Raw genomic sequence first — 55,594 nt, 5'->3', positions numbered from 1 at the left:
AGGACGGTGTCGCCGACCCGCTCGACCTCCAGCCCGCCGAGGCCGCGCAGCGCCGTCTCGACGGCGTCGGCGAGGGCGCGCTCGTCGCCGGACACCGACGGCGTGTCGACCAGCGCCCGGGTGAGCGCGAGGACGTCGGCGGAGAGGTCGAGGTCGGGCGCGCCGGTCACGGTGCCCGAGCCTACGGTGGAAGGACCTCGTCCTCCTCACCGCTCGCGAGCTCGCGGCGAGCCTCGGGACGAGGCCGGGAGCCGGGCCTGGGTAGCGTCGGGGGGGTGACCTCCCCCAGCCGCTCCGCCGTCGCCGCCGGTCTCGCGACCGTCTCCGCCTCCGGGACCGTCCTGGACACCTGGTACCCCGCGCCCGCCCTCGGCGACGCCGGCGGGGAGTCCGGCACGCAGCAGCTCGGCGCCCTGGAGCTGGAGGCCGAGCTCGGCACCGAGTTCTCCGGCCTGGTGCGCAGCGACGACGCGCGCGGCGTCGAGGTGATCGGCGTCCGCACCGTGATCGCCGACCTCGGCGCCCCGCCGGCCGACACCCACGACGTCTACCTGCGGCTGCACCTGCTCTCGCACCGCCTCGTCCGCCCGCGCGAGGTGAGCCTGGACGGCGTCTTCGGCCTGCTGGCCAACGTCGCGTGGACCAGCGCCGGGCCGGTGCTCGCCACCGAGCTCACCCCCGCGCGCCGCGCCCTCCTGCGCGCCGCGCACGGCTCGCTGACCGTGCTGTCGGTGGACAAGTTCCCGCGGATGGTCGACTACGTGCTCCCCGCGGGCGTGCGCGTGGCCGACGCCGACCGGGTGCGGCTGGGCGCGCACCTGGCCGAGGGGACGACGGTCATGCACGAGGGCTTCGTCAACTACAACGCCGGCACGCTCGGCCCCTCCATGGTCGAGGGCCGGATCAGCGCGGGCGTCGTCGTCGGCGCCGACAGCGACGTCGGCGGCGGCGCGTCGATCATGGGCACGCTGTCCGGGGGCGGCAGGGAGGTCGTCTCCATCGGCAGCGGGTGCCTGCTCGGCGCCAACGCCGGCATCGGCATCTCGCTGGGCGACGGCTGCGTCGTCGAGGCCGGCTGCTACGTCACCGCCGGGTCCCGGGTCACGCTGCCCGACGGCTCGGTGGTCAAGGCCCGCGAGCTCTCCGGCCGCGACGGCCTGCTGTTCCGCCGCAACAGCGTCACCGGCGCGCTGGAGGCGCTGCCGCGCTCCGGCGACTGGGGCGCCCTCAACGCCGCGCTGCACGCCAACGACTGACGCGGCATTAGAAGCGTTCCGCACGTCCTGGGAGTCGGGACGTGCGGAGAGCTTCCCATGCCTCTCCGGCGTCAGGTGAGGTTCGCGGGCTCCGCGGCCGGGACGTCGAGGTGCTCGAGCAGCGCCACGACCGACTCCTGCGGCCGCTCCACGTGCGGCGAGTGCCCCACGCCGGGGAGCACGACCTCGCGGTAGGCGCCGCCGGAGGCCGCGTACCGGTCGAGCACCACACGGGTCTGGGTGACCATCGGCTGCGGCGGGCAGGCCTCCTCGCCGGGCCAGCCGGGCACCGCGCCGAGCTGGCCGAGGTAGGCCAGGTCGAACACCGAGGTGTCGGAGACGATCGCGTCGGCGTCGCCGCGCAGCCACAGCACCGGGGGCTTGACCGGCAGGTCGACGATGCCCGAGACGTCGAACACCGTCGGCGCCATCGTGTTGAGCACCCCGCGCGGGCCGGGCGCCGTCATCGGCCACGTCTCGCTCGCGACGGCGTCGCCCGGGTAGTTGTCCTCACCGGTGCGGGTGGACAGCATCGCGGCGACGAACACGTCCTCGAGCTGCGGGTCGATCGGCAGGGAGCCGGGGGCCACGTAGAACGAGCGCAGGATCGACCGGGGGCTGGTCGGGGCGGCGTCGGAGGTGTCGCCGGCGGCGAGCGCCGCCACGAACTCCGGGTTGGCCGCGCCGCCGCCCGAGCCCGCGCCGTCGGCGGCCAGCAGGCGCCCGTCCGGCCCGGCGGTGCCGCCGAAGCCGTACGGGGACACCGGCGCGACCAGCGCCACCGACGCCACCGTCGCCGGCGCGTCGAGCAGGTACTGCAGGACGACGCCGGCGCCCATGCTCCAGCCGACCAGGTGCACGCGGTCGAGGCCGAGGGCGTCCACCAGCGCGGCGACGTCGTCGGCCCAGTCCCGCACGCCGCGGCGGGCGTCCACCGGCAGCGGGTCGGTGTCGCCGTAGCCGCGCAGGTCGACGGCGAGCACGCGGTGCCGGCCGGTCTCGTGCACGGTGCGCAGCGCGTGCTGCCAGAACAGCGCCGAGCTCACGTTGCCGTGCACAAACAGCACCGCCTCGCCGGGGCCGGCGGGGTCGGTGCCCTCGGGGTGCAGGACGTTCTGGGTCAGGCGCGCGGTGGGCACCCGGGTGGCGGTCACCCCGGGGAGCAGGACGTCGGCCATGGCGGTACTCCTCGGGGAGGGCGGACTGGCGGCCACACGCTAGCGACGGCGGGCACGTGCTGGCGACGGCGGCCACACCGCGGGTGCACCAGGCACACCACGGGCCCCCGCGAGGTCCGGGGCCCGGCCGCGGAGCCGACCTAGAGTCGACGGCGATGACCAGCGCACGGACCGGCACCCGCCTCGCGGCCGAGCGCCCTCCGGCGAGGAGGGCGCCCGCCAAGAAGGCGCCCGCGAGGAAGGCGCCGGCGAAGCGCCCGCCGGCCAAGCGGACCGCGGCGCGGCCGCCCGCCGCGACGCCGCAGGGCGGCAACCCGTGGGTGTGGCGGCACTGGTGGCCGGCGCTGCTGATCGGCGTCGTCGTGCTCGTGTCGGTCGTCTGGAAGGGCGACCGGCCGGCGGAGGTGACGCCGACGGCGTTGTGCACGGTGCCCTCGACGTCGGTGACCCTCAGCGGCGAGCAGTGGACCAACGCCCAGACGATCGCCGCGGTGGGCAAGGAGCGCGGGCTGCCCGAGCGGGCGATCGTCATCGCGCTGGCGACGGCGATGCAGGAGTCGACGCTGCGCAACCTCGACTACGGCGACCGCGACTCCCTCGGCCTGTTCCAGCAGCGCCCGTCACAGGGCTGGGGCACGCCCGCGCAGGTGCAGGACCCGGTCTACGCGGCCGGCCAGTTCTACGACCGGCTGGTGCGGGTGCCGGGGTGGGACACGATGCGGCTCACGGAGGCGGCCCAGCTCGTGCAGCGCTCGGGCTTCCCGGAGTTGTACCAGCAGCACGAGCCCCTGGCGGCCGCGCTCACGGCCGCGCTGCGCACGGACGACCGGACGCGCAACTGCGGCTGAGCGCTCAGGTCACCCGGCCGCGGCTCTTGCCGTGGAGCTCCGGGCGGTCGAAGGCGGCGGACACGCCGGCGGCGCCGGCGAGGCTGCGGCCGCGGTGCAGGCGCGCCTCGAGGGCGAGCAGCGCCACGAGGGCGGCGACGGGGACGAGCAGGAACACGACGAGGAACACGGCGGGGCCTCCCGGCCTGGCCGGGCGGGGTGCCCGGCGAGTGGGACCACCGTGTCGGTCGGCACTTGCGGGTGTCTGGCGGAGGACTGCCGCCGCAGTGCCGCCGGCTTGCAGGCGACTGGCAGCCGGCCCGCTCAGGCGGTGAGGCGTTCCGCGGCGGCGTCGATCCGCTCGTCGGTGGCCGTGAGCGCGAAGCGCACGTGCCGGGCGCCGGCGGGGCCGTAGAACGAGCCGGGCGCGGGCACGATGCCCAGGCCCGCCAGCCACTCGACCGTCGTCCAGCAGTCCTCGTCGCGGGTGGCCCAGAGGTAGAGCCCGGCCTCGGAGTGGTCGATGCGCAGGCCCGCCGCCCGCACCGCGGCGGCCAGCCGCTCGCGCCGGCGGCGGTAGCGCTCGCGCTGCTCGTCGACGTGCGCGTCGTCGTCCAGGGCGGCGGTCATCGCCGCCTGCACCGGGCCGGGGACGAGCAGGCCGAGGTGGCGGCGCACCTCCCACACCCGGCGGACCAGCACCGGGTCGCCGGAGAGCAGCCCGGCGCGGTAGCCGGCCGCCGTCGACTGCTTGGACAGCGAGTGCACGGCCAGCAGGCCGGTGTGGTCGTCGCCGGCGACGGCGGGGTGCAGCAGCGAGCGGGGCTGCACCTCCCAGCCGAGGGTGGCGTAGCACTCGTCGGCGACGATGGGTACGCCGTGCGCTCGGCCCCAGGTGACCCAGGCGCGCAGCTCGTCGTCGGTGAGCACCCGCCCGTGCGGGTTGCCCGGGGAGTTCAGCCAGACCAGCCCGATCCCGGCGGCCTCGGCCGGCGGGGCGTCGGCCCGCCGGACCGCGAGCCCGGACAGCACCGCGCCGACCTCGTAGGTCGGGTAGGCGACCTCCGGGATGACGACGGTGCCGTCGCGCAGGCCCAGCAGCGTGGGCATGAGCGCGACCAGCTCCTTGGAGCCGATCGTCGGGACCACCGAGGGGTCGGCGCCCAGCGGGTCGGCCAGCGTCACGCCCAGCCGGCGCCGCAGCCACCCGGCCGCAGCGGTGCGCAGCTCACGGGTGCCCAGCGCCATCGGGTAGCCGGGCGAGTCGCCGGCCCCGGCCAGCGCGGCGCGCAGGACCTCCGGCGTCTCGTCGACCGGCGTCCCGATGGACAGGTCGACGATGCCGCCGGGGTGCTGCGCCGCGCGGGCCCGGGCGGCCTCGAGGCTGTCCCAGGGGAAGTCGGGCAGCCGGTGGCCGGCCGCCGTCCCCGTCGTCGTGGTCAGTGCCCCTCGCCCTGGGGCGGGAGGGCCGCCACCAGCGGGTGGTCGTGGCCGACCTTGCCCGTCTTGGCGGCGCCGCCGGGGCTGCCCAGGTCGGAGAAGAACTCCACGTTGGCGTTGTAGAAGTCCTTCCACTTGTCCGGGACGTCGTCCTCGTAGTAGATGGCCTCCACCGGGCACACCGGCTCGCAGGCGCCGCAGTCGACGCACTCGTCGGGGTGGATGTAGAGCATCCGGTCGCCCTCGTAGATGCAGTCCACCGGACACTCGTCGATGCACGCCTTGTCGAGGACGTCGACGCAGGCCTGGGTGATCACGTAGGTCACGGTGGGTCCTCCCGGGGGACGTGCGGGCAGCGCCCCGGCTCGGGGCCGGGCGCGCGCGGATCTGCCGATCAGTATGGCCCCGGCTCCCCGCGCCGGGCGCGACGGGTGCACCCGCCCGCCCCGGGAGGAGGAGGCCGCCGCCCACCCCGCAGGATCGGGGCATGGGACAGAGCCGCTCGCCGCTGGGGGTCGCCGACCTGGAGCGCGTGGCCGCGCGCGGCTGGCCCGCCCCGGAGGAGGAGCCGCTGGGCGGGTGGCTGCTGCGGGCCGGCGGCGGGTTCACCGGCCGGGCGAACACCGCGCTGGTCACCGGCGACCCGGGACTGCCGCTGCCGGAGGCCGCCGACGCCGTCGTCCGCTGGTACCGGGCCCGCGGGCTGCGCCCGGGTGCCGCGCTGCCCGGCGTGCAAGCCCGGGCCGCCGGCGCGGTGCTGGCGGCGGCCGGGTGGGAGCGCTCGGAGGACGTGCTCGTGCTCACCGCCCCGCTGGTGCCCGCCGGTGGGGCCGACGTCGAACTGGCACCCGCGCCGGCCGACGACTGGCTGGCCCTCTACCGGCCCGACGCCGACCCCGCCGGCGCCCGCGCGGTGCTGACCGGCGGCGGACGCACCGTCTTCGCCGCCGTCCGGCCGGAGCCGGGCGCGCCCCCGGTCGCCGTCGCCCGCGGGGTGGTCACCGGCGACTGGCTCGGCGTGAGCGCGCTGACCGTGGCCGAGGAGCACCGCCGTCGCGGGCTGGCGGGCACGGTGATGGCCGCGCTGTCCCGCTGGGGCGCCGCGCAGGGGGCGCACTGGGTGTACCTGCAGGTGTCGGCGTCCAACACGCCCGCGCGGGAGCTCTACCGCCGCGCCGGCCACGTCGAGCACCACCGCTACCACTACCGCTGGGCGCCCGAGGCCCCCTGAGACGGCACGGCCCGGCCCGTCCGGGCGGGAGTGGCCAGCACCCGGCCGACGGCGACCGCGGCCCCCACGACGCCGAGGCCGAGGAAGGCCAGCGTGACGGTGCCCAGCCCGCCGGTACCGACGGCGATGAGGTCCCCCTCGGGCCGGCGCGCGGTGGCCGAGAGCGCAACGGCCAGCCAGGTGACCGCCGGGAGGACGGCGACCAGCCGCGACCCGGTCAGCCGGTGCGCCCCCTCGACCAGCAGGAAGTTCCCGGCGGCCGCGGCGAGCACCGACAGCGGCACGAGCACGCCGCCGATCCGCAGCGGCAGCCAGAACACCTGGACGAGGGCCAGCCAGCCGGCGACGGCGACCGCGAGCACCGCCGCGCCGGCGAGCGTGGCGGCGCGGGTCATCCGGGCAGGCCGGCGAACAGGTCGTCCTCCCAGCCCTGCGGGCCGCCGCCCGCGGGGCCACGCCCGCCGCGCACCAGCCGGTAGTGCTCGATCCCGAGGACCTCCTGGCCGAGGTTGTTCGACAGCGCGAAGAACGGACCGTCCACGGTGATCTGGGTGGCGTGCGCGCGCATCGCGGCGTCCTTGCGGCCCGCGTACGCCCGGCCGTCGACGGCGGCGGTGACCAGCTCGTCGGGGACGGCGAACGGGATGTCGTCGATCTCGCCCAGCCGCTCGAACGGCGCGGCCTCCCCCAGCGCGGCCATCGCCTCGGCGCCCTCGCGCAGCACCGACCGGGGGGTGCAGCACCAGTAGACCTTGGCGACGTCCCAGGCCCCGCCCAGGTCGGGGCGGTAGGCGGGGTCGGCGGCGCGCTCGACGGCGGCCATGGCGACGCGGTGGGCCTGGATGTGGTCGGGGTGGCCGTAGCCGCCCTGCTCGTCGTAGGTCACGACGACCTGCGGCCGGACCTCGCGGACGACGGCGACCGCGTGGGCGACCGCCTCGTCGAGGTCGGCCCGCCAGAAGGCGCGCGGCTTCTCGTTGGCCGGCGTGCCCATCATCCCGGAGTCGCGGTAGCGCCCGGGGCCGCCGAGGAAGCGCCAGTCCGTGACGCCGAGGGCGTCCATCGCGGCGCGGAGCTCGGCGATCCGGTAGCCGCCGAGCTGGTCGGCGTGCTCGGGGGCCAGCAGTTCCAGCTCGGGGACGAGGACCTCGCCCTCCTCGCCGAGCGTGCAGGTGAGCAGCGTGACCTGGGCACCCTCGGCGGCGTAGCGGGCCATCGTGGCGCCGTTGTTGATCGTCTCGTCGTCGGGGTGGGCGTGGACGAGCAGCAGGCGTCGGTCAGCGGTCACGAGAGGTCATTGTCGCCTACCTCCCGAGCCCGCCACCGGGGTGTCGTGACCGGTGGCGGGCCCGGAGGGTCCCCGCCGGGTGCGGCGGCGGGGCTCAGCTCAGGCCGGGTACGGCACGTGGCCGCGGTGTCGTCCGGCAGGACGACGGATCACTCGGCGTCGACGGGGACGACCGTCCGGGCCTCGGCGAAGTGGCAGGCCGACGGGTGGCCCTGGCCGCGGTCGACCAGCGCCGGGGGCTCCTGGGCGCAGATGTCCTGGGCCTTCCAGCAGCGGGTGCGGAAGCGGCAGCCCGAGGGCGGGTCGGCCGGGCTGGGGACGTCGCCCTGCAGCAGGATCCGGTCCTTCTGGCCGCGCAGGTGCGGCTCGTGCAGCGGCACGGAGGACAGCAGCGCCTGCGTGTAGGGGTGCGACGGCGAGCCGTACACCTCGGCGTCGGTGCCCTCCTCGACGATGCTGCCGAGGTACATCACCGCGACGCGGTCGGAGATGTGGCGCACCACCGACAGGTCGTGGGCGATGAACAGGTAGGACAGGCCGAACTCGTCCTGCAGGTCCTCGAGCAGGTTGACCACCTGCGCCTGCACCGACACGTCGAGCGCCGACACCGGCTCGTCGCAGACGATGACCTCCGGCTGCAGCGCGAGCGCCCGGGCGATGCCGATGCGCTGCCGCTGGCCGCCGGAGAACTGGTGCGGGTAGCGGTTGACGTAGTCGGGGTTGAGGCCGACGCGGTCGAGCAGCTCCTGCGTGCGCTTGAGCCGGCCCTTCTTCGGGGCGACGTCGTCGTGCACGGCCCAGCCCTCGGCGACGATGTCGCCGACGGTCATCCGCGGGTTCAGCGACGCGTACGGGTCCTGGAAGATGATCTGGACCTCGCGCCGGTACTCCTTGAGCGCGCGGCCGCCCATGCGGGCGACGTCCTTGCCCTTGTAGAGGATCGACCCGCCGGTCGGGCGCTCCAGGGCGACGATCAGCTTCGACACCGTCGACTTGCCGCACCCGGACTCCCCGACCAGGCCCACGGTCTCGCCGCGGCGCAGGGTCAGGTCGACGCCGTCGACGGCGCGGACGTGCCCGATCGTGCGCTTGAAGACGATGCCCTGCGTCAGCGGGAAGTGCTTCTGCAGCCCGCGGATCTCGAGCAGGGGCTCCCCGAGGGACCCGCGCAGCCCGCTCGGCGCCGGCTTGGCCAGCGTCGGCGCGCCGGGCGCGGCCTCGGTGGACGGGGACGACTTGGACGGGGACGACTTCGACAGGGACGACGCCGCGGTGGCGCCATGCTCACTCGGCTGGGACACCGAGCACCTCCTCGCTGTAGTGGCACGCGGCCTCGCGACCCGGGACGACCAGCCGCAGCGGCGGGACGTCGGTCGCACACTCGCGGCCGGGCGCGGCGTCCGCGCCGAGACGGCGGCGGGCGCAGCGCGGGTGGAACGGGCAGCCGCTGGGGATGCGCGCCAGGTTCGGCGGCTGGCCGGCGATCGGCCGCAGCCGCCCGCCCTTGGCCTCCACCTGCGGCACGGAGCCCATGAGCCCCTCGGTGTAGGGGTGGGACGGCTTGCTGAAGACGTCGTCGACGGTGCCCCGCTCGACGATCTCGCCGGCGTACATGACCGCCACGTTGTCGGCGACCTCGTTGACGACGCCGAGGTCGTGGGTGATGAGGATCAGCCCCATCCCCGTCTCCCCCTGCAGGTCCTTGAGCAGGTCCATGACCTGGGCCTGGACGGTGACGTCGAGGGCGGTCGTGGGCTCGTCGGCGATGAGGATCCGCGGGTCGAGGGCGATCGCCATGGCGATCATGACGCGCTGGCGCATGCCGCCGGAGAACTGGTGCGGGTAGTCGTCGACCCGGCGGGCCGCGGCGGGGATGCGCACGCGGTCCATGAGCTCGATGGCCCGCTTGCGCGCCTCCTTCTTCGACAGCCCGCGGTGCGCGCGGAACATCTCGCCGATCTGGAAGCCGACGCTGTACACGGGGTTCAGCGAGGACAGCGCGTCCTGGAAGATCATCGAGATGCCCGGGCCGCGGATCTTGCGCTGGTCCTCGGCGGACATCTCCAGCATGTCCTTGCCCTGGAACCAGATGCCGCCGCCGTTGATCACCGCGGGCGGGGTCTCGAGGATCCCCATGATCGCCTGCGCCGAGACCGACTTGCCGGAGCCGGACTCGCCGAGGATCGCCAGGGTCTCCCCCGCCGCCAGGCTGTAGCTCACGCCGTTGACGGCGTTGACCACGCCGCCGCGGGTGCGGAACTCCACGTGCAGGTCGTCGACCTCGAGCAGCGGGGTGCCGGACGGGGCGAGCTCGCTGGTGGGCTTGGACAGGTCGAGGTTGGTCATGCGCGCTGCCTCGGGTCGAGGGCGTCGCGCAGGGCGTCACCCATCATCACGAACGCCATCACCGTCAGGGTCAGGATCAGGCTGGGGAAGAGCACCAGGTGCGGCGCGGTGCGGATGGAGTCCTGCCCCGCCTCGATCTGCAGCCCCCACGAGATCGCGGGGCGCTGCAGGCCGACGCCGAGGTAGGTCAGCGTCGCCTCCGCGGCGATGATCACGCCGATGGTGATGGTCGCGTAGACCAGCACCGGAGCGACGGCGTTGGGCAGGATGTGGCGCACCAGGATGCGGCGGCCCGAGGCACCCATCGCGCGGGCGGCGGCGACGTAGTCGGAGCTCTTGACCGCGATGACCTGCGAGCGGACCAGGCGCATCGCCGTCATCCAGCCGAACAGCGCCAGCGCGATGGCCACCGCGCCCGGGCCGCGGGAGTTGATGATCGGGATGCCGGTCGAGGGGCCGACGCGGAGCAGCACCAGCGCGCCGAGGATGAGCGGCAGCGCGTAGAAGATGTCGGCGATCCGGGCCAGGATGCCGTCGGTGAACCCGCCGTAGTAGCCGGCGATCGCCCCGACGAGGACGCCGAGCAGCAGGATGACCAGCACGGCGATGACGCCGATGATCAGCGAGTTGCGGGCGCCGTAGACGACGTTGGCCAGGTAGTCGCAGCCCTGGGTGTCGAAGCCGAACCAGTGCTGCGCCGAGGGGCGGCCGCGCGAGTTCGACAGGTCGCACGAGCGCGGGTCGGCGCCGCGGGCGAACACCTGCGGGACCAGCGCCATCAGCAGGAAGAACACGCCGAGGACGGCACCGATCCAGAACAGCGGGTTGCGGCGGAGCTCGCCCCAGGCGTCGCTCCAGAGGCTGTTCTGCCGCTCCTTGGTGACGTCGACCGACGGGCTGGCGAGGCCGGTGGTGGTGCCGGCCTCGACCTCGTCCTTGCGCAGGTCGAGCTGCTGCTGGTCAGTCATAGCGGATCCTCGGGTCGAGGACGGCGTAGAGCACGTCCACGACCAGGTTGAAGAAGATGAAGAAGAACACCATCAGGGTGACGATGCCGACGACGACCGCGCCCTCCTGGGAGCGGATCGCGTTGAACACCTCCCGGCCGATCCCGGGGAGGTTGAACACCGTCTCGGTGACGATGGCCCCGCCGAGCAGGGCGCCGATGTCGGCCCCGATGAACGTCACGACCGGGATCAGGCTGTTGCGCAGGGTGTGCCGGACGATCACGGTGCGGGTGGGCAGGCCCTTGGCCCGGGCCGTGCGCACGTAGTCGGCGCGCAGGTTCTCCGCCAGGCTCGTGCGGGTCAGGCGGGCGACGTAGGCCAGCGATCCCGAGGCGAGGACGAGGCCGGGCAGCAGGTAGCTGTAGAGGCCGTCGTTGGTCCCCGCGATCGGGAACCAGCCGAGCTTGAGGCCGAACAGCAGCTGGGCGAAGAAGGCCAGCACCAGGATCGGGATCGAGACGATCAGCGTCGTCGAGACCAGCACGACGTTGTCGAAGAAGCTGTTGCGCCGGATGCCGGCGAGCACGCCGGCGACCAGGCCGATGAGGATCTCGAAGACGACGGCGGTGATCGCCAGCTTGACCGTGACCGGCAGGGCCCGCTCGATCGTCTCGATCACCGGGCGGCCGCGGAAGTCGGTGCCCAGGTCCCCCTGGAACAGGTTCTTCATGTACTCCCAGTACTGGATGTACAGGGGGTCGTTCAGGTTGAACCGCTCGCGCAGCTCGGCGATGACGGCGGGAGAGAGCGGCCGGTCGCCGCCCAGTGCGCGGATCGGGTCGCCCGGCAGGGCGTACACCATCGCGAAGATCAGGAAAGACGCGCCCAGCAGGACCGGGATGGTGAGCAGCAGGCGGCGCGCTACGTAGCGGCCCATGGTCCCCCTCGGGGTGTGTGCGGCGCCGGTGTACGACGCCGCCGGTGTCCATCGTGCCGCAGGCCCCCGCACACGCGCCGCCGGGGGCGACCGTCCTGGTCGGACGGGCGCCCCCGGCGGGTGGTGCGGGTCCTGCGGGGTCGGGTCAGCTGTTGACCGTGACCTCGGAGGTGACGATCCGCTGGAACAGGTCCAGGCGGACGTCCGAGACGTTCTCGGAGGTCACCGACTGGATCTCGGTGAAGAACATCGGGGCCATCGGCATGGCCTCGTTGATGATGTCCTCGGCCGCCTGGTAGCTCTCGAGGCCGGCCTCGGGGGTCTCCGCCTGGTCACCCTCGACGACCAGCTGGTCGACCTGCGGGTCGGTGTAGAACGAGTAGTTCGAACCGGCCGGCGCGAGCGACGACGTCGTGAACAGCGGGGTGATGTAGCTGTCCGCCGCCGGGTAGTCGAAGCTCCAGCCGTACCGGAACGGGCCCGCGACACCGCGCGACTCGAGCAGCGGCAGGTACTCGGCGAAGTCGAGGTTGCCCTGCAGGACGTACTCGACGCCGATGTTCTCGCGCAGCTGGTTGCCCACGGCCTCCATCCACGCGTCGTGGCCGGCACCGGCGTTGAACCACAGGTCGACGGGCTGGCTGCGGTCGAAGCCGGCCTCGTCGAGGAGGCGGTTGGCCTCGTCGGGGTCGAGGGTGCAGTAGGTGCAGCTGCCCTCGCGGTAGCCGTCGACGACCGGCGGGATGAAGGAGTCCGCGGCCACGCGGGTGCCCTGGAAGATCGCCTCGGAGATGGCGTCCCGGTCGACCGCCATGGAGAACGCCTGGCGGACCCGCGGGTCGGAGAACCGCTGGTCGTAGGTCGGGAAGCTCAGGTAGGTGATCTGCGAGGACTCGGTCGCGATGAACCGGTCGCCGAACTCCGCCTCGGCCGACTCGATGACGTCGGGCGGGATGACGTCGACGATGTCGAGGTTGCCGGCCTGCACGTCGGTGTAGGCGGTGTTGACGTCGGCGTAGACGACGTAGTCGACACCGTCGGCCTGCGCGGCGTCGTCGCCGGCGTAGTCCTCGTAGCGGGTCAGGCTGATGCCCTGGCCGGGGACGTAGTCCTCGGAGGCCTGGAACGGGCCGTTGCCGATCGGGCGGGTGCCGAAGCCCTCGGGGTCGTCGAAGAAGGCCGTCGGCAGCGGGTAGAAGGAGTTGTAGCCCACGACCGCCGGGAAGTTGGAGAACGGCGAGGAGAGCGTGACCGTGAAGGTCAGGTCATCGACGACGGCCAGGCCGCTCATCTCGGTCGCGGCCGGCTCACCGGTCGCGTTGCCCTCGGCGTCGACCGGGGCCTGCAGGTCGGCGTAGCCGGCGATCCGCGACAGGTAGGAGGCGGCGCCCTGGGCGTTGGGGCTGAAGGCGGTGTAGTTCCACGCGTCGACGAAGGAGTCGGCGTTCACCGGGCTGCCGTCGTGGAAGGTCCAGCCGTCCTTGAGCGTGACGGTCCAGGTGGTGTTGTCCTCGGACTCGATGGACTCCGCCACGCCGCTGTACTCGACCGAGCCGTCCTCGGCGTACTTGACCAGGCCGGTCCACAGCGAGTTGACGACCTGGTCGCCCTCGGACTCCGTGGTGTTGCCCGGCACGAGCGGGTTCTCCGGCTCGCCGATGTAGACGCTGAAGGTGCCGCCACCCTCGCCGCCACCGCTGCCACTGCCCGAGCCGCTGTCGTCGCTGCCGCCACAGGCGGACAGCAGCAGCGCACCGGACAGACCGGCCGCGACGAGCGCCGAACGGCGCTTGCTCAACTTCACGTGCGATGCCTCCCTCGTCCCGCGCATGCGGGGGGAACGGACTGGTCCATGCGCGCCCGGGCACGGAGGGCCGGGCGTGGCGTCCATCTGGTGAACACCCGGGAACGGTCCCGGGACGCCGCGAGCGACCCTAGGCACCCCCGGCGAGGAGCGTCCACGGCCGTCACCAAGTTGTGACTGATGCTCACGACCTGACGGCGCGCGATGCAAACGGCACGGTACGCCGCCCCCGTCACGACACGTGTTGCGGCCCCTCGGCGCTCATCCCGGAGGACTTCCGCCGAACGGGCGTCGGGGGTGTCAGGCCTGTACCAGCGGGTAACCGGAGGTCACCCGAGGAGAGGAGCTCACCGTGAGCGGGATCGACAAGCTGAAGAACAAGGCCCAGGAGCTGTCGGGCGAGGGCAAGGAGCGCGTCGGCGAGGCCACCGGGGACCGCGACCTGCAGGCCGAGGGTGCCAACGACAAGGCCGCCGGCAACCTCAAGCAGGCCGGCGAGAAGGTCAAGGACGTCTTCAAGTAGAAGGACCTCGCTGCCCCCCACCCCTCGCTCCGCTCGGGGCGGGCCCCTGCAGCGAGGCCGTTCCAGCACGTCACGTCGGGCGCCGTCTGCGGACGGCGCCCGTCGTGCGTCTACAGCCGGGCGAGCAGCGCCCGGACCGCGGGCAGCAGCGGGCGGTCGGCCGCGATCCAGTCCAGCGCCTCGAGGTCGGCGGCCCGCACCCACCGCAACTCGCGGTGCTCGTGCGCGACCGGCTCGCCCCCGGCCAGGCGCGCCCACCACACCCGCAGGGTCGAGGCGCCCGGCGCGCCGCCCGCGACCGCGCCGTCGAGCGGCACCTCCCCCACGAACGCCTGCGGGACGACGGCGACCCCGAGCTCCTCCGCGCACTCCCGGACGAGCGCGGCCTCGTGCCCCTCCCCCGGCTCGACCTTGCCGCCGGGGAACTCCCACAGGCCCGCCAGCGCCCCCGAGCCGCGCTGGGCGACGAGCACCTCGCTCCCGCCGGCCCCGTCGCCGCGGACGATCGCCGCGCCCACCACCTGGACGACGTCGAGCGCCCGCACCGCCGCCAGCGCCGCGTAGCCGTCGAGGTGCCGGCGCATCGCGCGCAGCACCCGCCGGCGCAGCACCGCCCGGTCCACCAGGCCCCCGAGCGGCCCCGGCAGGCCCGTCTCCCAGGAGACCTCCTCCTCGACGACGGTGCCCGCGCCGGTGGCCGTGAAGGTGCGCGCGTGGGTGACCCGGCGCCGGCCGGAGTCCGGTCCTCCTGCGTACCGGTCGGACACCGGGCGGACCGACTCGACCTCCTCCAGCGGGAAGGGCCAGGGGCGCCCGAGGGCCCGGGCGACGTCGAAGGCGACGGTCAGCGGCGCGGCCACGACCGTGGTGAAGCGCAGCCGGTACACCCCGTCACCCTCGCAGACGGGGCAGGATGGGCCGTCCAGGCACCGTCGGAGAGGAACGCCGTGCGCATCACCGCCCGGGTCGACTACGCGGTCCGCGCGGCCCTCGAGCTGGCCGCCGTGGCCCCGGACGCGCTCACGTGCGACCGGATCGCGAGGTCACAGGGCATCCCCTCGCGGTTCCTGCAGGGCATCCTCGGCGACCTGCAGCACGCCCGGCTGGTCACCAGCCAGCGGGGCCGCGAGGGCGGCTACCGGCTGGCCCTGCCGCCCACGGAGATCTCGATCGCCCGCGTCATGCGGGTCGAGCAGGGCTTCCTCGCCGAGGTGCACGGCCAGCGCCCCGAGGACGTCAGCTACCCCGGCGTGGCCGAGGAGCTCGCCAGCGTCTGGGTGGCCGCCCGCGCGGCGTACCGACGGGTGCTCGAGGAGGTCACCCTCGCCGACGTCGTCGCCGGGAAGCTGCCCGGGCACGTGGCCGAACTCGCCGCCGTCGAGAGCGCCTGGCGGTCCTTCGGCGACGACCCCGCCTGAGCGGCGCGGCGCCGCTCGGCGAGACTCGCCCCGTGAGCAGCGCGCAGCACGGTGGCGTCACCGTCTTCCTCACCGGCCTCTCGGGCGCGGGCAAGTCCACGATCGCCGACGCCCTCGTCGCCGGGCTGGAGGCCGACGGCCGGCCGGTCACCGTCCTGGACGGCGACGTCGTCCGCACGCACCTGTCCAGCGAGCTGTCCTTCTCGCGGGAGCACCGCGACCTCAACATCCGCCGGATCGGCTTCGTCGCCGGCGAGGTGGTGCGGCACGGCGGCACCGTCGTCGTCGCGGCGATCGCGCCCTACGAGCAGGCGCGCGAGGAGGCCCGGGCCCTCGTCGAGCGGCACGGCCGGTTCGTCCTGGTGCACCTGGCCACGCCGCTGGAGGTGTGCGAGGCCCGCGACGTGAAGGGCCTGTACGCCCGCGCGCGGGCCGGGGAGATCGCCGGGTTCACCGGCATCGACGACCCCTACGAGCCGCCGGCGCGCGCCGAGCTCGTCCTCGACACGTCGGTCACGCCGCTCGAGGAGTCGGTGGCCCGGATCCGCGCCGCCATGGACGCACCGGCCTGAGCCCGGCCGCCCCCGGTCGCCGGTGTGCGACCATGGAGTGCGTGACGGATCGCGGCAGCCTGCTCGTCGCGCGCCTGCACATCGACCTCGCCCTGGTCAGCAGCGCCGCCTGTCGCGCTGCGCGCTGACCACCAGTCCTCCCCCGCGGCCGTCGCCGCGACCCGACCTGGCAGCGCCCTCCGTGCGGGTGCGAACCGGCGCGGACGGCGCAGAGAGAAGTGCACCGTGTCCGCTCCTCCGCGTCCGAGCAACCGGCCCCCGCGTCGCGACACCCCGCAGCGCGGCCAGGGCCAGTGGGCGCTCGGCTACCGGGAGCCGCTGAACCCCAACGAGCGGATGAAGAAGGACTCCGACGGGCTCGAGGTCCGTCAGCGGATCCTCGACATCTACTCGAAGACCGGCTTCGACGGCATCGACCCCGGTGACCTGCGCGGCCGCATGCGCTGGATGGGCCTCTACACCCAGCGCGCCCAGGGCATCCCCGGCGGCAAGACCGCCGTGCTGGAGCCCGAGGAGCTCGAGGACTCCTACTTCATGATGCGGGCCCGCATCGACGGCGGGCAGCTCACCAGCGACGCGCTGCGCGTCCTGGGCGGCATCAGCACGGAGTTCGGCCGCGACGTCGCCGACGTCACCGACCGGCAGAACGTGCAGTACCACTGGATCCGCATCGAGGACGTGCCCGAGATCTGGCGGCGCCTGGAGTCGGTCGGGCTGTCCACCATGGAGGCCTGCGGCGACGTCCCGCGCGTCATGCTCGGCTGCCCGCTGGCCGGCATCCTCGAGGACGAGGTCCTCGACGCCACCGACGTCATCGCGGCGACCGTCGAGAAGTACGTGGGCTCCCCCGAGTTCAGCAACTTGCCGCGCAAGTGGAAGACGTCGATGTCCGGCTGCGTCGACCACTGCACCGAGCCCGAGATCGACGACGTCGCCTTCGTCGGCGTGCGCAACGAGGCCGGCGAGGCCGGCTACGATCTGTGGGTCGGCGGCGGCCTGTCGACCAACCCGATGTTCGCCCAGCGGGTCGGCGTCTTCGTGCGCCCCGACCAGGTCACCGACGTGTGGGCCGCCTGCACCGCGGTCTTCCGCGACTACGGCTACCGGCGGCAGCGCAACCGCGCCCGCATCAAGTTCCTCATGGCCGACTGGGGGCCGGAGCGCTTCCGGCAGGTGCTGCAGGACGAGTACCTGCACGAGGCGCTGCCCGACGGCCCCGCGCCGGCCCCGGCGAAGCACGACCAGCGCGACCACGTCGGCGTCAGCCGGCAGAAGGACGGCCTCAACGCCGTCGGCTTCGCGCTGCGCACCGGCCGCATCAGCGGCTCGCTGCTGACCACCATCGCGGGCCTGGCCGACGAGTACGGCCAGGGGCGCGTCCGGACGACGACCCAGCAGAAGATGGTCATCCTCGACGTGCCCGACGAGCGGGTCGAGGAGCTCGTCGCCGCGCTCGCCGAGCACGACCTGCAGGTCCGGCCGAGCGCCTTCCGCCGCGGCACCATGGCCTGCACCGGCCTGGAGTTCTGCAAGCTCGCGATCGTGGAGACCAAGCAGCACGCGCAGGACCTCTACGCGGAGCTCGAGAAGCGGCTGCCGGACTTCGACACCCCGATCGGGATCAACGTCAACGGCTGCCCGAACAGCTGCGCCCGCTTCCAGACCGCCGACATCGGGTTCAAGGGCTCGATGGTCCGCGACGCGAACGGCGAGATGGTCGAGGGCTTCCAGGTGCACCTGGGCGGCCACCTCGGCGTCGAGGCGACCTTCGGTCGCAAGTTCCGCGGCCACAAGGTGACCAAGGCCGAGACCGCCGACTACTGCGAGCGCGTGCTGCGGGGCTTCCAGGAGCGCCGCACCCCGGGCGAGTCCTTCGCGCACTACGTCTCCCGGGCCGAGGAGGCCTGGCTGCTGTGAGCGAGGGGGCCGAGGACACGGCGGGCCGGTCGGGAAGGCAGCGGCAGCTCCCCGTGTCCCAGGGAAGCGTGCGTCCGCTTCCTGTGTTCCATTGCCCGTACTGCGGCGACGAGGAGCTCACGCCGCACGAGGAGGGCTGGCGCTGCGGCGCCTGCCTGCGGGCCTTCTCGGTCCGCCTGATCGCGACGGGGGTGACGGAGTGACAGCCGTGGAGGAGACCCGGCCGGTCGCGGCGACGCCGGAGCTCGCGGCCGAGGCCGACGCCCGCTTCGAGGGCATCGCCGACCCGGTCGAGCAGGCGCTCGCCGTGCTGCGCTGGGCCGGGGAGACCTTCGGCGAGAGCTTCGCCGTCACCTCCTCGATGGCCGACGGGCTGCTGGCCCACCTCGCCTCCCGCGCGGTGCCCGGCGTGAACGTCGTCTTCCTCGACACCGGCTACCACTTCGCCGAGACGATCGGCACGCGCGACTGGATCAGCAGCGTCCTGCCGATCACCCTGGTCAACGTCACGCCGCCGCTGACGGTCGCCGAGCAGGACGCCGAGCACGGCCCGGCGCTGCACGACCGCGACCCCGACCTGTGCTGCGCGCTGCGCAAGGTGCAGCCGCTCGCGCAGGCGCTGGCCGGGTACACGGCCTGGGGCTCCGGCGTGCGCCGCGACGAGGCCGCCACCCGGGCCGGCACCCGCGTCGTCGACTGGGACGCCAAGCGCGGCATGGTGAAGGTCAACCCGCTGGCGGCCTGGACGCAGGACGACGTCGACGCCTACATCGCCGAGCACCGGGTGCCGGTGAACCCGCTGCAGGAGATCGGCTACGCCTCGATCGGCTGCGCGCCCTGCACCCGGCCGGTCGCCCCCGGCGAGGACCCGCGTGCCGGGCGCTGGGCCGGGCGCGGCAAGACCGAGTGCGGCCTGCACCTGTAGGAGCATCCCGACGTGCCCCGGCCGCCCCGCCTGTCCCCCGACGACGTCGCGGCCGGGCTGCGTTCCCTCCCGCTGTGGAGCGGGGACACCGGCGGCCTGCACCGGACGGTGCAGCTCGCGTCCTTCCCCGCGGCGGTGGCCGCGATCGTCGCCATCGCCGACGTCGCGGAGGAGATGGACCACCACCCCGACGTCGACCTGCGCTTCCGGACGCTGCACCTGACGCTGGTCAGCCACTCCGAGCAGGGCGTGAGCGCGCTGGACCTGGAGCTCGCGCGCCGCATCGACGCGCTGCTGCCCGCCTGAGCCGGAGGGCCGGCCCGGGGGGATCCTCCCCCGGGCCGGCCCCCGTGGCGTGCGGCGGTCAGGCGCCGACGCGGCCCCCGTCGTGGCGGAAGGCGACCGCCACGCTCGGCCGGGGGAACGGGCGCTCGGGCAGCCGGTCGGGCCAGACGCTCGACGGCGTGTCGCGGGTGGACCCGGTGGTCTCCCCCGGGTGCTGCACCGACACGAACACCGAGCGGCCGTCACCGGGGATCAGCGGGCCGCTGCACTCCGCGCCCAGCGGCACGGTGAGGAACGCCTTGAGGTGCCCGCGCTCGGGACCCTCGACCGGGACCGCGAACAGGCCGTCGTTGGTGCCGGCGACCGTCCCGGCCTCCTGGTTGCGGGTGGACAGCACGTTGCCGTCGGTGGAGATCCAGAGGTTGCCCGCCGGGTCGAACTCGAGGTTGTCCGGGCAGGAGATCGCGCTGACCCGCGACTTGTCGTACCCGGCGAAGTAGGTGCCCGGGTCCTGCGGGTCGCCGGCCAGGAGGAAGACCCGCCAGCTGAACGTGGTCCCGGCGATGGAGCCGGTCTCCTCCCACTCGATGACGTGGCCGTTGCGGTTGCCCGCCCGCTCCTCGTAGGTGCCCGACTCCGCGTCGAAGGCGAACGACCGGGTCAGCGGGTTCGCCTCGTCGGCGCCGGGACGCCCGCCCGCGCCGGTGCGGTTGGAGTTGTTGGTCAGCGCGGCGTAGACGCGGCCGTTGACCGGGTTGACCTGGATGTCCTCGGGCCGGTCCATCCGCGTGGGGACCTTCGCGGGGTCGACGACGACGGGGGCCGCCGGGTCGGGGAAGTCGCCGCGGGCGTCGAGCTGCTTGCCGAGCCGGTCGGCGGCCAGCCGGGTGAAGGTGAGCACCCAGGCGACGTCCTTGCCCGGGACCATCGACCGCCCGTCCTGCACCAGCGGGACCCACGTGCCGGTGCCGTCGAACTCCCCGTCGGAGGGCAGGCGGCCGCTGCCGTCGATCTCGGCGGCCGGCGAGTCGCCGGTGAAGCGGGCGACGTAGAGATCGCCCTCCTCCAGCAGCGTCATGTTGTGTGCCCGCGCGCGGGCGCCGTGGCCGGCGTCGAAGCGGCGCTTGGAGACGAACTTGTAGACGTAGTCGAAGCGCTCGTCGTCGCCGGAGTAGGCGACGACGCGGCCGTCCTCGGCGATCTGGATGTTGGCGCCCTCGTGCTTGAAGCGGCCGAGCGCCGTGTGCTTGCGCGGCGTCGAGTGCGGCTCGTGGGGGTCGACCTCCACCACCCAGCCGAAGCGGTTGACCTCGTTGGGCTCGCGGGACAGGTCGAAGCGCGGGTCGACCGTCTCCCAGCGCCGGGTGGGCGCGTCCTCGGCGCTGACGCCGTAGCGGGCCAGCCGCGGCTCGGCCGGGTTCTCCGGGATGGGCGCCGAGGTGCCGAAGTACTGGTTGAAGTTCTCCTCCCCGTGCAGGGTCGTGCCCCACGGGGTGATGCCGCCGGCGCAGTTGTTCAGCGTGCCGAGGACGGTGCGGCCGGCCGGGTCGGCGCTGGTGCGCAGGTAGGTCGAGCCGGCGGCGGGCCCGGTGAGCGCGAAGGGCGTGTCGGTGGTGATCCGGCGGTTGCGGTCGAGCCGGCGGGTGGGCTGCCAGATCCCGGTGTTCCCCGACCGCTCGATCTGCACGACCGAGATGCCGTGCGCCATCATCGCGACGCGCTTCTGCTCGTCGGTGATGTCGCCGGCGCCCTCCTCGTCGGCGACCCCGCCGAACATGAGCTGCTCGTCGGTGTACTCGTGGTTGACCACCAGCAGCGCCTTGTCGCGGCCCAGCGGGAGGAAGCCCAGGAAGTCGCAGTTGTAGCCGAACTGCTTGGCCTGCGCCTCCGGCGTCTGGGCGTCGACGTCGAAGGCCGGCGCGCCCTCCTCGACGGGGTCGCCCCAGCGCATGACGACGGCGTAGCCGTAGCCGGCGGGCACGACCAGCTCGTCGAGGAAGTTCTGCTGCACGGGCTGGAAGGTGAGGGCGCCGTCGCCGCCCGGGCCGCCCCGGTGCCGCCCGGGGGCGGCGGCCGCCTGCTGCGGGAACAGCGGCGCCGCCGCGACGACGAGCGCGCCGGTGCCGGCCACCTTGAGCAGGTTCCGGCGGCTGAGCGAGGCCTGGACGACCGACTCGAACGTCGGGTTGTCGGTCCGGTTCGGCACGGGCGCGTCGCAGGCGTTGCCGCACTTGTAGTGGCAGGTGACGTGGCTGCGGGAGCCGTGCCGCACCTGCGTCAGCAGGGGCAGCAGTCGGCGGCGACCGGCGAGTTCCGTCATCGGATTCCTTCGAACGGGTGACGAGGCCCCCGAACGCTAAGGAGGACCGGTCCGTCCGCAGGTGGCCAGGAGGTGAAACCGGCGTGACCTGTGCGGGGGGGTGCTCAGCCCTCGACGGGGAGCACGAGCAGCCGCAGCAGGCGGTCGGCCTCGGCGTCGGGGTCCGCGGTCAGGCCGGTGTGCACCGGGCCGGGCTGGACGACGGTGCTGCGCGGCGCGGTGAGCCACCGGAACCGCGAGCCCAGCGCCTCCCGGCCGGCGGCCCCGGCGGCGGGGTCGGCGGAGCAGACGTCGGCCGCGGCCTGCAGCGCCCGGCCGATCGCGCGCGGGTCGGCGGTCGGGTCCAGCGCCCGCAGCCGGTCGACGTCGAGGTGCACGCGGCTGCCGAGGTAGTCGCGCTGCCGGCAGTAGACGAGGACGCCCGCGTTGAGCGCCTCGCCGCGCTCCACCCGGGGCACCACGCGCAGCACCGCGTACTCGAAGGTCTCCCGGCTCACCGCTGGCTCACCCCGGGCGGGGGTGGCGGGCCGAGCCAGGCGGGCCGGTTCTCCCCGCGCGGCGCCCGGCGGCGGCCGCCGCCCGCGGCGGCCGCGGTGACCAGGCCGGGCAGCCAGGCGTCGCGGGCGCCGAGCCGGGCCAGGAGCTGGGCGACGTAGCGCTCGCGGACCTCGCCCGGTGTCTCCTCCGGCGAGGGGCCCTCCAGCCAGCCGTCGGGGACGCGGGCGAGCACCGACTCCAGCAGCGGCCGGGTCACCCGGCCGGCGAGGGCGGCGTCGGCGGCTCGCACGTCGGGCCCGCACTCGACGAGCGCGTGCTGGGAGGCGTCGTAGGGCCGGGCGACGGCGGCCTGCGCACCAGGCCAGTGGTGGTGGAAGGTGAGCGCGGCGCCGTGGTCGATGAGCTGCAGCCGGCCGTGCCAGGACAGCATGTTCGGGTTGCGCCAGGAACGGTCGACGTTGCCGACGAGCGCGTCGAACCACAGCACCCGCCCGGCCAGCTCGGCGTCGACGCCGTCCACGCCGGCCTCGAAGTCCAGCGCGCCGGGCAGGTAGTCCAGGCCCAGGTTGAGCCCGGCCGAGCGCTGCAGCAGCTCCTGCACCTCGGGGTCGGGCTCCCCCACCGCGAGCTCCGGGGCGACGTCGACGGTGACCAGCGCGGGCACCGGCAGCGCCAACGCGCGGGCGAGCTCGCCGCACAGCACCTCGGCCACCAGCACCCGCACGCCCTGGCCGGCGGCGCGCCACTTCACGACGTAGGTGCCGAGGTCGTCGGCCTCCATGAGCCCCGGCAGCGAGCCACCCTCGCGCAGCGGGGTGACGTAGCGGGTGGCGGTGACGGCGGGCAGCACAGTGCCGGACAACCTACGCCGGTCCACACTGGGGACATGGGCCTGTTCCGGGCCGCGTCGCCCGAGGGCCTGCGCGACGCGCCGTTCACCTACGCCGAGGTCGGCGGCACCCGCGCGGAGCGGATGCCGGCCGGCTACCAGCACGGCGAGTGGCGGGAGGTCGTCGGCTCGGGCCGGGAGACCCTCGAGCGGGTCGCCGCCGCGATCCTCGACTGGACGCCGCAGCGCAGCGTCGGCCTGCGGGTGCGCGCCACCGGCTCGCCAGGCGAGGTGGGCACCGTCGTCGTGCTGACGGCGGGGCTGCCGCGGCTGGGCTACGACATCCCGTGCCGCGTGGTGTGGGCGTCGACGACCGGCGACGAGCGGGGCTTCGCCTACGGCACGCTGCCCGGCCACCCCGAGGCCGGCGAGGAGTGCTTCACCGTGACGCTGACGCCGGCCCGCGAGGTCGTCGTCGCCCTCCGGGTGTTCTCCCGGCTGGCCACGCCGGCGGCGCGGGCGGTGCCGCCGGTCGCCCGGTTCGTGCAGGGGCTGGCGACGCGGCGCTACCTGGCGTCGCTGCGGCGGGCGGCCACCGCCGACGCGACGCGCTCCACCAGGTCGCCGGGCACCGGGCGCCCGTAGCGCAGGTGGACGGCGTCCTTCCCGGAGCGCAGCGGCGCCACCTCGGCCTCGAGCCCGGCGTCCAGGACCGGGACGGGGTACAGCGCCGCGTGCCTCTTCCACGCGGCGTAGTGCAGGCCGTAGCGGGAGCCGAGCATCGCGGCGGGCATGCCGTAGCGGATGGTCTCCGTGGCGCCCGGCATCCCGCGCAGCACGGCGGCGCGCACCTGCTCCAGCACCTCCCGGGCCTCGGGCGGCAGGGCGGCCAGGTACTCCTCGACGGTGGCGGGCGCGGTCACGCAGCGGATCGTGCCGCAGCCGATGAGTCCGCGGCACTCCCCCGGTCACCCCTGCATGGGACCGGCCGGGGACGTGGAGCGGGTGGTGGCCGCCGCGGTGGCCGCGGGCGAGGTGCCGGGCGCCGCCTGGTGGGCGTCGCGCGGCGGTGAGGTGGCGCGGGGCGCCGCGGGCGCGCACACGCCCGGCGGGGACGACCGCCTGACGCCGGACGCCGTCTTCCGGATCGCCTCGACCACCAAGCCGGTGGTGGCCGTGGCCGCGCTGACGCTGGTCGACGACGGCTCGCTCGACCTCGACGAGCCGGTCGACCGGCTGCTGCCGGAGCTGGCCGGCCGCCGCGTGCTGGCCGACCCCGCGGACGCCGCCGCGGGCACCGTCCCCGCCCGCCGGCCGGTCACCGTCCGCGACGTGTTCACGTTCCGCCTCGGTCTGGGTCTCGACTTCACCGCGCCCTGGCCGACGCCGACGGTCGCCGCGCTGGAGGCCGCGGGGCTGCCCGCCGGCCCGCCGGCGCCGCAGACCCTCCCCCCGCCCGACGAGTGGCTGCGCCGGGTGGCCTCCGTGCCGCTCGCGCACCAGCCGGGCGAGCGCTGGCTCTACCACGTGGGCGCGCAGGTGCTCGGCGTCCTGGCCGCCCGCGCCGCCGGCCGGCCGCTGCCCGCCCTGCTGGCCGAGCGCGTCCTGGAGCCGCTCGGCATGACCTCCACAGGCTTCGCCGTCCCGGACGGCGCCCGCGACCGGTTCGGCCCGCACTGGACGCCGCAGGACGACGCCGGCACGCGGCAGGTGTACGACCCCGCCGACGGCCAGTGGAGCCGCCCGCCCGCCTTCCCCGACGGCGGCGCCGGGCTGGTCTCCACCGTCGACGACCTCGCCGCCCTCGCGGGCGTGCTGCTCGCCGGCGGCGCACCGGTGCTCCGCCCCGGCACGGTGCGGGCGATGCTCACCGAGCAGGCGGGCCCGGTCGACGACGAGGGCGGCGGCTGGGGGCTGAGCCTCGGCGTGCGGCGCGAGGACGAGCCCGGTGGCCGGCACGCCGGCTCCTTCGGCTGGGACGGCGGCCTCGGCAGCTCGTGGTGGAGCGACCCGGTCACCGGCACGACGGCGGTGCTGCTGACCAACCAGATGTGGGCCTCGCCCGCGCCGCCGCCGGTGTTCGAGGCGTTCCGCGCGGCCGCCTTCGGCCCGCGCTGAACGGCTCAGACGTCGCGGCGCTCCAGCAGCACCGCGCCGGCCGCCCAGGCGCCCGCCGCCCACGCCCCGGCCACCGCCAGCCCCACCGGCCAGGTGGTCGGCACCGCCAGGAAGGAGTCCTCGCCCACCCGCAGCGACGGCAGCGCCTGCGACAGCAGCTCCGCCGTCCGCCCGCCGGCGATGGCGAGCGCGGGCGGGCCCACGAACACCAGCGCGATGCCCAGCCCGAGCGCCCCCGCCGTCGAGCGCAGCACCGCGCCGAGCCCCGCGGCGAGCACCGTGACCAGCACGGCGCCGGCCACCTGCAGCCCCGCCGCGCGCAGCACCTCCGGGTCGCCCGGCGACACGCCCCCGGGCACCGCGACGAGCGTGCGCGCGGCCAGCACGCAGCCGGCCACCAGCAGCACGGTGACCACCGCCGCCCAGGCCGTGACGACGGCGGTCTTGGCGGCCAGCAGCCGGGTGCGGCGGGGCACCGCGACCAGCGACGACAGCGCCATCCCGCCGAACTCCGACGTCACCGCCAGCACGCCGAGGACGACGAGCACCACCTGCCCGAACGCGAAGCCGGTGAGCACCACGCCGACGGCGGAGTCCGCGGTCGGCGCGCTCCGGGTGGTCGCCGCGGCCAGCCACGCGAACGAGCCGACGACCAGCACGTACACCGCGGTGCACCACCAGGTGGAGCGGAGCGTGCGCAGCTTGGTCCACTCGCTGCGCAGCACCGCCGTCAGCGGGACCCTCACGCCGCACCCGCCCGGTACTCGACGTCCGCCCCGGTCAGTGCGAGGTAGGCGGCCTCCAGCGAGGCGACCACCGTGGTCAGCTCGTGCACCGGCACGGCCGCGGCGAAGGCGACGTCACCGACGGCCGCCGCGCCCAGCCCCTCCACCCGCAGCGCGCCGTCGACCTCCAGCGACACCGCGGCCCCGGCCCGGCGCAGCGCCGCGGCCAGCAGCGGGCCCTGCGGGCTGCGCACCCGCACCGACGCCCCGCGACCGAGCAGGTCGGCCATCGCGACGTCGGCCAGCAGCCGGCCGCGGCCGAGCACGACGAGGTGGTCGGCGGTGTCCTCCATCTCGCTCATCAGGTGGCTCGACACCAGCACCGTGCGGCCCTCGTCGGCCAGGTCGCGCAGCAGCTCGCGCACCCAGCGGATGCCCTCGGGGTCCAGGCCGTTGACCGGCTCGTCGAGCAGCAGCACGTCGGGGTCGCCGAGCAGCGCGGCGGCGATGCCCAGCCGCTGCCCCATGCCGAGGGAGAACCCGCCGACCCGCTCGTGCGCCACGGCCCCCAGCCCCACGAGGTCGACGACGGCGTCCACCCGGGCGGCGGGCAGCCCGTTGCTCTGCGCCAGCGCGAGCAGGTGCGCGTACGCGGAGCGGCCGGGGTGGCGGGCGCGCGGGTCGACCAGGGCGCCCACCCGGCGCATGGGCACGTCGAGCTCGCGGTAGGGCACGCCCAGCACGGTCGCCGTCCCGGCGGTGGGGCGGGTGAGCCCGAGGACGCAGCGCATCGTCGTCGTCTTGCCCGAGCCGTTGGGGCCGAGGAAGCCGGTCACCCGGCCCGGCCGCACGGTGAAGGAGACGTCGTCGACGGCGACCCGCGTCCGGTAGCGCTTGGTCAGCCCCTCGACCTCGATCACGCCGACAGTGTGGCGACCGCTGCCGGCCGGCCGGCGGAGGCGCCGCCGGTGTCAGTCCCCGGCGTCGGCCGCGGCGCGCTCCCGCTGCAGCAGCTCCTTGCTGCGCACCAGCCGCAGCAGCGTGACGACCAGCAGTCCGCCGGCCATGTTGAGCAACGTGACGTACCAGAACCAGGCGAGCCACTCGCCGTAGCCGAACGGGGCGGTGCCGGTGTGGATGGCGCCGAACACCAGCAGCGTGTCCAGGACGGAGTGGAACAGCTGCAGCCCGGCGAGGACGAAGGCGCCCGCCACCGCGGCGACGATCTTCGCGCCGTCGGCCGAGGTGCCGTTCTGCATCCGGGTCATCAGCGTGATGACGACGCCGCCGAGGAAGGCCAGGCACACCGCGCGCAGGTCCAGCGGCGACTCGACGAAGTGGCGGGCCGACTCGACCAGCGTCGGGCCCAGCTCGGGGAACGCGTGCGCCACCACCCACATGAACGCCCAGCCGCCGACGAGGTTGCCCACCAGCGTCCCCGACCACAGGCGCGCCAGCTGTCCCCAGCTCGCCCGCCCGGCGACCACCGCGGTGACCGGCAGCAGGAAGCCCTCGGTGAACAGCTCGCTGCGGGCGAGCAGGAGCGCGACGAACCCGACGGAGAAGGCGAGGCCGGCGAGCAGGTGGCTGCCCGTCTCGGCGTAGACCGCCACGAGCGCGAGGACGCCGACCGACACCTCCAGGCCGCCGGCCAGCCCCGTGGTGAGCACCTCGCGCCAGGTGCGGTGCAGCCGCTGCGCCCCCTGGCCCACCACCCGGTCGAAGGCCTCGACCAGCTCGTCCTCGGCAGGGGCGTCGGTGTCGCCGAGCTGGACGCGGCGCTGGTCGGTCACCGCGCGCACCTACCCTCGGCGTCGTGTCCTCACCCGATCCGATCGTGACGCTGCACCTGTGGGGCGTCCCCGGACGGGCGGTGCCGCGGGCGGCGCTGCGGATGGCGTCGGTGCGCCCGGCGCTGGCCCGCACGCCAGGCCTGCGCTTCGCCAAGCTGCTGGGCACCGGCGACGGGCGGACCTTCACCGTCCGCGACGCCGACCCGCGCCGGTGGGGCCTGCTCGCCGTGTGGGACGACGAGGCCGCCGCCGACGCGCTCGACGACGGCCCGGTGGCGGCGTCCTGGCGGCGGATCGCCGACGAGGAGTGGGCGGCGCGGCTGCGCCCGCTGGCCGCGCGGGGCCGCTGGTCGGGGCGCGAGCCGTTCGGCAGCCCCCGGCCGCGGCGCTGGGACGGGCCGGTGGCGGCGGTGACCCGCGCCCGGCTCGTGCTGCGCCGCGCGGCCCGGTTCTGGTCGGCGGTGCCGCCGGTGTCGGCCGACCTGCACCGGGCGCCCGGCCTGCGGATGGCCGTCGGGATCGGCGAGGCGCCACTGGGGCTGCAGGGCACGTTCAGCGTCTGGGACTCCTCGGCGGCCCTGAACGCCTTCGCCTACGACCGCCCCGAGCACGCCGCCGTGGTCGAGCGCACCGCCCGGGAGGGCTGGTACGCCGAGGAGCTGTTCGCCCGGCTGGCGGTGCTGTCCTCGCGCGGCACGGTCGACGGGGTGGACCCGACGGCCGGCTGAGCCGCCGGCCGGGTCACAGCCGCGGTCACAGCCGCACGAAGAGGTGGACCTCCTCGCGGTCGTCGCCGGGGGCGAGCCGGATCGCGCCGGGCATCCGCCCGAACTCCTGGTAGCCGAGCCCCGCGTAGAACGCCTCGAGGCCGTAGCCGCCGCGCACGGTCAGGTGCAGCATCTCCAGGCCGCAGTCACGCGCGGCGGCGTGCACGCCGGTCATCAGCGCCCGGCCCAGCCCCTGCCCCTGCCGGGACGGGTGCACCTGCACGCGCAGCACCGTCGCCCAGTGCCGGCGCAGCGGGCTGACCGACAGCGACAGCACCGCCCAGCCGGCCAGCTCGCCGTCAGCCCGCAGGACGACGACCCGCTCCCGGCCGGTGGCCGCCCGCGCGACGAGCGCGTCGAGGACCGGTGCGACGTCGTCGCGGGTCACCGGCGGCACGAAGCCGACCGCCCCGCCGGCGTTGCTGACGTCGGTCCAGCAGGCGAGCAGCTCCTCGCGCAGCTGCGGGTCGACGGCCTCGACGGCGGTGACCTCGGTCGACGGCGGGGCTGCGCGCATGCCCCCGATCATCGTCCGCGACGCAGGTCACGGACCGTCCGGGGGCCGGTCAGCCGGACGTGCCGCTGGGACCGAAGCGCTCCACCCGGATGTCGGGGGCCGGCACGCCCATGCCCACGAGGAGCTGGCTGGCCGCCTCGGCGAACGGCGTCGAGCCGCACACGAAGGCCGTCTGGCCGGGTTCCCACAGGGGCACGAGGTCGGCCGCGGTGAGCCGGCCGGCCGGGCGGATGCCGGAGGCCTCCCGCGTGGTGACCACCAGGGCGCCGGCGTCGCGCAGCTCGTCGGCGTAGGGCAGCTCGGCGAGCGTGCGGGTGGAGACGGCGACGCGCAGCAGGTCGGTGCGGCCGAGCTCCCGCGCGGTGCGCAGCATCGACACGAACGGCACGACGCCGGTGCCGCCGCCGACGAGCAGCGCCGGCTCGTCGCCCTCCCACACGAACCAGCCGCCGATCGGGCCGCGCACCTCGAGGGTGTCGCCGGGCTCGACGACGTCGGCCAGGTAGCCGGAGACCTCGCCGTCGTCGAGCCGCTCGACCAGCAGCTCGACGAGCGGGTCGCCGGGCGAGGAGGCCAGCGAGTACGAGCGCTGGGCGCGGTAGCCGTCCTCGGCGGTGAGCCGGACGACGTAGTGCTGCCCGGCCAGGTGGTCGACCCGGTCGGGCACCTCCATCCGCAGCCGGACGGTGCGCGGGGTGGGCCGGGCCACCTCGCGCACCGTCGCCGTCCGCCAGCCGCCGGCCGGTGCGCGCAGCCGGCGCGGTGACGTGCCGTCCGGCCCCGCTGCAGGGGCCCGCCGCGAGCCTGCGAGCGGTGGGGGGCAGCGGGGTCCTTCGTCAGTCACCCTGGTAGCGCTGCTCGCGCCACGGGTCGCCCCGGTCGTGGTAGCCGTTCTGCTCCCAGAAGCCCTGCTGGTCGCGCTGCAGGAGGGTCAGCCGGGTGACCCACTTGGCGCTCTTCCAGAAGTAGAGGTGCGGCACGAGCAGCCGCACGGGCCCGCCGTGCTCGACCGGCAGCGGCGCCCCGTCGAACTCCCAGACGATCCACGCCTTGCCGCCGATGACGTCCTCGAGCGGCAGGTTGGTGGTGTAGCCGGTCTTCGACGTCGCCATGACGAAGTGCGCGTCGGCGGTCGGCCGGGCGGCCTCGAGCAGGGTGTCGACGCTGACGCCGGCGAAGTGGGTGTCGAACTTCGACCAGGTCGTCACGCAGTGGATGTCGCCGCGGTAGTCCGAGGGCGGCAGCCGGTGCACGTCGTCCCACGTCCAGCTCGTCGGGTTCTCCACCCGGCCGTCGACGCTGATGCTCCAGGTCTCGGGGGCGATGCGCGGGGTCGGCTCGGCGGTGAGCACGGGCCAGTCCTTCCCCACGTCGTACTGGCCGGGGGGCAGCCGCGGGTCGCGCTCACGCCTGCTGCGGCCGAGGAAGCCCCGGGTCGGTCCTGCCACGCGTCCTCCTCCGTCCGGATGGTCCTGCGGACACGCTGCCATGCCCGGCGGGCGGACACCAACGTCCTGACCTGGGCTGAGGTTCCCCTTACATGAGGTGAGTCACTGCGTGTTCACGTGGCCGTAAAGGGGTAACGGAGCCTAACTTTGATGCCGTGGTGACGGTGACGAACTCGGGCCAGCGGCGGACCCCGAAGGTCGCGAAGACCAGCTCGGTCGCGAAGAAGGCCGTGATGGCGGTCAGCGGGATCATCCTGGTCCTGTACCTGATCGCGCACATGGTCGGGAACCTGAAGCTCTTCGCGGGCGCGGAGACCTTCAACGGCTACTCCGAGTGGATCCGGCGGATCGGCGAGCCGGCCGTCCCGGGCCAGACGGTGCTGTGGATCATCCGCGTCGTCCTGCTCGTGGCCGTGGTCGCGCACGCCTGGGCCGCGGTGTCGCTGTGGCGGCAGGCCAAGCGGGCCCGCCCGACCCAGTACGTCGCTCGCAAGGCGGTCGCCCAGAGCTACGCCTCGCGCACCATGCGCTGGGGCGGCGTGATCCTGGCGCTGTTCATCGTCTACCACCTGCTCGACCTCACGTTCGGCGTCGCGAACCCCGCCGGCCACGACGCGACCCCGTACGACCGGGCGATCGCGGGCTTCTCCAACCCGTTCGTCACCGCGGTCTACGTCGTCGCCCTGCTCGCCCTGGGCTTCCACCTGCGCCACGGCGTCTGGAGCGCCACGCAGACGCTCGGCCAGAGCAACAAGACGCGCGAGCGCACCGTCAACGCCTTCGCCACGGTGTTCGCCGTGGTGCTGACCGCGGGCTTCCTGATCCCGCCGCTCAGCGTCCTCGTCGGCATCATCGAGTAGGAGCACTCGTCATGGCCCTCGACCTCTTCACGCTCGGCGAGCCCGTCGCCGACACCAAGGCCCCCCGCGACGTCCCGATCGGCGAGCGCTGGAGCGAGCGCCGCTTCCGGGCGAAGCTGGTCAACCCGGCCAACCGCCGCAAGCTGACCGTCATCGTCGTCGGCACCGGGCTGGCCGGCGGCTCGGCCGCCGCCACGCTCGGCGAGGCCGGCTACAAGGTCAAGTCGTTCTGGTACCAGGACAGCCCGCGCCGCGCCCACAGCGTCGCCGCGCAGGGCGGCATCAACGCCGCGAAGAACTACCGCAACGACGGCGACTCGGTGCACCGGCTGTTCTACGACACGGTCAAGGGCGGCGACTTCCGCGCCCGCGAGAACAACGTGCACCGGCTGGCCGAGGTCAGCGTCAACATCATCGACCAGTGCGTCGCCCAGGGCGTGCCCTTCGCCCGCGAGTACGGCGGCCTGCTCGACAACCGCTCCTTCGGTGGCACCCAGGTGTCGCGGACGTTCTACGCCCGCGGCCAGACGGGCCAGCAGCTGCTCTACGGCGCCTACCAGGCCCTCGAGCGGCAGATGGCGGCCGGCACGGTGGAGCAGTTCCCGCGCACGGAGATGCTCGACCTGATCGTCGTCGACGGCCGGGCCCGCGGCATCGTGGCGCGCGACCTCATCACCGGCGAGATCACCACCCACTTCGCCGACGCCGTCGTGCTCGCCACCGGTGGCTACAGCAACGTCTTCTACCTGTCCACGAACGCCAAGGGCTCCAACGCCACGGCGATCTGGCGGGCGCACAAGCGGGGCGCGCTGTTCGCCAACCCCTGCTACACGCAGATCCACCCGACCTGCATCCCGGTGCACGGCGAGTACCAGTCGAAGCTCACGCTGATGAGCGAGTCGCTGCGCAACGACGGCCGCGTGTGGGTGCCCAAGGAGCGCGGCGACACCCGCGACCCGCGGCAGATCCCCGAGGCCGAGCGCGACTACTACCTCGAGCGGATCTACCCCTCGTTCGGCAACCTGGTCCCCCGCGACATCGCGTCGCGGCAGGCCAAGAACGTCTGCGACGAGGGCCGCGGCGTCGGCCCCAACGGCCTGGGCGTGTACCTCGACTTCGCCGAGGCGATGGAGCGGCTGGGCCGGCCGGCCATCGAGGCCAAGTACGGCAACCTCTTCGACATGTACGCCCAGATCACGGGTGAGGACCCCTACGAGGTCCCCATGCGGATCTACCCGGCCGTGCACTACACGATGGGCGGTCTGTGGGTCGACTACGACCTGCAGTCGAACATCCCCGGCCTGTTCGTGATCGGCGAGGCCAACTTCTCCGACCACGGCGCGAACCGGCTCGGCGCCAGCGCCCTCATGCAGGGCCTGGCCGACGGCTACTTCGTGCTGCCGAACACGATCAACGACTACCTGGCCTCCGGCCCGTTCGAGAAGGTCGACCCGCAGCACCCGGCCGCGCTCGAGGCGCTCGAGGGCGTCCGCGCGCAGACCGAGAAGCTGCTGTCGATCAACGGCAACCGGACCACGGCCTCCTTCCACCGCGAGCTCGGCCGCCTGATGTTCGACCTGTGCGGCATGGAGCGGTCGGAGGAGAGCCTGCGCAAGGCGCTCGACCGGATCCCCGAGATCCGGCAGGAGTTCTGGACCAACGTGAAGGTCCCCGGCGAGGCCGGGCGCTTCAACCAGAGCCTGGAGCACGCCGGCCGCGTCGCCGACTTCATCGAGCTCGCCGAGCTCATGTGCGTCGACGCACTGCACCGCAACGAGAGCTGCGGTGGTCACTTCCGGGCCGAGAGCCAGACCCCCGACGGGGAGGCCCTGCGCGACGACGAGAACTACGCCTACGTCGCGGCCTGGGAGTGGACGCCCGAGGGCGTCCCGCCGGTCCTCCACAAGGAGGACCTCGAGTTCGAGTACGTCCACCTCGCCCAGCGGAGCTACAAGTAATGAACCTCAAGCTGCGTGTCTGGCGCCAGCGGAGCGCCGCGGAGAAGGGCAAGATGGTGACCTACGAGGTCACCGACGTCTCCCCCGACATGTCCTTCCTCGAGATGCTCGACGTCCTCAACGAGCAGCTCATCCTCGACGGTGAGGACCCGGTCTCCTTCGACCACGACTGCCGCGAGGGCATCTGCGGGTCGTGCGGCGTCATGATCAACGGCCGCGCGCACGGCAACGGCCTGTTCGACAGCCACCCGCAGACGACCACCTGCCAGCTGCACATGCGGTCGTTCAAGGACGGCGACACGATCGACGTCGAGCCGTGGCGGGCGACGGCGTTCCCGGTCATCAAGGACCTCGCGGTCGACCGGTCGGCCCTCGACCGGATCATCCAGTCGGGCGGCTACATCAGCGCCCCGACCGGCACCGCCCCCGAGGCGCACTCGATCCTGGTGGCCAAGAAGGACTCCGACGCCGCGTTCGACGCCGCCACCTGCATCGGCTGCGGCGCCTGCGTGGCGGCCTGCCCGAACGCCTCGTCGATGCTGTTCACGTCGTCGAAGGTCGTGCACCTCGGCCTCATGCCGCAGGGCCAGCCCGAGCGCAACGACCGCGTGGTCAACATGATCCACCAGCAGGACCTCGAGGGCTTCGGCGGCTGCACCAACATCGGTGAGTGCTCCGTCAGCTGCCCCAAGGGCATCTCCATGGAGAACATCTCCCGGCTCAACCACGACCTGCTCGGCGCCCTGCGCGCCGGTGCGCGTCCCAAGAGCTGAGCACTCGCACCACCGCCGACGGGCGGGGACCCCCCGGGGGTCCCCGCCCGTCGCCGTTCCCGGGCAGTGGCGCCGCCTCGGTTGGACTGGCAAACTCACCCCGGTGACCGTCCCCTACGACCTGGCCGCCCTCCCGGGCCGCCCCTGCACGATCGCCGCCGCGCTGGAGCTGGTCGGCGAGCGGTGGTCGCTGCTCGTCGTCCGGGAGGTGTCGATGGGCAACCACCGCTTCAGCGACATCGCCCGCGGCACCGGCGCCCCGCGCGACCGGCTGACCGCGCGCCTCAACGCGCTGGTGGCGGCGGGCGTGCTGGAGCGGCGGCAGTACAGCGACTCCCCGCCCCGCTCGGGCTACCACCTGACGGCGTCGGGCCGGGACCTGCTGCCGGTGCTCCAGGCGCTGCTGCAGTGGGGCAACCGGTGGGCGGCCGAGGAGCCGCCGGTGCACCTGCACCACGCGCCGGCCGGGCACGAGGACCACGTCGTCGACGGCGAGTGGGTCTGCCGCACCTGCGGCGAGGCGGTCAGCCGCTCCCGGGTGGAGCGGGTGCTGACCCCCGTGGGGCGGGCGCTGTCCGGGCTGCCCGCCGAGGACGAGGAGAACCGTGAGCACTGACGCCGCCCCCGACGCCCTGCCGGCCGATGCGGTGGCCGACGCCGTGGCCGACGCCGTGGCCGACGCGCCCGCCTCCTGGGGCGACCCGCGCTCCCGCACGGTCACCTGGTGGGACCCGATGGTCACCGCGGCCGGCGGCCGGGAGCGCACGGGGCTGGAGGCGCTACAGGCGGTGCGCGACGGCCTGCTGCCGCCCCCGCCGATCGCGCAGCTGGTGCAGATGGACCTGACCGCCGTCGAGGAGGGCCGGGTCGAGTTCTCCTGCACCGTCGACGAGTCGGTCTACAACCCGATCGGCGCCGTGCACGGCGGGCTGGTGTGCACGCTGCTGGACTCCGTGGCGGGGTGCGCGGTGCACACGACCCTGCCGGCCGGCGTCGGCTACACGTCGATCGAGCTGAAGGTGACCTACCTGCGGGCGGTCACCCGCGCCAGCGGCCCGCTGACCGCCGTCGGCACCGTGGTCAAGCCCGGCCGCCGGGTGTCCTTCGCCGAGGGCCAGGTGTTCGACGCCGCGGGCAAGCTGGTCGCGACGGCGTCGAGCTCGCTGCTGGTCTTCCCGCTGCCGGCCTGACCTCAGCGGCGGCGGATCCGCACGTCGTCGGTGCACGTGGCGGTCGAGCGCAGCCGGCGGGCACCGACGCCGACCTCCTCGAGCCACTGCAGGGCCGACAGCTCGCCGGCCGTGCGGGCGTCGTCCTCCTCGCCGGGGCCGGGGTCGACGTGCACGACGACGCGGTGGCTGAACGCGGCGAGCGAGCCGTCGTAGGCGGTGCTCCCCCGCTCGGTGAACGACGAGGCGAACAGGTCGTGCTCGGCGGCGTGGTCGCGCAACCAGGCGCGGCGGTCGTCGTCGAGACCGTCGAGGACACCGCGGACGATCACGCGGTAGGTGCGGGTGGACACGGCGGGCGACGCTAGCCGCGCCCCGTCATCCGGTCACGCCGGTTTCCCCGCCGATCCGGTCGACGACGAGCTCGGGGACGACGTAGGGCTCCCCGGGCACCGCCCGCTCCGGGAAGTCGAAGACGGCGAGCATCGTCTGCACCGGGTAGTCGGGGGTGACCGCGACCTCGCGGACCGGGCGGCCGTCGACGGAGAACACCGCGCCGTCGGGCCGCCAGTCGACGGCGTAGACGTGCCACTCGGCGACGTCGATGCCGGGCCGCGGCGCGGCGAAGTCCTCGACCAGCCGCGGGTCGCGGAACGGGTGGGTGCCCATGCCGACGGCGGCGCCCTCGGCCGGGTCGACGGCGTCGCCGAACACCTCCATGACGCACAGCTCCCCGCACCGCTCGGGCACGTCCTCCAGCCCGACCAGCCACCAGGCGACCATCGACCGCGGCGTGACCGTGGCGCGGGCGCGCATCTCCAGCCGGCCGTACCGCGGCGTCCAGCCCCAGTGCGCCGGCTGCTCCTCGCGGACGACCGCGCCCGGCCGCACCGGCTGCTGCCCGACCGTGCTGCCGACCGGCCCGGAGAAGACGCCGGACTGGATGCCCGAGACCCGCAGCGGCGGGTGGTCGTCGGGGCACCACAGCGGCACGTCGTCGGGCAGCGACAGGTGCAGGCAGGAGTCGCGGACCTCGTACCGGGCCGCCGTCGCCGCCCGGGAGCTCCACTGCGGCAGGTAGTGCGGCACCCAGACGCCGAGGTCGAGCCCGGGCCCGTCGAAGTCGTCGGCGAAGTCGTCGGCGGAGTCGTCGGCGGGGGTCACCGGCTCTGCAGCGCGTCGAGCGCCACGGCCATGGAGGCGGCCACGCGGAAGTCCAGCCGCGGGTCGGGGACGGAGACCTCGTAGCGGTCGCGGATGGACTTGCGCCGCTCGACGACGAGCACCGGCTGCCCGGTCGCGGTGTCGGTGAAGTCGAAGTGGAAGACGAACGGCACCCAGACCTCGCCGAGGTACGGGATCAGGCCCCAGATGCGCCGCACGATCGCGAGCAGCGGGCGGCGCTCCCGGCCGACGGCGGTCAACCCCGGCACCGACAGGTCCCAGGTGGATCGCAGCAGGCTGGCCCCGAAGCGCTTGCCGAAGGTGCCGAGCACCTGGCCCTGCTCGTCGAACACGTCGTGGTGGGCGTGCACGTCCAGGCGCTGCCGCGCGCGGAAGGAGAACACCGGCCGGGTGCGCTGCTCGTCGGCGGTGAAGACCACCTCCTCCTTGAGCTTGAGGCGCTTCTGCTGGGCCATGGCCAGCAGCGGCCCCTCGCTGCCGTCGGGCTGCACGGCGCGCACCTCGTAGCGGTTCACCATCACGGTGATGCGCTGGTGCACGGTGAAGCGCGGCACCGCCATCGGGGCGGGCTGCCAGGTGTACGGCGCGGTCACGGGGGCTCCTCCGGGATGCGGGACTGGGCCCATCCTGGCCCCGCCGTCCAGAGACGCGCCGTGCGCGACCTGGTTGATCGGCAGAATCTCGCTCTCACCCGGCAGGCGCGCGACGCATGTGCCAGGGTCGGGACGGGGTGGAGCAGTTCCGCCCAGGAACGCGGAGGTCGTTGTGCAGCAGGAGAGCCGTCGTGTCGGCGTCGCCGTTGTCGGTCTCGGGGGTGCGGTCGCGACGACCGCGGTCGCGGGCCTGGAACTGCTCCGCATCGGTGCGGCCGGGACCGACGGGCTGCCGCTGGCCGGCCTGCAGGTGGCCGGCGGCCCGGTCGAGGAGACGACCGGCCTGGTCGGCTACGACTCCCTGGTCGTGCGCGGCTGGGACCTCGACGGCTCCGACCTGCGCAAGGCCGCCGAGCAGCACGCCGTCCTCGACTCCCGCCAGCTCGAGGAGGCCGGCCCGGCGCTGTCGGCGCTGACCCCCTGGCCCGCGGCCGGCGACGCCGACTTCTGCCGCAACGTCACCGGCGGCAACGTGGTGCTCGCCGAGACCCGCCGCGCCCAGGTCGACGCCGTCCGCGCCGACCTGCGCCGGTTCCGCGAGGAGGAGTCGCTCGACGGCCTGGTGCTGGTGAACCTCGCCTCCACCGAGCGCTGGCCCGACCCGACCGCGCCCTCGCTGCAGTCGCTGGAGGCCTTCGAGGCCGGCCTCGACGCCGACGACCGCGCGATCACCCCGGCGATGGTCTACGCCTACGCCGCGATCGCCGAGGGCGCCGGCTACGTGAACTTCACGCCGTCGCTGGCCGCCGACGTCCCGGCGCTGGTGGCCTTCGCCGAGCAGCGCGGCGTCCCGGTCGCCGGCAAGGACGGCAAGACCGGCCAGACGATGATGAAGACGGTGCTCGCGCCGGCCTTCCGCGCCCGCGCGCTGACCGTCGAGGGCTGGTACTCCACCAACATCCTCGGCAACCGCGACGGCCTGGCCCTCGACGACCCGGACTCGCTCAACAGCAAGCTGCAGACCAAGGGCAGCGTCCTGGACTCGATCCTCGGCTACCCGGTCGAGGACCACGTCGTGCGGATCGACTACTACCGGCCGCGCGGCGACCAGAAGGAGGCCTGGGACGCCATCGACCTGGTCGGCTTCCTCGGCCAGCGCATGCAGGTCAAGGTCGACTTCCAGTGCCGCGACTCGATCCTCGCCGCGCCGCTGGCCGTGGAGCTCGCCCGGCTCACCGACCTCGCGCAGCAGCGCGGCGAGGGCGGCGTGCAGCGTCAGCTCGGCTGGTTCTTCAAGGCCCCGATGACGGCCGACGGCAGCGTCCCGGAGCACGCGTTCCACAACCAGGAGACGGTGCTGCTCGACTGGCTGGCCGCCGGCGCCTCCTCCCGGTGACCGCGCTCGACAGCCCGGGGACGCTGACCGCGCTCGCCGGCCTGCGCCCGCTGCTCGGGGAGATCGGCGACGCCAAGCGGGTGCGGGTCGCCGGTGCGCCCGGCTCGCTGGCCGAGCAGGCGTTCACCCGCGCGTGGGCGCGGCTGGCCGGCGGCGAGGACGTCGAGTCGGTGGCGTTCTCCGAGACGGCGGCCGCCGTCGCCCGCGCCCGGCTGGCCGGCATCGACGCCGCCGTGCTCGCCGCCGCGGGGATGGGCGACGACGAGGTGACGGCGGTGCTGCGCCGCGCCTTCGACGAGGTCAGCGAGCCGCTCGACGGCGTCCTGCGCGAGCGGCTGCGCGCCACGCTCGGCCCGCTGCCCTCCCCCGGCGGCGCGCCCGCGCTGGCCGCCACGCTCAACGCGCAGCCCCGCGCCGGGGCCACCGCGCCCGGCGTCGCGCGGATCATGGTGGAGCCGCCGGAGAGCCACGGCGACCACTGCCTCACCGTCGCCGTGTACGGCGCGCTGGTGGCGCCGGTGGTGGACGCCGACCCGGTGCAGCCGTTCCTGCTCGGCCTCGCCCACCACCTGCACAACGTCGTCCTGCCCGACGCCGGGTTCGCCGGCGAGGTGCTGCTCGGCGACGCGCTGGAGCGCGTGATGACCACGCTGGAGGAACGCGAGCTCGCCGCGCTGCCGGGCGCCCTCGCCGACCGCGTCCGCGAGGTGCTGGCGCTGCGGCCGGGCGCCGACGTGCCGGAGGCGCGGGCGTTCCACGCCGCCGACGTCCTCGACCGCGTCCTGCAGGTGCACCACCACGCCCGGGCGGCGGCGTTCACCGCGTCGCAGGCGCTCGACGACCTCGAGCTCGTCCACGCCGGGCCGGTGCAGGCCTACCACCTCGACGTCCTGGCGGCGGCCGGGCTGTGACCGGCCTGCTCCTCGACGCGCCCGTCGTCGACGGGATCCCCTTCGCCCGGGCCGGGCGGGACGACCTGCGCGAGGAGGTCGCCGGGCTGCTCGCCGCCGGGGAGACCGACCGGGCGCGGGTGCTGCTGCTCGCCGACGCCGACGACTGGTGGACCGAGCCGCCGCCCCCGCCCGAGCAGCTGGCCCGGGTGCCGGCCGCGCGGACGCTGCGCGAGGCGATGGAGCTGCTCGGGATGGGCCGGGTGGCCGACTACTTCGCCCACCGCTGGTCCGACCCGACGCACCTGGCCGGGCTCGGGCTGCTGCAGGCGCACTGGCCGGGTGAGCGGCCGGTGGTCGACGTCGCGTGCGGGATCGGCGCGCACCTGCGCGAGCTGTCCCGCCGAGGCGTGCGCGACCTGCTCGGCGTCGACGTCGTGTGGGCGAAGCTGTGGCTGGCCCGGCGCTTCGTGTGCCCGGACGCCCGCTACGTGTGCGCCGACCTGACCGCCGCGCCGGACCTGCGGGTGGGCACGCCCGCCTACGTCATGTGCCACGACGCCTTCTACTTCCTGCGCGACAAGCCGGCCGCCGCCGCGGCGATGCGCGTCCTGGCCGGCGAGGGCGGCACCGTCGTCGTCGGGCACGCGCACGTGGCCGACCCGCACGGGGAGCCGCTGACGCCGGAGGGCTACGCCGAGGTGCTCGGCACCGGGCTGCTCTACGACGACGACGAGCTGACCCGCTCCCTGCTCGAGGGCCGCCCGCCGCGGCCGGCCCGGCCCGCCGACCTGCGCGCCCGCGAGGCGGTCGCGCTCGTGGCCGGCGACCCGCGCGGCCCGGCCCCCGTCGACCTCGGCGAGCCGCTGCCCCCGCTGGCGCCCAACCCGCTCTACCGCGACGGCGCGCTCACCTGGCCGAGCGAGCGCTACGCCGCCGAGTACGGGCCCCGCTCGTCGTACCTGCCCGAGCGCTGGCCGGACCCGCTGCCCGCCGACGCCGCGCGGCGCCGGCTGCTCGTCGACCTCCCGGAGGCCTGGTGACCGCGCCCGTCGGCTCGGGCACCGTCGGCTGGGGCATCGCCGGCTGCGGCTGGGTGGCCCGCGACCACGCGCTGCCCGCGCTGCTCGCCGTCGACGGCGCCCGCGTCGTCGCGCTGCACGACCTCGACCCGGCGGCGATGGCCCGGATGCCGGTCGAGGGCGCCGCCGCGACCACCGACCTCGCGGAGTTCCTCGCCACCCCCGGCCTCGACGCCGTCTACGTGGCCGTGCCGAACGCCGGGCACCGCCAGGTCGTCGAGGCGGTCGCCGCCGCCGGCAAGGCGGTGCTGTGCGAGAAGCCGCTGGCCGCCGACGCCGACGATGCGCAGGCGCTGGTCGAGGCGTGCGCGCGGGCCGGCGTGCTGCTCGGCACCGCCTACGACCAGCGCTGGCACCCCGCCCACGTGCGGCTGCGCGAGCTGGTGCCCGAGCTCGGCACGGTCACCGCCGTCCGGATCGTCTACTGCTGCTGGCTGCCCGGGGACTGGACGCCCGACGGCCGCCCGCACGACAACTGGCGGGTCGACCCGGCCCGCGCCGGCGGCGGCGCGGCGATCGACCTCGCCCCGCACGGCCTCGACCTCACCGGCACGCTGCTCGGCGAGGACGTCACGTCGCTGTCGGCGCTGCTGCAGACCCGGGTGCACGACTACGGCGTCGACGACGGCGCGCTGCTCACCGGCGCCACCGACTCCGGGGTGCTGGTGAGCCTGCACGTCGCGTTCAACACGCCCGACGAGCTGCCCCGCCGCCGCTTGGAGGTGGTCGGCACCCGCGGCATGGCGGTCGCCGTCGACACGATGGGGCAGACGGCGGGAGGCTCGCTGACGCTGTACTCCCCCGACCCCGTGGACGTGCCGTTCGCCGACACCCCGCCGTTCCGGGCGCAGTTCGCCGCCTTCACCGACGCGGTCGCGGGCCGCGCCCCCGCGACGACGGCCTGGCCCTACGACCCCGCCCGCGACCTCGCCCTGCACCGCCTGCTCCTCACCGCTCTCTCCGGAGGAACACCGTGAGCTCGCCCGACGTCCCCGGCGCCATCGACCGGGCCACCGACCCCGCCGCCGACGACGGCGCGCGGCACGGCACCAGCCAGGTGGACACCAACCCCTACCGCGGGCTGCTGCCCGACCTGCCCGCCTACGCCTGCACCAACTGCGGGCACTGGCAGCGCTGGCCCGCGCCCGGCCCGGTCGTGTGCCCGGTCTGCGCCGACGTGCGCAACGCGCTGCCCGAGCACGGCTTCGAGTTCGTGACCGACAAGCAGGCCGACGAGCTGGTCACCGGCTCCTGGCGGCCCGCCCCGGTCGAGGGCGTCACCGAGTTCGGCACCGAGCCGCGCTTCGGGCTGGACAGCCGCGGCTGGGTGATCGAGACCGACATCGGGCTCGTCGGCTTCGAGTGCGCCCCCTGGTACACCGCCGACATGCTCGCCGAGCTGCGCCGCATGGCCGCCGAGAAGGGCGGGTTCCCGGTGCTGGCGTCGTCGCACGTGCACGGCTACGGCGCGCTGTGGCAGCTGCAGCAGGAGCTCGAGCCGCGGGTGGTGTGCGTCAACGTGCACGACCTGGTGTGGACCAAGGCCTTCCGCGTCACCTGGCCGGCCGACGACGTCCTGTCACTCGCGCCCGACCTGACGCTGCACCGCACCGGCGGCCACTTCCCCGGGCACTCGGTGCTGCACGACTCCCGCCGCGGGATCCTGTTCTGCGGCGACTCGCTCAAGGTCGACCTCGACGACGCCGGCGACCCGGTCGCGCTCAGCGCGCACAAGGCCTTCCACGCGCAGATCCCGCTGTCGCACGGCGAGCTGCGGGAGATGCTGGCCGTCGTCGCGGAGCTGGACTTCGAGGTGGTCGCGACGCCGTTCGAGATGGTCCCGGGGATCACCACCGACAACGTCGTCCACCTCGTGCAGCGGCTGCTGTCGGGGCCGCCGGACGCCGCGCCCGTCCCGCTGGCCGAGCTGTGACGGCGGTGGAGGTCACGCCGTCGCAGCGCTACCGCGACAGCTTCCCGGTCCCGGTCGACGACTTCGCGATCGAGGGCATCGACGTCCTCGACGTGCCGCTGCACTCCGCGGTGCTGCCGCCCTCGGAGCTGCACCCCGGCGGCAGCGGTCTCGGCTACGGCGCCACCCGCGAGGAGGCCCGCACCGGCGCGATGGGCGAGATGGCCGAGATGGCCCTGTCCCTGCGCGCGCACCAGGGCGTCGCCCGCGAGGAGGGCTCCTACGCGGACATGAGCCGGCGGCACGGCCGCGACCGCGTCGCCGACCCGCGCGAGCTCTGCCTGGAGGCCGGCAGCGCCTACGACGACGACCGGCCGCTGCAGTGGCTGCCGATGACCCGGCTGCGCGACGGCGAGCGGGTGCTGGTGCCGGCCGAGCTGGTGGCGTCCGCGCCCGAGGACCTGCCCGGCGCCCCGCCGCCCGGCGGCTGGCTCACCACGGTCATCACCAACGGCCAGGGCGCCGCGTTCGACGCCGACCGCGCGGTCACCCACGCGCTGCTGGAGGTGCTGCAGCGCGACGGCAACGCCACCGCCTTCCGCGCCATGGACCGCGGCGTCGTCGTCGAACTCGACGGGATCGCCGACCCGGACGCGCGGGCGCTGCTCGACCGGCTCGACGCCGCGGGCATCGACGTGATGGTCAAGCTCGCCTCGACGGAGTTCGGCGTCGCCGACGTCTACGCCGTCGGCTGCTCGCGGGACGGCTCGGAGCCGGTGCCGGTCATGGCGACGGCGTGCGGCGAGGCCGCGCACCCCGACCGCGACACCGCCGTCCGCAAGGCGCTGCACGAGTTCGCCTCGGCCCGCGCGCGGAAGGCGTTCATGCACGGGCCGTTCGACGTCGTCCTGCCGGCGACGCCGCCGGGCTACCTGGAGCACTGGCGCACCGGGCACCCGCCGGAGCGGCTGGTCGAGGAGGACCGCGCGCTGCAGGCGATGCTCGACTGGACCCGGATGGGCACCGCGGCGCTGGTCGACCTGCTGCAGGACACCGTGCTGTCGCGGCGGTCGACGGTGGCGCTGGCCGACCTGCCCACCTGGTCGGGGGACGACCTCCACGGGTTCGTCACCGGCGCCGTGCAGGCCGCCGGGCACGACGTGCTGGTCGAGCTGCAGCCCTCGGTCGGCGACGCGGTCGCGGCGAAGGTGCTGGTGACCGGCCTGGAGGTCGAGACGATGAGCTACGGCCGCATCGGCGAGCGCGGCGTGCGCCGGCTGGCCGAACGCGGCGACCCGCTGGTCGCCGTGGGTGCCGACCCCGGCGGCTGGGCACGGGTGCACCTGACCGCCGGTGCCGAGGAGCGCCTGGGCGGGCCGGCCTGGTTCGACCGCGCGGGGGCCGAGCGGCGGGTGGGCGCGCTCTACGCCCTCTACCGGGAGCCGGGGCGGCACGTGGTCGCGGAGGTCCTCGACACGTGACCGAGCTCCGGTACGCCTACAACACCAACGGGCTGACCTCGCACCGCCTGTCGGACGCGCTGTCCTTCCTCGCCGACACCGGCTACGCGGGGGTGGCGCTCACCCTCGACGTCGTCCACCTCGACCCGTTCGCCGACGACGCGTTCACCCAGGCGGAGCGGGTGCGGGCCCGCTGCGACGAGCTCGGCCTGGGCGTGGTCGTGGAGACCGGCGCGCGGTTCCTGCTCGACCCGCGGGCCAAGCACGAGCCGACGTTCGTCTCCGCCTCCGCCGAGGGCCGCGCCCGCCGGCTGGCCTACCTGCGGCTGGCCTGCGACCTGGCCGGGGTGCTGGGCGCGGAGGCGGTCAGCTTCTGGGCCGGGGTGCCGAAGCCGGGGGTCGACCGCGACGAGGCGTGGGGCTGGTTCGCCGACGGCGTGCGCGCGCTCGTCGACAGCCACGGCGGTCGCTCCTACGCCCTCGCCGTCGAGCCGGAGCCCGGGATGCTCGTGGAGGACTGCGACGGCTGGGCGCGGCTGGCCGCGGAGGCGCCGGGCACCACGCTGGCGCTGGACACCGGGCACTGCGTCGTCGCCGGGGCCTACGCGCCGGAGGAGGCGGTGGCCCGGTTCGCGCCGTCCCTGGGCACGGTCGCCGTCGAGGGCATGCGCCGCGGCGTGCACGACCACCTGCCGCTGGACGAGGGCGACGTCGACCTGCCGGCGGTGCTGCGCGCGCTGCGGGAGGCGTCGTACGACCGGCTGGTGACCCTGGAGCTGTCCCGGGACGGGCACCGCGCCCACGAGATGGTGCCGCGGGCGATGGCCACGCTGAGGGAGGCCGAACGGGCGTGAGGATCTGCTTCGTCAGCCGGCGCTACTGGCCGGCGGTGAGCGGGATGAGCGTCTACGCGGAGAACCTGCTGCGCGAGCTCGTGGCGCTCGGCCACGAGGTGGTGCTGGTCAGCCAGTACCGCGACGACGAGGCCGGCACCCGGGTCTACGGCGGCGGCCCGCCCCCGGCCGACCGGGTGCCCGCCGGCGTCGAGGTGCACGCGCTGCCCAGCCGCGGCGAGACCGTCGTCCCCGCCGACTGGGAGGGCGACATCGCGGAGATCGTCCGCACCGTGCTCGACCTGCACCGCGAGCGCCCGTTCGACGTGCTGCACGCCCAGTACGGCTACCCGCCGGGTCTCGCGGTGCTGGCCGGGGCGCGGGAGACCGGGCTGCCGGCCGTGGTGAGCATCCAGGGCGGCGACGGCCACTGGGTGGGCACCTGCTGCGAGACCCACGCGCACGCGATGCGCGCCGTCGTCGACGCCTCCTCCGCGGTGCTCATCGGCAGCGCCAGCTTCCGCGACGAGGTGGTGGGCAACCTCGGCTCCGACCCGGCGCGGTTCACGATCGTCCCGGGCGCCACCGACACCCGCCGGTTCACTCCCGCGGAGCGCCCGCTGGGGTCGCTGCAGGACCCGCCGGTGCTGCTGTTCCACGGCCGGGTCGACCGCCGCAAGGGCGTGCTCGACCTGCTCGAGGCGCTGCCCGACGGCGTCCGGCTGGTCGTCTCCGGCATCGGCCCCGACCTCGACGAGGCCCGGGCGCGGGCCGACGGGCGGACGACGTTCCTCGGCTACGTGCCGCCCGACGAGGCGCCCGCGGTGTACCGCTCGGCCGACGTGTTCGTCAGCCCCACCTACAGCGAGGGGTTCTCCAACACGCTGCTCGAGGCGATGGCGAGCGGGCTGCCGACGGTGAGCACCGACTCGGTCGGCGTCGTCGACTGCCTGCGCGACGGCGAGAACGGGCTGCTGCACGCCCCGGGCGACGTCGCGGGGCTGCGGGCCGCGCTCGACCGGCTGCTCACCGACGGCGCGCTGCGCGAGCGGCTCGCGACGGCGGCGCTGGAGGAGGTGCGCCGGCTCTACTCGTGGCCGGTGCTCGCCCACTCGATCGACGACGTCTACTCCGAGGTGGCCGGGACGACGCCGTCGCACGACTGGACGATGCCGCCGACGGTCGACCTCTCCTGCCGGTTCCGCGCCGCGGCCCACCTGCTGTGAGGGTGACCGCGGTCAGCCCGCACCTGGACGACGCCGCGTTCTCCGTGGGCGGCACGCTCGCCGCGCTGGCCGACGCCGGGCACGAGGTCACGGTGGTCACCTGCTTCACCCGCAGCGTGCCCGACCCGGAGGGCTTCGCGCTGGCCTGCCAACTCGACAAGGGGCTCCCGGCCGACGTCGACTACATGGCGCTGCGCCGCGACGAGGACGCCGCCGCGATGGCGGTGCTCGGGGCGACGCCGCTGCACCTGGACCTGCGCGAGGCCCCGCACCGCGGGTACGGGAGCGCGGCGGAGCTGTTCGCCGGCGTGCGCCCCGAGGACGACGCGTGGGAGGACGTGCGGGCGGCGCTGACCGGGCTGCCCGGCGACCTGTGGCTGGCCCCGCAGGCGCTCGGCGGGCACGTCGACCACCTGCAGGTGCTGCGCGCGGTGGCCGGGACGGGGCGGCCGGTGCTCTGGTGGCGGGACTCGCCGTACGTGCTGCGCGACCCCGGCGCGGTGCCCGGGCCGGACCTCCCCGGCGGGCTCGCGCCGGTGCGGTTGCCCCAGGACCTCGACCGGCGCGCCGACGCCTGTGCCTGCTACACGACCCAGCTCGGGTTCCAGTTCGGCGGGCCGTCGGCGATTCGCTCGGCGCTGGCCGGGCTGCCGGAGGAGCTGCTGGCCGACGCCGCGGCGCGGGAGCTCGTGGCGGGCCTGGCGCTCCCGGCGCGGTAGCCACCCCGGCCCGGACCGACCCCTGTCTCCCCGGCCGGGTCGTGCTCTGCACGCGCCCGTGTGCAGAGCACGACCGTGTCCGGGACAGTCCTCGCGCTCGGCTTCGTGCTCTGCACGCGCCTGTGTGCAGAGCACGACTCCCTCCCGGGACACGGTCGTGCTCTGCCCCGCCCCCGTGGGCAGAGCACGACTGCCCGCCGGACAACACCCGACCTCTCCTTCGTGCTCTGCCCCGCCCGCGTGGGCAGAGCACGACTGCCCGCCGGACAACACCCGGCCTCTCCTTCGTGCTCTGCCCCGCCCCCGTGGGCAGAGCACGACTGCCCGCCGGACAACACCCGGCCTCTCCTTCGTGCTCTGCCCCGCCCGCGTGGGCAGAGCACGACTCCCTCCAGGGAGAACGGGTCAGAGGGGCTGCAGCGCCCGCCAGGCGGTCCAGGCGCTGGCGATCATGTCCCGCAGGTCGCGGGTCGCCCGGAAGCCGAGGTCGCGGGCGATGCGGTCGACGGCGGCGACCACCCGCGCAGGGTCACCGGGGCGCCGGCCGGTCACCTGCGGCGTGGTGTCCCCGCCGGTGACCTCGGCGACCACCCGCAGCACCTCCAGCACGCTGCTGCCCTCGCCGCGGCCCACGTTGTAGGTGCCCCCGGGACGGCCGGCGGCCAGGGCGCGGGCGGCGGCCACGTGCGCGTCGGCGACGTCGGAGACGTGCACGAAGTCGCGCACCGGGCTGCCGTCGGGGGTGGGGTGGTCGTCGCCGAACAGCAGCGGCGGCCGGTCGGCGTCGAGGGCCTCGAACACCAGCGGCACGAGGTTGGCCGTCCCCCGGTCGCCGAGCTCGGGCGCCGCCGCCCCCGCCACGTTGAAGTAGCGCAGGCTGGTGGTGGCCAGGCCCCAGGCGGCGCAGTCGCGCAGCAGGTCCTCGCCCGCGAGCTTGGTCCGGCCGTAGGGCGACAGCGGGCGGCAGGCGGTGTCCTCGTCGACCCGCTCGGCATCGGGCATGCCGTAGACCGACGCGCTGGAGGAGAAGACGAAGCGGGTCACGCCCTTGGCGCGGCACCCCTCGAGCAGCGCGACCAGGCCCTCGACGTTCTCCGCCCAGTAGAGCAGCGGGTCGGCCACCGACTCGGCCACCTGCTTCTTGCCCGCCAGGTGCACCACGCCGGTCACGCCGTTCTCGCGCAGCACCCGCCGGACCATGCCGCGGTCGCGCACCGAGCCGACCTCCAGCGGCACCTGCGGCAGCGCCGCCAGCCGGCCGGCGTCGCCGGTGGACAGGTCGTCGAGGACGACGACGTCCTCCCCCGCCGCCGCCATGGCGTGCACGACGTGCGCCCCGACGTACCCGGCGCCCCCGGTGACCAGCCAGCTCACCCGGTCAGCCTGCCCCGGCGGGCGCGGCGGCGCGCGTCAGGACAGCCGCTGCCGCAGGTGGACGGCGACCTCCTGGCCTGCGGCGTCCTTGCCGATCGCCGCGCAGATCGCCTTCCGCAGGGGCAGCCAGTGCGGCCCGTCGCCCGACGGCATGCAGGTGGCGGCGAACGGGTGCCCGTCGACGGTCCCCTCCACCTTCACCGCCCGGCGGGTGCCGAACAGCGCGGCCGAGTCGGGCACGGTGACGAAGGTGGGGAACGCGCCGTCCTTCTCGAGGGGCGCGGTGAACGAGGCGTCGAGCTCCTGGGCTGCCATGCCGCTACCGACCGTCCCGACGTCCGGGACTCATCGGTGCCGGAGGAGGCGACCGGTCGGGCGGCCCCGGCCCCCACCGCGGGGACGCCGTCCTGTCACCGGCCGGCCCTACGGTCCCGACGACCGACCTGGAGGTGCCATGACCGCAGTCCGGACCTACCCGCACGGCGTGACCTGCTGGATCGACACCGAGCAGCCCGACCCCGCCGCCGCGGCCGCCTTCTACTCCGGCCTCTTCGGCTGGACGCTCACCGACGCCGTCCCGCCGGGTGCCCCCGGCTCCTACCTCATCGCCACGCTCGACGGGCAGGACGTGGCCGCGATCGGGCCCGGCGACGGGCCGCCCACCTGGAACACCTACGTGGCGGTCGACGACGCCGACGCCACGGCCACCGCGGTCCCGGGGCTCGGGGGCACCGTCGTCTCCGGGCCGGAGGACGCCGGGCCCGGCGGGCGCACCGCGGCCTGCACCGACCCGCAGGGCGCGCCGTTCCGGCTGTGGCAGGCGCGCCGCCGGCCCGGCGCCCAGCTCACCAACGCCCCGGGCGCCTGGAACTGCTCCGACCTGCACACCCCCGACCGCGCCGGCGCGATGGCCTTCTACGGACCGCTGTTCGGCTGGCGCGACGTCGACATGGCGCAGGACTCCGGCACGATGCTGCAGGTCCCGGGCTACGGAGACCACCTGGCCGCGACCGTCGACCCCGGCATCCACGAGCGGCAGGCCTCCGCCCCGCCCGGCTTCGCCGACATCATCGGCGGCCTGCTCCCCACCGACGCGGGGCCGGCGTCCTGGCACGTGACGTTCACCGTCGCCGACCGCGACGACGCCGCGGCCACCGCCGAGCGGCTCGGCGCCACCGTGCTGCGCTCCGGGGAGGACGTCTGGACCCGCACCGCGCTGGTGCGCGACCCGCAGGGCGCGGAGTTCACCGTCAGCCAGTTCACCCCACCGGAGGGCACCTGGTGAGCGGGGTGGCCCGCTAGCGTGCGCGCCGTGCGCGGTGGGGCGGGCAGGACGACCGGCAGCGACCGGTCTCCCGGGGCGACCCCGGGGCAGCAGGTCCAGGCCAGCACCAGCACCGCCCGCCGGACGGCGCGCTCCGCGCACCTGACGGCGCCTCCCATCGGGAGCGGCTGCCCGCCCCACCGCGCACACCGGTGACGACGCCGCGCCAGGCCGCCGCCACCGCCTCCGGGATCGCCACCGCGCTGCTCGCCGGCCCCTGGCGGCGGCGCGAGGCGGTGCGCCGGGTCGCGGTGGCGCTCGGGCACGCCCGCGCGCCGCGGTGGGTGGGCGCGCTGGTCGGCGAGGTCCTCGACGCCTACCGCGACGCCCCGGCCGACCGGCCCCGCGAGCTGGCCGCCTTCCTGGCCTCGACCCGCGGCTGGGCGCAGGGGCAGGCCGGCGACGTCGCCCCGCGGGTGGTGCGCCGCGAGCCGGTGCCCACCCGCGTGGTGCGCCCCCGCCCCGACCTGACCGAGGTGCCGGACCTGGCAGCGCTCGCCCGCCTGCTCGACGTCGACCAGGGCGAGCTGGCCTGGTTCGCCGACACCCGCGGGCTGGAGCGCACCGCACCGGAGGAGGCGCTGCGGCACTACCGGTGGCGGGTGGTGGAGCGGCCCGGCGGCGTCCGGCTGCTCGCGGCCCCGAAGCCGCGGCTGCGCGAGATCCAGCGCCGGCTGCTGCGGCACCTGGTCGCGCCCGTGCCGCCGCACCCGGCCGCGCACGGCTGCGTGCCGGGGCACTCGGTGCGCACCGCGGCCGCCCCGCACGCCGGCGCCGACACCGTGCTGGCCCTCGACCTCGAGTCCTTCTTCGCCTCGGTCCCCGCCGGCCGCGTCTGGGGCGTGCTGCAGGGGGTGGCCGGGCTGACCGAGCCGGTGGCGCACGCGGTGACCGGCCTGGTGACGACGGTGGTCCCGCTCGCGGTGTGGCGGCGGGTGCCGGTGCCGGAGGACGGCGCCGCTCGCGACCGGCACGCCCGCCTCGGCCGACGGCTCGCCGTCCCGCACCTGCCGCAGGGCGCGCCCACCTCCCCCGCGCTGGCCAACCTGGTGTGCGCCCGGCTGGACCGGCGGCTGGCCGGCCTCGCGGCGTCGGCCGGCGCGGTCTACACCCGCTACGTCGACGACCTGTTCCTCAGCGGCCCGCCCGCGCTGCGCCGGCCGGCGTTCGCCGCGCGGGTCGCCGCGATCGCCGCCGACGAGGGCTTCCGCGTGCACCCCGGCAAGACGCGCAGCGCCGGGCGGGGGCGGCGGCAGACGGTGCTCGGCGCCGTGGTCAACGTCCGGCCCACGCTGCCGCGGGCCGAGCGGGACGCGCTGCGGGCGCTGCTGCACAACTGCGCCGTCTCCGGCTGGGCGTCGCAGGTGCGCGACCGCGACCCGGCGACGTTCCGCGAGCACGTCCTCGGCCGGGTGGCCTGGGCCTCCTCGATGGACCCGGTGCTCGGCGCCCGCCTGCGGGTTCTCGCCGAGCGCATCGACTGGGACGCCCCCGGGACGGCATGATCGTCGCGTCCCCCTGCTGTCCTCCGAGAGGGAGACCGTGCCCCCACCTCCTCCCCCGTCCTCCGCGACCGCGCCCGCGGCCGCACCGGCCCCCGGCCCGCTCGCCGGCCCACTCGAGAGCTCGCTCGCCGGCTCGCTCGACGGCCGGGTCGCCGTCGTCACAGGCGCGAGCAGCGGCATCGGCGCCGCGACCGCGCGCGCCCTGGTCGACGCCGGCTGCCGCGTCGCGCTGCTCGGCCGCCGCGGCGACCGGATGGCCGCCGTCGCCGAGAGCACCTCCGACCCCGCCCGCACGCTCGTCGTCGCCACCGACGTCTCCGACGGGCTCGACCTCGCCGACGCCCTCGACGCCCTGCACGACCGCTTCGGCCCGGCCGACCTCGTGGTCGCCGGCGCCGGCGTGCTCACCGGCGCCCCGTTCGAGGACGGCGTGCCGGCCGAGTGGATCGAGATGATCGACGTCAACCTCGGCGGCATCCTGCGCACCGCGCAGACCTTCGCCCGCGACCTGCTCGCCACCGCCGAGGAGGGCCGCGCCGCCGACCTGTTCCTCATCGGCGCGCTCGCCGGGCAGGTGCGCTTCCCCGGCTACGCCGTCTACTCGGCCGTCGAGGCGGCCGTGGCCCAGCTGGCCCGGACGCTGCGCGCCGAGTACGGCCGCCGGGGCGTGCGCGTGCACGTCGTCGCCCCCGGGCTCACCGACACCGACTTCGGCTCCGACATCACCCACGACGGCACCGCCCGCGGCTGGGCCGAGCACCGCGAGGTGATCGTGCCGATGGACCCCGCCGACGTCGCCGCCACGGTGCTCTTCGGCGCCGGGCTGCCGGCGCAGGTCAACCTCGCCGAGCTGCTGGTGCTGCCCACCCGGCAGGACCAGTTCCTGCCCGGCCGGCGCGCGGAGCGGCTGCGGTGAGGGGTGTCCTGCGCGCCGAGGAGGACCGGCCCTCGTTCCTCGGGCGGGCGATGCGGGTGGCCGACTCCGACGCCGCGGCCGCCGGGGTGCTGCTGGTCGCCACGCTGCTCGCGCTGCTGTGGGCCAACGTGCCGGGCTCGGCCTACGAGGACGTCTGGCACACCCCGTTCGCCATCAGCCTGGGCGACGCGGTGCTGGAGATGGACCTGCGGCACTGGGTCAACGACGCCGCGATGGCGCTGTTCTTCTGCCTGATCAGCCTGGAGGTCAAGCGCGACCTGGTGCTCGGCGAGTTCCGCGACACCCGGCGCATCCGCATCCCGGTGGTCGCCGCGGTGGCCGGGCTGGTCGTGCCCGCGCTGGTGTTCCTCGCGATCGCCGGGGCCACCGACCAGCCCGGCGAGGCGCGCGCCGCCTGGGGCGTGGTCATCTCCACCGACACCGCGTTCGTGCTGGGGCTGCTGGCGATCGTCGGCCGCTCGGTGCCGGTCAACCTGCGGGCGTTCCTGCTGGCGCTGGCCGTGGTCGACGACGTCGGCGCGCTCGCGGTCATCGCCGTCGCCTACACCGAGGACCTCACGCTGCTGCCGCTGGCGGTCGCCGCCGTCGGGCTGGTCGCCGTCGTCGGGCTCAGCCGGATGCGGGTCTGGCGCGGCGGGGCCTACCTCCTGCTGGCCGTGCCGGTGTGGCTCGGCGTGCTCGCCTCGGGCGTGCACCCGACGGTGGCCGGCGTCGCCATCGGGCTGCTGCTGCCGATCCACCCGCCGAGCCCCGACGAGGTCGACGCCGCGGAGGCCGCGGCGCGCGACTACGGCCGCACCCCGACCTCCGGGGGCGCCCACCGGGCGGTGCTCAGCCTGACCCGGTCGGTGTCGGTGAACGAGCGCGGCCAGCGGCTGTTCCGGCCGTGGGTCAACCTCGTCGTCGTGCCGGTGTTCGCGCTGGCCAACGCCGGGGTCGTGCTCACCGGCGAGACGCTGGCCGACGCCGCGACCTCCGGGCTGACGTGGGCGATCGTCGCCGGGCTGGTGCTCGGCAAGGTGCTCGGCGTGGCCAGCGCGTCGATGGCGGCGGTGCGCCTGGGTGTCGGGCGGCTGCCGTCGGGCCTGTTCACCCGGCACGTGGTCGCGGCCGGCCTGTTCAGCGGCGTCGGCTTCACGATCTCGCTGTTCATCATCGACCTGGCGCTCGACGACCCGGCGCTGGCGTCGCAGGCCCGCATCGGCGTGCTCGCCGCGTCGGTGACCGCCGCCGTCGTGGCGCTCGGCGCCGTCGCGGTGGTGCGGGCGATCGACCGCACCCGCCTGCCCGGGCGGCAGCGGCTGGGCCGGCCGGTGAGCGCCACCCGCGACCACGTGCGCGGCCGGGTCGGGGCGCCGATGGAGCTGGTCGTCTACGCGTCGTTCGTGTTCACCAACGCCGGGCGCACCGCGGAGGTGGTCGACGAGCTGCGGCGCTCGCTCGGCGACGACCTGGTCTTCGTGTACCGGCACCTGCTCACCGACGACCCGGTGTCGCTGCGCGCGGCGGAGGCCGCGGAGGCCGCCGCCGCGCAGTCGCGCTTCTGGCCGATGCACGACGCGCTGGCCGCCCGCGCCGGCCGGCTCGACGACCGCGCCGTGCGGCGCTGCGCCGTCGACGCCGGGCTGAACCTGGCGCGGGTCGACGCCGCGGTGGCCGAGGGCTCGTTCGCCGCACGGGTGCGGGAGGACGACGACGAGGGCCGCGAGATGGGCCTGGAGGAGCCGCCGCGCTTCTTCGTCAACGGGCAGCTCTACGACGGCCCGCTCGACGTCGCCCCGATGCGCACCGCGCTGGAGATGACCGCCGGACGTACGCGCGTCAGGGCGGCGGCGCCCGAGCCCGAGGACGAGAACGACCTCGACGACGCGCTGCCGGTGCGCCCGCCCGTCGGGGAGCCGGCGTGAGCGCCCCGGTCGCGGGTCGGCGCGCGGTGGTGATCGGCCTGCCGCTCATCGCCGACGCCGTGACCGCCGAGCTCCGGGCGGGCGGCGCGCAGGTGGAGCAGGTGGCCACCGCGCGGGAGGTGGTGGCCGACGCCGACGGCGTGCGCGAGCGGCTCGGCGGCGTCGACCTGGTGGTCGCGGCGCTCGGCGGCATCGGCGGCGGCCCGTTCGGGCTGACGCCGGCCGAGAAGTGGGCGGCGATGGTCGAGCAGGGCGCCGGCGACGCGGTGCTCGCCGCGCGGGCGTTCCTCGACGACCTGCTCACCGCGGCGGCCAACGACCGCCCGGCCGACCTGGTGCTCGTCGGGTCGGCGGCGGCGTCGGAGCTGGTGCCCGCGTTCGCGGTCCACGCGGCCACCGCCGCCGGGGCCGCCCAGCTCGCCCGCACGCTGCGGGTGGAGCTCGGCGGCACGCTGGTGCGGGTGCGGCACGTCGCCGTCGGGTGGGTGGCCACGCAGAGCACCGCCGACGGCGCCGCGCTCACCCCGGCCGACGTGGCGCGCACGGTCGTGTTCACCACCACGATGCCGCCGACCACGAACGTCGCCGAGGTCTCCCTGCTGGCCACCCGCTACGGCTGACCGTGTGCGCCCGCGCCGCATCCCGCGCCCGGGGGTGCGGCGTGGGCGCACACGCTCGCCGCGGCGCCCCGGCGACGCGGGCCGATGAGTCCCGCGGCCGGTGCCGGTCTGTCCCCGCACAGGCATCCGAGGAGGCAGACGTGGACGGTGGGACGAGGAGGGCCGCGCGGGTCGCGGCCGCGGCCGGGGCGTCCTTCGTCGCCAGCTCGGCCTGGTACGCCGCGTTCGGCTCGCGGCTGGCGGAGCTCGACGAGGCCTACGCGGGGCCGCAGGCGTCGCCGGCCGTCGTCGCCCCGGTCGAGCTGGCCCGCAGCGCGACGGTGGCCGCCGCCGTGTCGGTGCTCGCCGACCGGCTGCCGGCGCGGGGCCCGCGAGACACCGTCGCGCTGGCCACCGGCCTGTGGGCCGCCTTCCCCGCGGTGCTGCTCACCGGCTCCGTCTTCCACGAGAAGGTGCCGTGGCAGCAGGCGGCGATCCACGCCGGCGACTGGCTGCTCAAGCTGCTGCTGGTCACCGCGGTGGTCGGCCGCGACTGACCGTCAGCGCGCGGCCGGGGCACCGGGTCCGGCCGGAGCACCGGCCAGCACCTCGCCCCGCGCGAGGTCGCGCCACTCGCGCGGGCTGACCCCGTACTCGGCGCGGAAGCGGCGGGCGAAGTAGGACGGGTCGGTGAACCCCCACCGGCGGGCGACGACGGCGATCGAGCGGGCGCCCGGCCCGGCCAGCTCCGCGCGGGCGCCCTCCAGCCGCTGCGAGATCACCTCCTGCTCGAGGCTGAGCCCCGCCGCGGCGCAGGTCCGGTAGAGGTGGCGCACCGAGACCGCGTGCGCGCGGGCGATCCGCTCGGCGTCGAGGTCGGGCTCGGTGAGGTGACGCCGCACGTAGGCGCGCACCCGGGTCAGCAGCGTCTCGCCGAGCACGTCCGCGGTGCCGCGCGCGCCGTCGACGGCGGAGGCCAGCAGCGCCCGGGTCAGGTCGACCGTCGCCGAGGCCAGCGAGTGCACGAGCGGCTCGGCGGCCAGCTGGGAGACGTCGCGGGTGAGCTGGGTGACGTGCGCCCGCACCAGGTCGTACAGGGGGCTGGTCCCGGCCACCGGCAGCGCCCGCCGGACGGTGTCGACCGGCAGCCCGAGGCGCGCGGCCGGGATGCGCAGCGCCCGGCACACCCCGCGCCCCGACCAGCGGTACTCGTAGGGCGAGGAGACCTCGGTGAACGACAGCTCGCCGCCGGCCACCTCCCGCTGGGCATCGAACTGCTCCTGCCGCGCGGTGCCGGCCTCCTGCACGGCCAGCGAGAGCACGGGCTCGGGGTCGGCGCGGGCGTGCCGGGCGGTGCGCAGCAGGGTCACCTCGCCGGTGAGGTCCAGGCGCATCACCGAGACGCCGCCCAGGTCCCAGCCGTCGAGCCGCGCGCGGGCGGGCACCGACGGGTCGGGGAAGCGGATGCGCGAGGACATGGTGCCCTCGAGCAGCTCGGCCACCCGGCCGGGACGGCGGTCGGCGGGGTCGAGCCCGTCGGTGTCGACCAGGGTGGCCACGGCGGCTCCGGGAGGGATGGGTCGGCGGACGTCGTCGTCGCGGGTCGTCGGTCATCCTGGCGAGGCCCGGCGGACGACGGAAGCCCGCCGCGCGCGGCCAACGGACCGGGCACCCAGGGTCCGGTCCCGGTCAGTCAGGGCACAGCACGGCGGGCCGGGCGCCCCTAGCGTCCGCGGCACCCGCGGCCCGACCGGGAGCCGCGACCTCACCCCGGAGGCCTGCCGTGACCGCTGCCGCGCCCGTCCCCGTCGTCTTCGTGCACGGCCTCTGGCTGCACGCCAGCAGCTGGACGCCGTGGGGAGAGCTGTTCGCCGCCCGCGGCTACGACCCCGTCGCGCCGGGTTGGCCGGGCGAGCCGCCGACCACCGAGGAGGCGCGGGCGCACCCCGACGCGGTGGCCGGCGTGGGCATCGAGGACGTGAC

General features: G+C 75.4%; 62 protein-coding genes (2 of these 62 cut by a window edge). 33 read left to right on the top strand and 29 right to left on the bottom strand.

The annotated features are described in order from the left end of the window. Nucleotides 1-170, bottom strand: partial view of a succinyl-diaminopimelate desuccinylase gene (dapE, locus tag BUE37_RS04135; RefSeq protein ID WP_073418764.1) — the beginning only. 937 nt of this gene lie to the left of the window's left edge; the window shows 170 of its 1,107 coding nt (coding positions 1-170); the start codon lies at nt 168-170; its stop codon lies off the left edge, out of view. Between the two features lie 105 nt (nt 171-275). Here dapE and dapD point away from each other — a divergent pair, with 105 nt between their 5' ends. Beyond that, nucleotides 276-1,256: a 2,3,4,5-tetrahydropyridine-2,6-dicarboxylate N-succinyltransferase gene (gene dapD / locus BUE37_RS04130; RefSeq protein ID WP_083628265.1), complete on the top strand. Its 981-nt coding sequence runs from the start codon at nt 276-278 to the stop codon at nt 1,254-1,256. A gap of 71 nt (nt 1,257-1,327) precedes the next feature. On the opposite strand, the gene BUE37_RS04125 is transcribed toward dapD, so the two are convergent. Then, nucleotides 1,328-2,434, bottom strand: a complete 1,107-nt coding sequence (locus BUE37_RS04125) for an alpha/beta fold hydrolase (protein ID WP_073418763.1) — start codon at nt 2,432-2,434, stop codon at nt 1,328-1,330. A gap of 155 nt (nt 2,435-2,589) precedes the next feature. Between BUE37_RS04125 and BUE37_RS24745 the strand changes: the two genes are divergently transcribed. Further along, the gene (locus BUE37_RS24745; RefSeq protein ID WP_073418762.1) at nt 2,590-3,282 is read left to right on the top strand and encodes a hypothetical protein; all 693 of its coding nucleotides are present in this window, start codon (nt 2,590-2,592) and stop codon (nt 3,280-3,282) included. Between the two features lie 4 nt (nt 3,283-3,286). Here the strand turns inward: BUE37_RS24745 and BUE37_RS23650 are convergent, their stop codons facing one another. The 3 genes from BUE37_RS23650 to fdxA all read right to left on the bottom strand — a co-directional run bounded on the left by BUE37_RS23650 (nt 3,287) and on the right by fdxA (nt 5,027). Next, entirely contained in the window at nt 3,287-3,451 is a 165-nt protein-coding gene (locus tag BUE37_RS23650) for a hypothetical protein (RefSeq protein ID WP_175562784.1), read from the bottom strand. A gap of 134 nt (nt 3,452-3,585) precedes the next feature. After that, entirely contained in the window at nt 3,586-4,668 is a 1,083-nt protein-coding gene (gene dapC / locus BUE37_RS04115) for a succinyldiaminopimelate transaminase (protein ID WP_175562806.1), read from the bottom strand. A gap of 32 nt (nt 4,669-4,700) precedes the next feature. After that, nucleotides 4,701-5,027, bottom strand: coding sequence for a ferredoxin (gene fdxA, locus BUE37_RS04110; protein ID WP_073418760.1), 327 nt, complete (start codon nt 5,025-5,027; stop codon nt 4,701-4,703). 161 nt (nt 5,028-5,188) lie between these two features. Here fdxA and BUE37_RS04105 point away from each other — a divergent pair, with 161 nt between their 5' ends. Then, on the top strand, nt 5,189-5,932 hold the full coding sequence (locus tag BUE37_RS04105) for a GNAT family N-acetyltransferase (protein ID WP_073418759.1): 744 nt from the start codon (nt 5,189-5,191) through the stop codon (nt 5,930-5,932). Here the strand turns inward: BUE37_RS04105 and BUE37_RS04100 are convergent. From BUE37_RS04100 to BUE37_RS04070, 7 genes are all read right to left on the bottom strand, one after another. Then, nucleotides 5,905-6,327 carry a hypothetical protein gene (locus BUE37_RS04100; protein WP_073418758.1) on the bottom strand — a complete coding sequence of 141 codons (423 nt, stop codon included), beginning with the start codon at nt 6,325-6,327 and terminating at the stop codon, nt 5,905-5,907. The genes BUE37_RS04105 and BUE37_RS04100 overlap by 28 nt on opposite strands. After that, nucleotides 6,324-7,220 carry an N-acetyl-1-D-myo-inositol-2-amino-2-deoxy-alpha-D-glucopyranoside deacetylase gene (gene mshB / locus BUE37_RS04095; RefSeq protein ID WP_073418757.1) on the bottom strand — a complete coding sequence of 299 codons (897 nt, stop codon included), beginning with the start codon at nt 7,218-7,220 and terminating at the stop codon, nt 6,324-6,326. Before mshB ends, BUE37_RS04100 begins: the two co-directional genes overlap by 4 nt. A gap of 149 nt (nt 7,221-7,369) precedes the next feature. After that, the gene (locus BUE37_RS04090) at nt 7,370-8,521 is read right to left on the bottom strand and encodes an ABC transporter ATP-binding protein (protein ID WP_245794277.1); all 1,152 of its coding nucleotides are present in this window, start codon (nt 8,519-8,521) and stop codon (nt 7,370-7,372) included. Beyond that, entirely contained in the window at nt 8,505-9,566 is a 1,062-nt protein-coding gene (locus BUE37_RS04085; protein ID WP_073418756.1) for an ABC transporter ATP-binding protein, read from the bottom strand. The genes BUE37_RS04090 and BUE37_RS04085 overlap by 17 nt, the downstream gene beginning before the upstream one ends. Next, nucleotides 9,563-10,534 (bottom strand): ABC transporter permease, encoded by a 972-nt coding sequence (locus BUE37_RS04080; protein WP_073418755.1) that lies wholly within the window; start codon nt 10,532-10,534, stop codon nt 9,563-9,565. The genes BUE37_RS04085 and BUE37_RS04080 overlap by 4 nt, the downstream gene beginning before the upstream one ends. Further along, entirely contained in the window at nt 10,527-11,450 is a 924-nt protein-coding gene (locus BUE37_RS04075; RefSeq protein WP_073418754.1) for an ABC transporter permease, read from the bottom strand. Before BUE37_RS04075 ends, BUE37_RS04080 begins: the two co-directional genes overlap by 8 nt. 145 nt (nt 11,451-11,595) lie before the next feature. Next, nucleotides 11,596-13,254, bottom strand: a complete 1,659-nt coding sequence (locus BUE37_RS04070; protein ID WP_217651114.1) for a peptide ABC transporter substrate-binding protein — start codon at nt 13,252-13,254, stop codon at nt 11,596-11,598. Between the two features lie 352 nt (nt 13,255-13,606). Between BUE37_RS04070 and BUE37_RS04065 the strand changes: the two genes are divergently transcribed. After that, nucleotides 13,607-13,777: a CsbD family protein gene (locus tag BUE37_RS04065; protein ID WP_073418752.1), complete on the top strand. Its 171-nt coding sequence runs from the start codon at nt 13,607-13,609 to the stop codon at nt 13,775-13,777. A 110-nt stretch (nt 13,778-13,887) separates the two neighbouring features. Here BUE37_RS04065 and BUE37_RS04060 read toward each other — a convergent pair whose 3' ends face one another. Next, on the bottom strand, nt 13,888-14,664 hold the full coding sequence (locus BUE37_RS04060) for a (deoxy)nucleoside triphosphate pyrophosphohydrolase (protein WP_073418751.1): 777 nt from the start codon (nt 14,662-14,664) through the stop codon (nt 13,888-13,890). A 60-nt stretch (nt 14,665-14,724) separates the two neighbouring features. Between BUE37_RS04060 and BUE37_RS04055 the strand changes: the two genes are divergently transcribed. The 5 genes from BUE37_RS04055 to BUE37_RS04030 all read left to right on the top strand — a co-directional run bounded on the left by BUE37_RS04055 (nt 14,725) and on the right by BUE37_RS04030 (nt 18,915). Beyond that, complete coding sequence (locus BUE37_RS04055) at nt 14,725-15,195, top strand: RrF2 family transcriptional regulator (protein WP_073418750.1); 471 nt, start codon at nt 14,725-14,727, stop codon at nt 15,193-15,195. Nucleotides 15,196-15,227: 32 nt separating this feature from the next. Beyond that, nucleotides 15,228-15,767: an adenylyl-sulfate kinase gene (cysC, locus tag BUE37_RS04050; protein ID WP_245794276.1), complete on the top strand. Its 540-nt coding sequence runs from the start codon at nt 15,228-15,230 to the stop codon at nt 15,765-15,767. 225 nt (nt 15,768-15,992) lie between these two features. Next, nucleotides 15,993-17,684, top strand: coding sequence for a nitrite/sulfite reductase (locus tag BUE37_RS04045; RefSeq protein WP_073418749.1), 1,692 nt, complete (start codon nt 15,993-15,995; stop codon nt 17,682-17,684). 199 nt (nt 17,685-17,883) lie between these two features. After that, nucleotides 17,884-18,609, top strand: coding sequence for a phosphoadenylyl-sulfate reductase (locus BUE37_RS04035; protein WP_073418747.1), 726 nt, complete (start codon nt 17,884-17,886; stop codon nt 18,607-18,609). 12 nt (nt 18,610-18,621) lie between these two features. Then, a complete protein-coding gene (locus BUE37_RS04030) occupies nt 18,622-18,915 on the top strand; it encodes a 4a-hydroxytetrahydrobiopterin dehydratase (protein WP_073418746.1) in 294 nt (97 codons plus the stop codon). Between the two features lie 58 nt (nt 18,916-18,973). Here BUE37_RS04030 and BUE37_RS04025 read toward each other — a convergent pair whose 3' ends face one another. The 3 genes from BUE37_RS04025 to BUE37_RS04015 form a co-directional block, all read right to left on the bottom strand. Further along, nucleotides 18,974-21,214, bottom strand: coding sequence for a PhoX family protein (locus BUE37_RS04025; RefSeq protein ID WP_073418745.1), 2,241 nt, complete (start codon nt 21,212-21,214; stop codon nt 18,974-18,976). A 104-nt stretch (nt 21,215-21,318) separates the two neighbouring features. Continuing rightward, nucleotides 21,319-21,711 carry a DUF3037 domain-containing protein gene (locus BUE37_RS04020; RefSeq protein WP_073418744.1) on the bottom strand — a complete coding sequence of 131 codons (393 nt, stop codon included), beginning with the start codon at nt 21,709-21,711 and terminating at the stop codon, nt 21,319-21,321. Beyond that, the gene (locus tag BUE37_RS04015) at nt 21,708-22,562 is read right to left on the bottom strand and encodes a HipA family kinase (RefSeq protein ID WP_073418743.1); all 855 of its coding nucleotides are present in this window, start codon (nt 22,560-22,562) and stop codon (nt 21,708-21,710) included. The genes BUE37_RS04020 and BUE37_RS04015 overlap by 4 nt, the downstream gene beginning before the upstream one ends. Before the next feature lie 36 nt (nt 22,563-22,598). Here BUE37_RS04015 and BUE37_RS04010 point away from each other — a divergent pair, with 36 nt between their 5' ends. Next, nucleotides 22,599-23,186 carry a DUF1990 domain-containing protein gene (locus tag BUE37_RS04010; protein ID WP_073418742.1) on the top strand — a complete coding sequence of 196 codons (588 nt, stop codon included), beginning with the start codon at nt 22,599-22,601 and terminating at the stop codon, nt 23,184-23,186. Here the strand turns inward: BUE37_RS04010 and BUE37_RS04005 are convergent. Next, nucleotides 23,108-23,464: an iron chaperone gene (locus BUE37_RS04005; protein WP_073418741.1), complete on the bottom strand. Its 357-nt coding sequence runs from the start codon at nt 23,462-23,464 to the stop codon at nt 23,108-23,110. The two genes, BUE37_RS04010 and BUE37_RS04005, sit on opposite strands and share 79 nt — an antisense overlap. A gap of 55 nt (nt 23,465-23,519) precedes the next feature. Here BUE37_RS04005 and BUE37_RS04000 point away from each other — a divergent pair, with 55 nt between their 5' ends. Then, entirely contained in the window at nt 23,520-24,659 is a 1,140-nt protein-coding gene (locus tag BUE37_RS04000) for a serine hydrolase domain-containing protein (protein ID WP_073419549.1), read from the top strand. Between the two features lie 5 nt (nt 24,660-24,664). Here the strand turns inward: BUE37_RS04000 and BUE37_RS03995 are convergent, their stop codons facing one another. The 3 genes from BUE37_RS03995 to BUE37_RS03985 are packed head-to-tail and all read right to left on the bottom strand — an operon-like array spanning nt 24,665 to nt 27,177. After that, nucleotides 24,665-25,405, bottom strand: coding sequence for an ABC transporter permease (locus BUE37_RS03995; RefSeq protein WP_073418740.1), 741 nt, complete (start codon nt 25,403-25,405; stop codon nt 24,665-24,667). Continuing rightward, a complete protein-coding gene (locus BUE37_RS03990) occupies nt 25,402-26,304 on the bottom strand; it encodes an ABC transporter ATP-binding protein (protein ID WP_073418739.1) in 903 nt (300 codons plus the stop codon). Before BUE37_RS03990 ends, BUE37_RS03995 begins: the two co-directional genes overlap by 4 nt. 51 nt (nt 26,305-26,355) lie before the next feature. Beyond that, nucleotides 26,356-27,177, bottom strand: coding sequence for a formate/nitrite transporter family protein (locus tag BUE37_RS03985; protein WP_073418738.1), 822 nt, complete (start codon nt 27,175-27,177; stop codon nt 26,356-26,358). Between the two features lie 23 nt (nt 27,178-27,200). On the opposite strand from BUE37_RS03985, the gene BUE37_RS03980 reads away from it, so the two are divergent. After that, entirely contained in the window at nt 27,201-27,905 is a 705-nt protein-coding gene (locus tag BUE37_RS03980; RefSeq protein WP_073418737.1) for a monooxygenase, read from the top strand. Nucleotides 27,906-27,930: 25 nt separating this feature from the next. On the opposite strand, the gene BUE37_RS03975 is transcribed toward BUE37_RS03980, so the two are convergent. The 3 genes from BUE37_RS03975 to BUE37_RS03965 form a co-directional block, all read right to left on the bottom strand. Further along, on the bottom strand, nt 27,931-28,461 hold the full coding sequence (locus tag BUE37_RS03975; protein ID WP_073418736.1) for a GNAT family N-acetyltransferase: 531 nt from the start codon (nt 28,459-28,461) through the stop codon (nt 27,931-27,933). 49 nt (nt 28,462-28,510) lie between these two features. Next, complete coding sequence (locus tag BUE37_RS03970; protein WP_245794275.1) at nt 28,511-29,170, bottom strand: FAD-binding oxidoreductase; 660 nt, start codon at nt 29,168-29,170, stop codon at nt 28,511-28,513. 127 nt (nt 29,171-29,297) lie between these two features. Continuing rightward, complete coding sequence (locus BUE37_RS03965) at nt 29,298-29,909, bottom strand: sulfite oxidase-like oxidoreductase (RefSeq protein ID WP_073418735.1); 612 nt, start codon at nt 29,907-29,909, stop codon at nt 29,298-29,300. Nucleotides 29,910-30,064: 155 nt separating this feature from the next. On the opposite strand from BUE37_RS03965, the gene BUE37_RS03960 reads away from it, so the two are divergent. From BUE37_RS03960 to BUE37_RS03940, 5 genes are all read left to right on the top strand, one after another. After that, nucleotides 30,065-30,769 (top strand): succinate dehydrogenase cytochrome b subunit, encoded by a 705-nt coding sequence (locus tag BUE37_RS03960; protein ID WP_245794274.1) that lies wholly within the window; start codon nt 30,065-30,067, stop codon nt 30,767-30,769. Nucleotides 30,770-30,780: 11 nt separating this feature from the next. Then, nucleotides 30,781-32,727 carry a fumarate reductase/succinate dehydrogenase flavoprotein subunit gene (locus BUE37_RS03955; protein ID WP_073418734.1) on the top strand — a complete coding sequence of 649 codons (1,947 nt, stop codon included), beginning with the start codon at nt 30,781-30,783 and terminating at the stop codon, nt 32,725-32,727. Beyond that, nucleotides 32,727-33,500, top strand: coding sequence for a succinate dehydrogenase/fumarate reductase iron-sulfur subunit (locus tag BUE37_RS03950; protein ID WP_073418733.1), 774 nt, complete (start codon nt 32,727-32,729; stop codon nt 33,498-33,500). The genes BUE37_RS03955 and BUE37_RS03950 overlap by 1 nt, the downstream gene beginning before the upstream one ends. Before the next feature lie 103 nt (nt 33,501-33,603). After that, nucleotides 33,604-34,116: a winged helix-turn-helix transcriptional regulator gene (locus tag BUE37_RS03945; protein WP_073418732.1), complete on the top strand. Its 513-nt coding sequence runs from the start codon at nt 33,604-33,606 to the stop codon at nt 34,114-34,116. Then, complete coding sequence (locus BUE37_RS03940; RefSeq protein WP_245794273.1) at nt 34,106-34,690, top strand: PaaI family thioesterase; 585 nt, start codon at nt 34,106-34,108, stop codon at nt 34,688-34,690. Before BUE37_RS03945 ends, BUE37_RS03940 begins: the two co-directional genes overlap by 11 nt. 2 nt (nt 34,691-34,692) lie before the next feature. Here BUE37_RS03940 and BUE37_RS03935 read toward each other — a convergent pair whose 3' ends face one another. Genes BUE37_RS03935 through BUE37_RS03925 form a run of 3 tightly spaced genes read right to left on the bottom strand, consistent with a single transcriptional unit; the run spans nt 34,693 to nt 36,447 of the window. After that, nucleotides 34,693-35,022, bottom strand: a complete 330-nt coding sequence (locus BUE37_RS03935; protein ID WP_073418731.1) for a DUF6204 family protein — start codon at nt 35,020-35,022, stop codon at nt 34,693-34,695. A gap of 25 nt (nt 35,023-35,047) precedes the next feature. After that, the gene (locus tag BUE37_RS03930) at nt 35,048-35,833 is read right to left on the bottom strand and encodes a glycoside hydrolase family 16 protein (RefSeq protein WP_073418730.1); all 786 of its coding nucleotides are present in this window, start codon (nt 35,831-35,833) and stop codon (nt 35,048-35,050) included. After that, nucleotides 35,830-36,447 (bottom strand): LURP-one-related family protein, encoded by a 618-nt coding sequence (locus BUE37_RS03925; RefSeq protein ID WP_245794272.1) that lies wholly within the window; start codon nt 36,445-36,447, stop codon nt 35,830-35,832. Before BUE37_RS03925 ends, BUE37_RS03930 begins: the two co-directional genes overlap by 4 nt. A gap of 172 nt (nt 36,448-36,619) precedes the next feature. Here BUE37_RS03925 and BUE37_RS03920 point away from each other — a divergent pair, with 172 nt between their 5' ends. The 9 genes from BUE37_RS03920 to BUE37_RS03880 are packed head-to-tail and all read left to right on the top strand — an operon-like array spanning nt 36,620 to nt 45,965. After that, nucleotides 36,620-37,843 (top strand): inositol-3-phosphate synthase, encoded by a 1,224-nt coding sequence (locus BUE37_RS03920; protein ID WP_073418729.1) that lies wholly within the window; start codon nt 36,620-36,622, stop codon nt 37,841-37,843. Then, nucleotides 37,840-38,754 carry a hypothetical protein gene (locus BUE37_RS03915; protein WP_073418728.1) on the top strand — a complete coding sequence of 305 codons (915 nt, stop codon included), beginning with the start codon at nt 37,840-37,842 and terminating at the stop codon, nt 38,752-38,754. The genes BUE37_RS03920 and BUE37_RS03915 overlap by 4 nt, the downstream gene beginning before the upstream one ends. Continuing rightward, nucleotides 38,751-39,776 (top strand): class I SAM-dependent methyltransferase, encoded by a 1,026-nt coding sequence (locus tag BUE37_RS03910; RefSeq protein ID WP_073418727.1) that lies wholly within the window; start codon nt 38,751-38,753, stop codon nt 39,774-39,776. Before BUE37_RS03915 ends, BUE37_RS03910 begins: the two co-directional genes overlap by 4 nt. Continuing rightward, entirely contained in the window at nt 39,773-40,792 is a 1,020-nt protein-coding gene (locus BUE37_RS03905) for a Gfo/Idh/MocA family protein (RefSeq protein WP_073418726.1), read from the top strand. The genes BUE37_RS03910 and BUE37_RS03905 overlap by 4 nt, the downstream gene beginning before the upstream one ends. Beyond that, nucleotides 40,789-41,748 (top strand): MBL fold metallo-hydrolase, encoded by a 960-nt coding sequence (locus BUE37_RS03900; protein WP_245794271.1) that lies wholly within the window; start codon nt 40,789-40,791, stop codon nt 41,746-41,748. Before BUE37_RS03905 ends, BUE37_RS03900 begins: the two co-directional genes overlap by 4 nt. A gap of 5 nt (nt 41,749-41,753) precedes the next feature. After that, nucleotides 41,754-43,208 (top strand): YcaO-like family protein, encoded by a 1,455-nt coding sequence (locus BUE37_RS03895; protein WP_073419543.1) that lies wholly within the window; start codon nt 41,754-41,756, stop codon nt 43,206-43,208. Beyond that, the gene (locus BUE37_RS03890; protein ID WP_073418725.1) at nt 43,205-44,041 is read left to right on the top strand and encodes a sugar phosphate isomerase/epimerase family protein; all 837 of its coding nucleotides are present in this window, start codon (nt 43,205-43,207) and stop codon (nt 44,039-44,041) included. Before BUE37_RS03895 ends, BUE37_RS03890 begins: the two co-directional genes overlap by 4 nt. After that, nucleotides 44,038-45,246 carry a glycosyltransferase family 4 protein gene (locus BUE37_RS03885; protein WP_073418724.1) on the top strand — a complete coding sequence of 403 codons (1,209 nt, stop codon included), beginning with the start codon at nt 44,038-44,040 and terminating at the stop codon, nt 45,244-45,246. The genes BUE37_RS03890 and BUE37_RS03885 overlap by 4 nt, the downstream gene beginning before the upstream one ends. A 2-nt stretch (nt 45,247-45,248) precedes the next feature. Continuing rightward, nucleotides 45,249-45,965 (top strand): PIG-L deacetylase family protein, encoded by a 717-nt coding sequence (locus tag BUE37_RS03880; protein WP_245794270.1) that lies wholly within the window; start codon nt 45,249-45,251, stop codon nt 45,963-45,965. Between the two features lie 405 nt (nt 45,966-46,370). Here BUE37_RS03880 and galE read toward each other — a convergent pair whose 3' ends face one another. Further along, entirely contained in the window at nt 46,371-47,339 is a 969-nt protein-coding gene (gene galE / locus BUE37_RS03875; protein ID WP_073418722.1) for a UDP-glucose 4-epimerase GalE, read from the bottom strand. 36 nt (nt 47,340-47,375) lie between these two features. Then, entirely contained in the window at nt 47,376-47,654 is a 279-nt protein-coding gene (locus BUE37_RS03870) for a DUF1905 domain-containing protein (RefSeq protein ID WP_073418721.1), read from the bottom strand. 139 nt (nt 47,655-47,793) lie between these two features. Between BUE37_RS03870 and BUE37_RS03865 the strand changes: the two genes are divergently transcribed. From BUE37_RS03865 to BUE37_RS23645, 6 genes are all read left to right on the top strand, one after another. Beyond that, a complete protein-coding gene (locus BUE37_RS03865) occupies nt 47,794-48,624 on the top strand; it encodes a VOC family protein (protein ID WP_073418720.1) in 831 nt (276 codons plus the stop codon). 191 nt (nt 48,625-48,815) lie between these two features. After that, nucleotides 48,816-50,168: a reverse transcriptase family protein gene (locus tag BUE37_RS03860; protein ID WP_139252809.1), complete on the top strand. Its 1,353-nt coding sequence runs from the start codon at nt 48,816-48,818 to the stop codon at nt 50,166-50,168. 37 nt (nt 50,169-50,205) lie between these two features. Further along, a complete protein-coding gene (locus BUE37_RS03855; protein WP_073418719.1) occupies nt 50,206-51,084 on the top strand; it encodes an SDR family oxidoreductase in 879 nt (292 codons plus the stop codon). After that, the gene (gene nhaA, locus BUE37_RS03850; RefSeq protein ID WP_073418718.1) at nt 51,081-53,012 is read left to right on the top strand and encodes a Na+/H+ antiporter NhaA; all 1,932 of its coding nucleotides are present in this window, start codon (nt 51,081-51,083) and stop codon (nt 53,010-53,012) included. The genes BUE37_RS03855 and nhaA overlap by 4 nt, the downstream gene beginning before the upstream one ends. Beyond that, the gene (locus BUE37_RS03845; RefSeq protein ID WP_073418717.1) at nt 53,009-53,632 is read left to right on the top strand and encodes an SDR family NAD(P)-dependent oxidoreductase; all 624 of its coding nucleotides are present in this window, start codon (nt 53,009-53,011) and stop codon (nt 53,630-53,632) included. The genes nhaA and BUE37_RS03845 overlap by 4 nt, the downstream gene beginning before the upstream one ends. Before the next feature lie 140 nt (nt 53,633-53,772). Further along, nucleotides 53,773-54,168, top strand: a complete 396-nt coding sequence (locus BUE37_RS23645; protein WP_073418716.1) for a DUF1761 domain-containing protein — start codon at nt 53,773-53,775, stop codon at nt 54,166-54,168. Nucleotides 54,169-54,171: 3 nt separating this feature from the next. Here the strand turns inward: BUE37_RS23645 and BUE37_RS03835 are convergent, their stop codons facing one another. Then, the gene (locus tag BUE37_RS03835; RefSeq protein ID WP_073418715.1) at nt 54,172-55,170 is read right to left on the bottom strand and encodes a helix-turn-helix domain-containing protein; all 999 of its coding nucleotides are present in this window, start codon (nt 55,168-55,170) and stop codon (nt 54,172-54,174) included. A gap of 224 nt (nt 55,171-55,394) precedes the next feature. Between BUE37_RS03835 and BUE37_RS03830 the strand changes: the two genes are divergently transcribed. Further along, on the top strand, nt 55,395-55,594 hold the beginning of the coding sequence (locus BUE37_RS03830) for an alpha/beta hydrolase (RefSeq protein ID WP_073418714.1). The gene runs 631 nt beyond the window's last position; 200 of the gene's 831 nt are visible here — the first part of the coding sequence; it begins with the start codon at nt 55,395-55,397; its stop codon lies off the right edge, out of view.

Origin of the sequence: Geodermatophilus nigrescens, assembly GCF_900129495.1 — a bacterium.
Taxonomy (GTDB): domain Bacteria; phylum Actinomycetota; class Actinomycetes; order Mycobacteriales; family Geodermatophilaceae; genus Geodermatophilus; species Geodermatophilus nigrescens.
Note: the sequence above shows the minus strand (reverse complement) of the source record. Positions and strands in the feature narration are given on the sequence as shown.

Coding starts and splice junctions, on each gene's coding strand:
- BUE37_RS04125 (WP_073418763.1), bottom strand. CDS start 2,434: ATGGCCGACGTCCTGCTCCCCGGGGTGACCGCCACCCGGGTGCCCACC.
- BUE37_RS24745 (WP_073418762.1), top strand. CDS start 2,590: ATGACCAGCGCACGGACCGGCACCCGCCTCGCGGCCGAGCGCCCTCCG.
- BUE37_RS04105 (WP_073418759.1), top strand. CDS start 5,189: ATGGGACAGAGCCGCTCGCCGCTGGGGGTCGCCGACCTGGAGCGCGTG.
- BUE37_RS04100 (WP_073418758.1), bottom strand. CDS start 6,327: ATGACCCGCGCCGCCACGCTCGCCGGCGCGGCGGTGCTCGCGGTCGCC.
- BUE37_RS04085 (WP_073418756.1), bottom strand. CDS start 9,566: ATGACCAACCTCGACCTGTCCAAGCCCACCAGCGAGCTCGCCCCGTCC.
- BUE37_RS04080 (WP_073418755.1), bottom strand. CDS start 10,534: ATGACTGACCAGCAGCAGCTCGACCTGCGCAAGGACGAGGTCGAGGCC.
- BUE37_RS04075 (WP_073418754.1), bottom strand. CDS start 11,450: ATGGGCCGCTACGTAGCGCGCCGCCTGCTGCTCACCATCCCGGTCCTG.
- BUE37_RS04025 (WP_073418745.1), bottom strand. CDS start 21,214: ATGACGGAACTCGCCGGTCGCCGCCGACTGCTGCCCCTGCTGACGCAG.
- BUE37_RS04010 (WP_073418742.1), top strand. CDS start 22,599: ATGGGCCTGTTCCGGGCCGCGTCGCCCGAGGGCCTGCGCGACGCGCCG.
- BUE37_RS04000 (WP_073419549.1), top strand. CDS start 23,520: ATGGGACCGGCCGGGGACGTGGAGCGGGTGGTGGCCGCCGCGGTGGCC.
- BUE37_RS03975 (WP_073418736.1), bottom strand. CDS start 28,461: ATGCGCGCAGCCCCGCCGTCGACCGAGGTCACCGCCGTCGAGGCCGTC.
- BUE37_RS03955 (WP_073418734.1), top strand. CDS start 30,781: ATGGCCCTCGACCTCTTCACGCTCGGCGAGCCCGTCGCCGACACCAAG.
- BUE37_RS03950 (WP_073418733.1), top strand. CDS start 32,727: ATGAACCTCAAGCTGCGTGTCTGGCGCCAGCGGAGCGCCGCGGAGAAG.
- BUE37_RS03870 (WP_073418721.1), bottom strand. CDS start 47,654: ATGGCAGCCCAGGAGCTCGACGCCTCGTTCACCGCGCCCCTCGAGAAG.
- BUE37_RS03865 (WP_073418720.1), top strand. CDS start 47,794: ATGACCGCAGTCCGGACCTACCCGCACGGCGTGACCTGCTGGATCGAC.